Origin of the sequence: Micromonospora sp. A202, assembly GCF_006715105.1 — a bacterium.
Classification (GTDB): domain Bacteria; phylum Actinomycetota; class Actinomycetes; order Mycobacteriales; family Micromonosporaceae; genus Micromonospora; species Micromonospora zamorensis.
Window position 1 is genome coordinate 789,968 of the sequence record NZ_VFMP01000001.1, and the last position, 57,671, is coordinate 847,638.

A 57,671-nucleotide genomic window follows, 5' to 3' on the forward strand; every position below is an offset into this window, starting at 1 on the left:
GGTTCGAGGTCTTCGGTGACGTCGACCCGGAGGAGCACCAGGCCGAGGCGGAGCAGCGCTGGGGTGACACCGACGCGTACCGGGAGTCGAACCGGCGGGCCTCCCGCTACAGCAAGGAGGACTGGCTACGGATCAAGGCGGAGAACGAGGACTGGGGTCGACGGATCGTCGCGGTGATGGCCTCGGGCGCACCGGCCGACGGCCCGGAGGCGATGGAGTTGGCCGAGGAGCACCGGCAGATCATCAGCCGCTGGTTCTACGAGTGCTCGTACGAGATGCAGACCGGGTTGGCCGACATGTACCTGGCCGACGAGCGGTTCACCGCGCACTACGAGAGCATCGCCCCGGGGCTGGCCGCGTACCTGCACGAGGCGATCCACGCCAACGCGATCAGCCGCGCGTGACGTCGGGCGGTCCGGCTAGTCTGGCCGGACCGCACCGCGGTGAGCGTCGATCGGCGACCGGCCGGCGGCGTGCCGCTCGGGGGAGATGACCGTGCAGAAGCCGAAGCTGATCGCTGCTGTCGCCGTGCTCGTGGTGGCGGTGGGCGCCGGGGCGTACGCCCTGGTGGCTGGCGGCGACGAGCCGGACGCGGGTCGCCCGGCGGCGTCGGCCGGCCCGACCGACCCGGTCGCCGTGCTGAAGGCCGCCGCCGCGAAGGCCGACGAGCAGCCGTACAAGCTGACAGTGGGCACCGGCGGCGCGGACGGCGACGCCACGGTGCTGCTGTGGGACCCGAAGGCGAAGCGTGGTCTGGAGACCACCTCGCTGAAGGTGCCCACCGGTGAGGTGAAGATCGAGCGGTTGACGACCGGGCCGGACGTCTACGTGCGGGTGACCGCCCCGGACCGCCGAGTGCCGGTCTGGGACGGCAAGACCTGGTGGCACGTCGGCGCCGCGGGAAAGCCGGCGGCCAAGCAGGGCCTGGACAACACCCGGCTGGCCAGCACGTTGGCCGCGCCGGCCGGGGTCCGGCAGACCGCCACGCGGGAGTTCGCCGGCACGTTGGACCTGCGCGAGAGCGGCGCGGTGCTGGGCAGCGGGGTCAGCAAGGTGCTCGGTGACCGGGCCGGGGCGGTGCCGTTCACGGCGGCCGTCGACGAGCAGGGGCGGTTGGTGCGTTACCGCATCGAGTTGGCCAGCGAGCAGTCGCAGACCGCACAGCTCGACCTGACGTACTCGGACTTCGGGTCGCCGGTGTCGGCCGACCCGCCGGCGGCCGACCTGGTCGGCGAGGACCCGCCGGCGAACATCCCCGGCGCCTGACGGCTCACTCCTCGACCGCCCCCTCGCTGGGGGTGACGAGAAAGTCGTAGACGGTACGGGCCATCCGACGGACCGTCTCGTCGCCGGTGGCCATCGGCCCGGCGGTGAGGAACGCGACGGCGGTCTCGGTGCCGGGGATCAGGTAGTAGCCGACGTCGTGGGAGGCGTCCGGCAGGTCGCCGGTCTTGTGGGCCACCGGCACCCCGGGTGGCAACGCCGCCGGGATCTTGGTGTTCAGGGTCTGCTCCCGCATGAACCCGATCATCAGGTCACGGGACGCGGGGGTGAGGATCTCGCCGTCCCAGACGGCGCCGAGCAGGGACACCACGTCGTCCGGGCTGGTGTAGTTCTCCTCGCCACGCTGGGCGGCCGCACTGTCGAGCATCCGGCGGGCCAGGATGGTGGACCGCTGGTTCATCGAGTCGATCAGCGCGTTGACCGGGGCGAACCCGCCCAGGTAGGTGATCAGCACGTTCGCGGCCACGTTGTCGCTGTACTTGATGAGGTACCGAGCGAGCCGGTGCAGGGTGACCACCTGCGGGAACGTCTCGAACTGCAACTGACCGGTGCCGCCGACCACGTCCTCCGGGGTGACCAGCACGCCGTCGTCGAGGGCGACCTGTCCACAGTCGACCCGGCGGAGCAGCTCGACGAGGATCCACAGTTTGATCACGCTGGCGGCCTTGGGGCGCAGCGAGCCGTTGACCGCGATCTGCTGGTCGCCGTACCGGCCGGACAGGTCGCGAACGGTGGCCCCGGCCGGGTTGAGGCTCGCGTCGGCGACCACCCGGGCGAGCTGCCCGCTGAGCGGAAACAGCCGGGCTCCGGCGATCGGGTCGGTGGGCGGTTGCGGGCTGGTGACCACCACGCCGGTCAGCGTCGTCGGCGACCGGTGTTGTTGGATCACCTCAAGCGTGCCCTCGGCGCGTCCAACCAGCGGCACCCGGTAGCGGTAGGCCGTGCCTCCGACGACGACAGCGCCGCTGGCCACCCCGGCGGCGACCCGCATGCCCGGGTCGGCGACCCGGCCGGTGTCGCCGTCGCAGGCGCGGTAGCGCACGGTGTGCCCGAGCGAGTCCACAGCGAACACCCCGCCGGGGAACGACAACCAGGACACCTCGCTGGTCGGCGCCCGCTCCGGCGTCGGCTCCACACCGGGCTCGTGGCCCTGACCGTCCGCGGTGGCCGGCCCGGTCGTCGCGACCACGGCAAGCGCGACCGTCGTCGCCAGCCACTTCAGGGGTACGCGGACAGGGGCCCCCAGCAGGGAAGATGAGCGCTTCTTGTCGCTTTTTCTCACGTTTGCACGATATGAAGCGCCGGGGGCTGGTGAGGCCAGCGGGACCGGCGTCACCCGTCCGGGCGGCGATGTCCGCACGAGCGTGATGACTCACAGGTATAAAAATGACTCACAGGCATCAGCCTCATCAGCGGCACCGACCCCGGAGGTCCCCATGTTGATCATTGCAGGCAGCCTGCAGGTCGAACCGGCCGCACGTGAGGCCTACCTGGCCGACTGCGAACAGGTCATCGCGCAGGCGCGCGCCACCGCCGGCTGCCTCGACTTCCTGCTCGCGGCCGACCCGTTGGAACCGGGGCGGATCCACGTCTACGAACGCTGGGAGTCCGCGGAGCAGTTGGCCGCGTTCCGGGGCTCCGGGCCGAGTGACACGCAGGAAGTGGAGATCCTCGACGCCGACGTGCAGCGCTACCTGATCTCCGGCGTCGAGGCACCCTGACCCGGGTCACCCACGGCCGGAGGGTCACATCGGCGGTCCCGCCGAGGGCTCGGGTTCCGCGGGCAGGCTTGGCGCCAGCCGGCGCATCGAGGTGAACGCGGGCACCAGCGCGTCGTACAGCTCGGCGAAGAGCGGCAGCAGCGCCGCGTAGGTGGCGGCGGCGGCCGGGTCGGGGCGTACCGTCTCCTCGATCCGCACCAGGTCGGCGGCGACGTCGATGCTGGGGATCAGCCCCAGCGCCTGCATGCCGAGCAGCGCCGCGCCGAAGCTCGACCCCTCATGCGCGGCCGGAAAGCTCACCGGCAGGCCGAGCACGTCGGCGAGCATCTGCCGCCACAGGCCGCTGCGGGCGAAACCGCCACCGGCCCGGATCTCGCGGACCTCGTTGCCGGCCGAGCGCACCGAGCTGAGCACCAGCGCGAGCTGCTGACAGACCCCCTCCAGCGCCGCCCGGATCAGATGCTCGCGGCGGTGCCCGTGGGTCAACCCCACGTACGCGCCGCGCGGCAGCGCGCTCCAGTGCGGCGCGCGTTCGCTGTGCAGGTACGGCAGCATGATGAGCCCGCCCGAGCCGACCGGCGCGCGGGCGGCGAGGGCGACCAGCTCCTCCTCGGCGTGCTCGCCCAGGTCCGGGGCGAGCGCCGCGCCGGCCCACTTGAGGACAATGCCGCCGTTGTTGATCGCGCCGCCGACGGTCCAGCGGTGCTCGGTCAGCGCGTAGCAGAACACCCCGCCGAGCGGGTCCACGCCCGGCCGCTCGACCATCACGCGCATCGCGCCGCTGGTGCCGATCGAGCAGGCCACCATGCCCGGGTGCACCGCGCCCAAGCCCAGGTTCGCCAGTGGCCCGTCCCCGGCGCCGACCACCACCGGGGTGCGCTCCGGCAGACCGGTCACGGCCGCGACCTGCGGGGTGAGGCTGGGCAGCACGGCGGTGGTGGCGACGAGCTGGGGGAGTTGCTCCTCGGTGATGCCGGCGATGGTCAGCGCCTCGCTGTCCCACTCCAGGGTGTGGATGTCCATCAGGCCGGTGGCCGAGGCGATGGAGTGGTCGATGACCAGTGCGTCGCAGAGCCGCAGCAGCACCCAGTCCTTGATGCCCACCCAGTGCGCGACGCTCTCGAAGAGCTTCGGCTCCTGCTCGGCGAACCAGAGCAGCTTGGGCAGCGGCGACATGGGATGGACCGGCGTGCCGGTGCGACGGTGCAGGGCCAGCCCGGACGGCACCGCCCGCAGCCGCTCCGCCTGCCGGGTCGCCCGCGAGTCGGCCCAGGTGATCGACGGCGTGAGCGGGTTGCCGGCCGCGTCCAGGCCGATCAGGCTGTGCATGGCGGAGCTGAACGAGAGCCCGGCCACCGGCTCGACCAGCTCGGCCACCACCATGCTGATCGACTTCAGCACGGCGTCGAGGATGAGTTGCGGCTCCTGCTCGGCGTACCCGGGTTGGGGGTCGTCCAGCGGGTAGCCGACCGAGTGGCTGGCGAGCTGCCGCCCGTCGGTGTCGTACGCGACGGCCTTGGTGCTGGTGGTGCCGATGTCCACGCCGACGACCACGGCGGGCCTGTCCTGCGGCACGACCCGCACCCCCTCACCAAAAGTGAATCTGCGACGATAATTCGGCCTCCGCGCCGCGAGGCGGCACTCCGGACCGAATGAACGTCGGCAACACTATCCCCCTATCGTGTTGGTTCCTCCGCCGATCGGACAGTTCACCCGTTTCGGCGTTTCCGAGCGCCGCGCCGTGCCTGTTAATCCCCATGACACCCCAGATTGGTGGCCTGCGCGGCGAAGGAGTCGGCGTGGCAAAGACTGAATCGACGGGTTCCACCTGGCGCTACCGGTGGGCGCACCGGCAGAACGTGCGGCGGGTCAGCACCTACCGCGGCGCCGAAGCGGCGTGGCGGCGACGCGACGACGAGTTACGGCGGCTGCGCGTCCTGGCCGCCGACTTCCAGGGCTCCGCGGCGGCCGGTGCGGGACTGCCGCTGGAGTTGGCCGCCGACGAGGTGGTGCTCTGGGCGCTGCCCGCGGCGCAACTGGTCGAGGTGCGGCACACCACAGTGCTGCCCGCGCCCGACCTCACTGTCGCCCCGCAGACCGGGCCGCTGCGCCCACGCCGCCCCGACGGCGTACGCGTCACCGACGCTGGCATGGCCGTGATCACCAGCCGTCGACTGGTGCTGCTCGGTGGGCGAGGCCGGCGCGAGTGGGCGTACGGCCGGATCACCGGGCTGGCCCACGACCCGGCGGCCCCGGTCACCCTGATCCAGGCGCTGGACCGGCGGCTCACCTCCGGGTTGCTGCTGCCCACCGACGCCGCGCCGGACTTCCGGTTCAAGCTGACGCTGGCCTTCGCCGACGCGATCGAACAACGCGCCGCGGTGCTCGACCAGCTCGACGAGCTGATCGCCGAGCACGCCCAGCTCAAGCCGTTCCGGCCGGCAGTGAACACCCCCGCGCAGGCCCGGTTCACCGCACGGGTGCCGGGTGGTCGGCGGACCCTCGCGGTGGCCGCCGCCATCGCACTGCTGGTGCCGGCGGCGCTGATCGAGTCGGACCCGTCCGACCCGACCGGTGGCGCGGAGGTCGCCGCCGCCGCCACCCCGGCGCCCACCCAGAGCGCAGCGCCCTCCCACAGCGCGGCGCCCGCGCTGATCCGCCCGTCGCCGGTGCGGGTCACCCCGCCGTCGAAGCCGACGAGGTCACCACGGCCGTCACCGAGCGCGTCTCAGGGCCCGCGCTGTGGGGCGCCGGAAAACCCGCTGGGGTACGACTATTGCGGCGGGACGCGGATCCGCAAGCCGGCCGCCGAGGTGTGCGACTGGTTCGACTGCGTTCCGCAGTTCTGGTCCGGCCGGGGTTACCTGGTGCAGTGTCGGGACGGTTCGGTCAGCCTGACCGGCGGCCGGCCCAATGCCTGCGCGGAGCACGGTGGCGTGCGGCGAACCGTCGCCAAGTGACCGATTTAGGGGCGAAAGTCTGCTTCGGTCGGCCAGAATGATCGAGTGGAGATCCGGTCTGACGATGGCGCTCGGGTGCGGATACGCCCCGTCGGCTACCAGCCCGGCATCGACCCGCCCGACGACCCCGAGGGGCCCACGCCCGGCTGGCACGACTGGCTGCTCATCGAGGTCGACGCCCGCACCGCCGACGGTCAGACCTGGTCACACCACTACCCGAGCCTGATGGTCGAGGAGGCCCGCGCCCTCGGCGGCTGGCTGCACGGGCAGGCCACCGCCGCCCTCGGGCTGAGCGCGCCGCCGGCGCTGGTCCGCTTCACCGAACCCAACCTGGCCCTGCGCAGCCGGGTGCTGCGCCGCCGCCGGCTGGAACTGATCGTGGAGTTCTCCGCCGAGTCACTGCCACCGTGGATGCGCCGCCCGTCCACAGCGATCTACCCGCTGGTCCTCACCGTGTCCGCCGACGCCCTCGCCGCCGCCGCCCAGCACTGGGCCGAACACTGCGAGGCGTACCCGCCACGGACCCGGTCGCGGTTTCCAGCCCGGGGCCGGCTCCCCGACCCACTCGGCTAGAGTGATCTTCGTCAGCCACGAGAGGAGGTGAGCCCGGTGACCACCCATCGTCATTCCTGGGCGCTCCTCTCGGCCGTCCCCCTCAGCTGACCTTCCGCGTCGGGGAGCGCCCTCCTTATCGGAGGACCAATGTCTGTCTCTTCCTTCCGCATCGACGTGCCCGATGCGGTCCTCGACGACCTGCGGGCCCGACTGGCCCGTACCCGATTCACCGACCGCAGCGGCAACCAGCCGTGGCAGGGCGGCGTCGACCCCAACTACCTGCGGGACCTGGTGTCCTACTGGCACGACGGATTCGACTGGCGAGCCCGCGAGGCCGAACTCAACGCGTACCCCCAGCACCTGGCCGTCGTCGGCGGCCGGAAGCTGCACTTCCTGCATGTCCGGGCCGCGCGCCCGGCGGGTACGCCCGCGCCGTTGCCGTTGATCCTCAGCCACGGCTGGCCCAGCAGCTTCGTCGAGATGCTGCCGCTGGTCGACCGGCTGACCAGCCCTGCCGGCGGCGGTTTCGACGTGGTGGTGCCCTCGCTGCCCGGCTTCGGCTTCTCGGAGGTCCCGGACGAGCCGGTCACCCGGGCGTTGCTGGCCCGGACGCTGCATGAGCTGATGACAGACGTGCTCGGCTACGAGCGGTACGGCGCCTTCGGCGGCGACGTCGGGGGAGTGGTCACCGGCTGGCTCGGTGCCCTCCATCCGGAGCAGGTGGCCGGCATCCACATGATCCATCCACCGTTCCCGGCCAGCTTCGACGCCCGTCCACTGTCGGCGGCCGAGCAGGCGTACCTGGACGCCGAAGCCGAATACGACGAGACCGACGGCGGCTACAGCGCCATCATGGGCACCCGCCCGGACACCCTCGCGGCGGCGCTCGCCGACTCACCCGCCGGGCTGGCCGCCTGGATCGTCGACAAGTACCGCGACTGGAGCGACAACCACGGGGACTTGGCGAACAGCATCGACACCGACACCCTGCTCACCATCATCACGCTCTACTGGGCGACCGGCACGATCGGCTCGTCGTTCCGGCAGTACGCCGACTTCGGCCACAACACGCCACGACCCGACATCACAGTGCCGGCCGCGTTCACGGTGAGCACCGAACCCTCGATGGCCAACTTCCCCCGGGAGATCGCCGAGCGGGCCTGCACCGACATCCGGCACTGGAGCGAGCCGGGTCGGGGCGGGCACTTCATGCCGCTGGAGGAACCGGATCTGCTCGCCGTTGAGTTGAGGGATTTCTTCACCTCGCTGCGCGCGTAGTCGCGGTGCTTGCTCGCTGACCAGCGCCCGGGGTGGCCGGCGGCTGTTGCGGCAGTCACCGCAACAGCCGCCGGCACCCGTGGCTACCCGCCGAGCGACGCCTTGACGGCGCCGATGGCGTCGAACAACTCCTCGCTGTGCTCGAAGCCGTCCTCGACGACAGCCATGTCAACCCCGCATTCGCGCTGCCGCGCCCGCAGCAGCGTTTCCTCCACGGGACTCACCGGGAAGGCCAGCGGGTCGAGGCCGGGAGCCTGGGCCACGTCGTCGACCAGGAGCCACTTGCTGTGCTCGTCGTAGACGACCACACCGGCGGCTATTCCCCTGGTCCACTGCTCGAAGAGCGTGGCCAGGCTGGTGGCGGCACGGACCGACTCCCAGGAGTCCTCTGAGACCGGGTAGCGCCAGATCTCACCCTCGTGCTCGCCCGCGAGGACGAACGTGTAGAGGACGGCATCGAAGTGGAACAGAGGCATCTGCTGCCGCCACGGGAACGGCGTGCCGATCGACAGCCCCAGGTAGTCCAGCGCGTCCCCACCCTCCGGCCAGGGCATCCGCCATCCGACGTTGGGCAGCAACTGCCGGTCGGGCCAGCGCTGCGACTGCAACCACGTCAGCTGCTCGGCGATGTGATCCACCCCGAAGATCCGGTGGACCACGTCCGGCGGCTGCCCGGCCGGCGACTCGCCCTGGTCGGGCCAGTCGAGGCCGGCAGCCCTCGCCGCGACGCGGTACTCCCGCACCGCGTCGCGCAGCACGCGCATGTCATCGAGCATCAGGAAGCTCCTCGGCTACGGGGCCTTGGGGGTCATGCAGAGGCTAGCCCCGCCCCCGCTGACCTTGAAGGCGAAGCTCGGGCCGCCTGCCTCGACCCACGGCTTCACCGGCAGCACGACGAACTTGGTGTTGTTCGTCACCTTGCACTTGCCGTAGAGCGAGTTGATGTCCCTGGCCTGCGGCAGCGACTCCGCCGTCGACACCAGCTTGAGGCTGGCGACCTGGCCGGTCAGGTTGACCGCCTGGGTCGTCGACCAGAACGGGAATTCGTCGCAGGTCTGCCCGGGCACCCGCACATCGCACGCATTCGGTTTGAACGCCAGGGTGTTGAACCAGCCGCGGGAGTGGCCCTGGGCGCGTGCCGCCTGCCCTCCCACGCTGCGCGCGGGATAGAACCACACCGCCCGGGTCGGCGGCTGCGGGAACCCGCCGTCGCCCATGGCTGCCACGATGTGCTTGCCGGTCTCGGTCATGTCGTCGCCCTGGTAGTTCTTGGCACCGGGGACGTAGACGATGACGTTGTCGTCACACCCGGCCTTGCCCTGCGTGCCGCGCTGGGCCGTGCACGCCGCGTCGATGATCCGCTTGAGACGCGAATCCTCCGTGGAGTCCCACGCGAAGGGGAGATTGCGCTGACCGGCCACCAACTTCGTGGTCTTGATGACCTCGGCGTAGACCTTCAGGCTGTTGTACCACTCGCCCTCGTCCAGGCCCCAGTTGTCGAACGTGTCGAAGTCGACGTCGTGCTCGATCGGGTATTCGATGATGCCGTTCACACCGATCGTGCCGGGGAACAGGATGGCGAGCAGGACGCCCAGCACGACGCCAATGCCGATGCCGGCGGCACCGACGACGATCCACGAGGTGCCGGCGGCGGCGACCTGAGCGGCCGCGACGACCTCGACCGTCTCCGCGATGGGAGCCAGCAGCGTCGCGCAGGCTCCGCTCGCACACCAGGCAATCGGCGCCACCGGGCCCGGCACCAGCAGGCGGGCCTGCGTGACGTCCACCGAGGAGATCACCGGGCCGCGGCCGGACGGGGCCACCGCGAAGAGCATGTCGGTGATGTTGTCCGCGCAGTCGAGCAGTTTCTCGCCCGACGGCGGCAGGAAGGCGTCGAGGCAGCTGCTGTTCGCCGCCCGGTAGCAGCCGAGGAAGACCTCCGTGCTGCCGGCGGGCACCGGCACCGTGGAGCGTGAGCTGGCCGCGATGTAGAAGTCGCCACCGGCGCCAGCGCACTGCGACGTTTCACTGGCAGTCGTCTGCGTGGTCGCCGGCGACACCTCATCCACGTGGACCATGGTGGTGAAGTCACCGGAGAGCTCCCGCGCCACCGTGCCGTCGGCGCGCAGCGCCTCGACCCGGAACTCGTACGGGGTGTACTCCTCAAGCGGTTCGATGGGGAGCTTGATGACGCTGTCCGCCGTGCACGGGTTGGCCGCGTTGCCGTTGCCGTCCACGCAGAGCTGCACCAGCGTGAACTGGTCGTAGATCTGGCCGTCCAGGTAGACGCGGTAGCTCGCCTCGTTGGCGGGCTCGGGGTGCCAGCTGGCCATGGCGCCCCCCTCATCCGGATCCAGGGTCAGACCGGCGTCGACGTCCGGCGGCGGCGGCAACGCGTCCGTCGTAAAGGACGTCGTGGCGGGCGTAGCAGACCGGTTGCCGGCCAGGTCGATGGCGACCACGGAGACGGTGTGGTTGCTGGACGGCGCCAGGCCCGTGATCGAGTACGAGCGGGTGCCGACGGTGGTCCGTTGCGCCGCACCGCCGTCGACCTTGACCTCGTATCCGGCCAGGCCGTAGTTGTCGGTCGCCGCGCCCCAGCTCACCCTGGCGCTGGTCGCCGTGATCGTGCCGACCGCCAGGTTGGGGACGTTGCTCGGCGAGATCAGGTCCTTCACGGTGATGCCGCGCAAAATCTTCGCGTACCGGCCGGGCTCACGCTCGGCGCGGGAGCAGACCTGGACCGGGCCCAGGTGCGGCGGGCGCATGCTGGTGGTCCAGGACGCGGACCAGTTCGTGACGCCGGGCGGCGGCGGCCCGAAGGTGAAGCTCGACGAGGTCGTCTTCTCGATCGAGACGTCCACCATCGTGGCCTGCTTGTGCAGGTAGCCGTTGATGGCGATCTTGCCGTTGGCGTCGACCGCGACCTCCGACCCGGCTGTCGGTCCCTCAAGCCGGATGGAGGCGTGGTTGACGTCCTCCGGTACAGACGGGTCGGCGCAGGCCGGAAGCTGCTCCGCGGGCACCGCCTGGGTGACCGCCGCCGCCTGGGCCGGCGGGGCGCTGATCAGGGTGACTGGCAGGACGAGCGCGACGGCGAGTGCCGTCGCGCGGAGTGATTTGCTGAAATATCGAGTACGTCGATGGTCGGCCATGCGGCTCCGCTCCCCGTAATTGATCAATGACGGAGTAAAGCCTTCCACCTGCATCTATATTTAGTCCAGCCAATATTGACCCGAGGGCACGCCCCCGACGCGGCCACGGCCTGGGCGTCCGTCAAATCTCTCCTTTCGGGCGCAACGGGATGCATCGATCTCGCCCGCGTTGCCTGTCACGTACGTGAGCGGTTGTACCGCGTGTGACCGTGACCTCTGTGGCCAGCGCTCCCTGGCGGATCGCCTGGGCCGAGCGTGAGAACGAGCGCAGGCAGCGCGCGTACCGCGACGCCACCGACGCCTGGCTGCGCCGCGACGACCACCTGGCCAGGCTCCGCATCGAAGCCGCCAGCTTCCTCGGGTGTACGCAGCCACGCACCGGCCTCCCCGTGCAGCTTGACGACGACGAACTCGTCTTCCGCGTCCTCCCCGTCGCCGAGCTCGTCGAGGCCGAGGCCCGCCACATCCCTGGGCTGCCCACCCCGGGCGGCTCCTGTGCCTTCGCGGAGGTGTCGGGCGAAGCGCTGCCGGCGGGCCTGCGGGTCGTCGACACCGGCATGGCCGTCGTGACCAGCCGCCGAGTGGCCTTCGCCGGCCGAGAGCGCCGACGCGAGTGGCGGTACGACGACCTGGTCGGCCCCGCGCACCATCCGGACGTGCCGGTCACCCTGCTGCCCGACCACAGTCGACTCGCCGGGCTGCTCGTCCCAGCCAACGCCGTGGTGAACTTCCGCTTCTACCTCACCCTCGCGGTCGCCGACGAACGTGCCACCGTCACCGCGCAGGTCGACGCGCTGCTGGCCGCCCACCGGGTCGCCCGGCCTTCGCCCTCTGTCGTGGTGTCACCTGACGAGGCACCGCTGACGGCGGTACGACCCGACCGCCGGGCGCTCGGTGCTGCCGCCGTCGCGGCGGTGGTGTTCGCGACGATGGGTCCCGGCGCTCTGGGTCCCGGTGCGTTGGGCCCTGGCGCACTGGGGCCTGGTGCTGTGGGGCCTCGCGTCCTGCGGTCGGAACAGGTTGGTCCGGTGCAGCGGGCGGAGATCGTCTCCCTGGAGGCTGCCCTCATTTCGGTACGTCCCGTCGGGCCGGTGGCGCCCAAGGCCAGGACCGGATCGGTCAGCGGTGCCGCGCAGAGCCGGCCGAATGCCATCCCGAACCGACCGGTGGCTGTCTCCACAGTCGTGGGACCGTCAGTCGCGCTGGCCCCGCCGCCGGTCGTCACACCGTCCGTCGCTCCGGCACCGTCCGCCAGTTCGGTGCCGACACCTGGCCCGGTCCCCACCACCGGTCCGCCCACGCCGGCCCCACCGACGCCGCCGGCCTCGCCCACTCCGAGTGGGACGCCGTCACCTGGGCTGCTGAAGGTCTGCCTGGATCCGCTTCAGCTTCCGTTGCTGGACCCGTTGCTCTGCCCGTCTCCGGCACCCTGATCGGTGTGCGTGCGTTCGTGCTGGCGTGCCGGAGTGCTTTAGTGCGGGCGTGCTTCCGCGCCGGCGTGCTTCCGCGCCGGCGTGCTTCCGCGCCGGCGTGCTTCGTGCGGCGTGCGTTCGTTTGGGTGTGCTCAGTCCATGGCGCTGAAGTCGGGGACGGTCAGGGTGCCGTCCGCGGCGAGGGTGAAGCCGGGGTTCCAGGCGATCTCCCAGAGGTGACCGTCCGGGTCAGCGAAATAGCCGGCGTAGCCGCCGTAGAACGTCTCCCTCGCCGGCATGGTCACCGTGCCGCCAGCCTTGGTCGCCGTCGCCATCAGCTCGTCGACCTCCTCCCGCGAGCGGACGTTCTGAGCCAGGGTCACCCCGCCGAAGCCGTCGGTGCGCCGATCGCTGATGCCGGCATCGGCGGCCAGCTTGTCCCGGCTCCAGAGGACGAGGGCCAGACCGCCAGCTTGGAGGAAGACCGTCTCCTCGACCTCCTGGCCGTGCCAGCCGAGCTGCTCGTAGAACGCTTTCGCGCGCGCTACGTCCGAGACGCCGAGGGTGACGAGGCTGATGCGCTGCTCCATGGTCCTCAACCTAACGCGCGATCACTCGGGGGCGTGGCAGACAGCCTCGACGTTGTTGCCATCCGGGTCGCGGACGAACGCGGCGAAGTACGTCGGGTGGTACTCCGGCCACACCCGAGGTGCATGCAGGACCTCCGCGCCGGCCTTGACGGCGGCGTCATGGAACGCCTGGACGGTGGCGCGGTCATCGGCGGTGAAGGCCAGGTGCAGCTCGCGCGCTTCGCCGGAGGTGTCGGTGGGGCCGAGCCAGAACTCCGGGCGGTCCGTGCCGTAGCCGACCACGTTCGGGAACTCCAACAGGCGGCGACCGCCGAGTGGGGCGAGCACCGCGTCGTAGAAAGCGGCGCTGGCTGGCACGTCGCGGACCTGCACGGACAGATGATCCATCATCGCGGGTTCCTCCAGTCACGGGTTCAGGGCGGAGGTCACGCTAACGGCCGGGTGTGACACGGGCCTGGCACTTGCTCGCGTGGGTGGCCAAAGCCATGATGGCGGTTTAGGGCATAGCATCAATGCTATGGATGGAGGTGAGCGATGAGTGATCGCCTGGACTGGAATGACCTGCGTGACCGTCGGATGGCGGAGCCAGGGGCGGCCGAGACCTACGACGCCACTCGGATTGCCTTCGAGCTTGGTCAGGAGGTGCGCCACCTGCGAGAGGGGCACGGCTGGAGTCAGAGTCAGTTGGCGCGGGCCGCCGGCATGACTCAGTCCGCGGTGGCTCGCTTCGAGGCAGGCGGCACCGTGCCGACCTTGCCGGTCTTGGAACGCCTAGCCCGGGCTCTCGACCGGAGGCTAGACGTCAGGTTCGCTCCGAACGCGGACGCGGCGTGAGCATCCGGGGCACAGAGCGGCGCATCCGGCTCCCAAAGCACCTCGAACGGTCGTTGATCTAGCATTCCGGGTCATGCGTGGGTTCTTCGAGGTCCAGGGTCGGGGGCTCTCGTATCTGGACTTCGGTGGTCCGGGTGCTCCGCTCCTGGCACTGCACGGGCACTACAACGAAGCCTCAGCATTCGCGCCGCTGGCCGAGGCGTTGGCGCCGCGGTGGCGGGTGATCGCCCTCGATCAGCGTGGGCACGGCGAGTCCGACCGTGCAGAGAGCTATGGGCGGGACGACTACGTTGCCGACGTCGACGCCTTCCACCGGCATCTGGGAATCGGCCCTGCGCCGGTGCTGGGCCACTCACTCGGTGGGGTGAACGCCTACCAGTACGCCGGCCGGCACCCGGATCGGGTCACGGCGCTGGTGGTCGAGGACATCGGCGCGGTCGTGAACTGCGACTGGTCGTTCACCACCAGCCTCCCTCGCCATGCACCATCCCGCGATGCGTTGGCCTCGGCGCTGGGCGCGACGGCCCCCTATCTGGATTGCTCCTTCCGTCAGTCGAAGGACGGCTGGGGCTTCTCGTTCGACACCGATGACACGGTGGCTTCCCAGAAAGCGCTCAAGGGTGACCACTGGAAGGACTGGGAGTCGGTGACCTGCCCTACCCTCCTGATCCACGGGACGCGCAGTGATGAGCTGACCGCCGCTCACGCGCGCGAGATGATCAGCCGTCGCCCCGGCGCCCGTCGTGTCGAGCTGCCGGCAGGTCACGTTGTGCACCACGACGCTCAAGCGCAGTTCGCCGCTGCTGTCAGCGCCTTTCTGTCCGAGTCGGTCGGCGTACTTGTGGTGGGAGAGTAGTGCCTCCGACTTGACCAGCGTGACGAAGAACAGGTCGGCCTGCGCAGTGCGCCGGCTTCCGCCAAATTCGCTCCAGCGGGCATCGCACCCGGTCAGCGACACTGACGCCCTCAGAGGCTGAAGTGGAGCATGTCCAGCAGCCGTCCGCCACCGGCGTGCTCGCCGGTGGCGGCCCAATCGGCCCGTCCAGCCGACTGACCTCATCGATGTGCCGCCCTCGGCCGAGCTCACGGTCGTTCGGCGGGGCGATCGGGGTCGCGATATCTGCCGAGCCGTCGCAGCCAGGCTCACCCGCCGATGTTCGCCGACCGGTAGACGTCTTCGATCTCCGGGCCTGTCTCCGCGGAACTCGGCCGGACTCAGACAGTTACTCGACTGCCGGTAGTGCCTTTCTGGAACTAGTTTCCCTGTTGGTTCCAGAGATCTGTGGCCCATCTCAGATGAGCCACCAGGTACTCCTCACGTGGACGGACCTGAGGCGGGATGGCCAATTGCCTTCCGTCGAGCTGAACCAGATCTGGAAACGAGTCGAGAGAAGGGCTCAGGCGCACCACCCAATTCGAGGGATCGATGGCGAGGAGGAAGCAGTCGAAGAGCGAGTGGAGATCTCGGCGAAGGAGGACGCCGCCGGCGATATCATGCTTCGGCGTGTCGCAGTAGCGGTACAGATGGGCCGCTTCGATGGCTTGCGCGGGTTGCAGTCCGGTTATGAGACAGCGGTCCCCGAATCGTTGGCGCAGTACCTGCCGGAACTCAGCTTGACCGATGCGAACCTTACCCAGCCTGGAGCGATGGCCAGCCGGTAGCCGCGGGTCGGTGGCTTCGACCCACCATCGGAGGCCGGGATCGTAAGCCTGTCCGAGAAGCTGAGTGATCAGTTCAGGGTTCAATGGCCGTATCGATTGCTGAGCCGATCGATTGAGATATGCAGACGCTACATCCGTCACCCGGAGGTCTGCTGTCGGCCTCCAAGTGCGAGCGTAGTCGCACACATGAACCGTGACATTTATCTGTTCCTGAGCGGGTTCGTCGAACAAATTCTGACAAGGTGAGCACTTGTAGCGTGGGGTCAACTGCTTTCGTGTCTTGAAGGCGGTATTGCCGCAGCGCGGGCAGCGACGCCTCACCTTCGTTGCCGTCTCGGTCTGGACGTCGTCGATCCAGCCGACGCCGAGCACATGGCTACCGTTGCGCAGGACGGCCAGATCACCTGGTTGAACAGCGCGGTGGTTCGGGACCGTGCTGTCCCAGGCGTACTTGCTGCCGAGAACGTCGGTGTACCCAAGGTTTCCGGCGAACTGCCGCTCCGACTCGTCGATGGTCAGCAGACTCCATGCACGGTTCATGGCAGAGGTTTCTACAGCAACCGGACCAGCTCCGCTGCCCCTCAGTGGTGAACCCACGGGGCGCTTCGGGCAGTCGATCGGTCCTGCTCAAGCCGTCGTCCCGCCTCAAGTTCTGGCGGTTCGGGGATCCCGTCGGCAGGACTCGGGCAGGTAGTGTGCGAGGACCGTCATTGGGGAGGTCGGGAGTGATGCGCATCCGGGTCAAGGCTGGCAATTTCAAGTAGCAGCGCCGCGATTGAAGTAAGCAAAGCACGCGGTGCTCCGAGCAGGCGTTGGCGCCGGGCTGGCTGTAAGCCTTGGCTCCGATGTCGCTTTCCTCTCCGGCACGACTGGATAGCTGACAGATCAGGTCTGTCCGTTATCAGATTCGACATGTACCAACCACCGAAGGTGATCCATGCTCTCCCGCTCCACGTCCTCGACCGAGTCCCCTCAGCTGATCCTCGACCGGGCTGTCTCGCTGGTCGACTACCTGATGGCCGTGCGGACACAGATGGAGAAGCCGGCCCGCACGGTCCCCGCAGGGGGCGCGTTCTGGCAGCACGCATTTCCCGCCCACCCAGCCTGCGAGGTCGGCGTCTCCGCCGATGGCGCCAGCTGGCTTCGGGTAGGACTGCCCGCGCCGGTCCGTTCCCTGCGGGCGCCGGGGCAGCTGGCGCCGTACTTGAACGGTCCACTCTCGTACGACACGGAACCTCGCCTGATGGAAGCAGAGGAGGAGCTTGAGCCGCTGCGGGCGCGACTCGAGGCGTGGCGGGAGCAGGAGTGGCGGCCATGGGCCGAGCAGGCCCGGCGCACCGAGGAGGTACGCCAGCTGCACCGCAGTCTGTTCGACCTGAAGCACCGGGTCGACATGAACGCGGCTACGGACGAGCTGGTCTGGGGTCACGGCATCATCCGAACGGACGTTGCAGGGCACCGGGTGCAGTACCCGCTGGTCGTGACACCGGTCGCCGTCGAGTTCGACGCCGACCGGTCGATGGTCCGGGTGGTGCCGCAGGGCGCTGCCCGACTCCAGACCGATCCGCTGACCGGCCTCGACGAGCGTTACCTCAGTCAACTGCTCACACTGGCCGGTCCCGGCGGCCAGCTCGACCTTGACCCCTGGCACGACGTTGACCGGGTCGAGTTCTTCGAGCGGGCGCTGCGCCGGCTCGGGCACGAACCCGTCGTCCGGGAGAGCGGTTCGGCGGCACCGGGCGGCCCGCATGTCCACGACACAGGAGTGCTCTTCGTCCGGCCCCGGCAGCGGATGCTGCGCCGCTTCCTGGAAGAGCTGCGGGCCCGCCTGCTCCAAGGCGACACGGCGAGCATCGGTTCGCTGGCCGCCATCCTGGCCCACGAACCGAGCCGACTCGAAATGCCGCAGGACCAGCCTGCACGATGGACGCCGCTGGGGGAGCGGCTGCTCATGCCGCTGCCGACCAACGAGGCACAGGAGTCCATCGCCCGTCGACTCGCGCAGCATCGGAACGTCGCTGTGCAGGGACCGCCCGGTACCGGCAAGACCCACACCATCCGTAACCTCATCTGCCACCTGATGGCGCACGGCAAGCGGGTACTGGTGGTCGCGCAGAAGGAGGACCCGCTGCGAGTCCTGCGCGACGGCCTGCCGCAGGAGATCCAGTCGCTCTGCCTGGCCGTGCTCGGCCGCTCCACCGACCAGCTCCTGCAGCTCCAACTGGCCGCCCGCGAACTCTCCGATCGCGGGGCGACCCTCGACAAGCGGAGCGAACAGCAGCGGGTTGACCGCCTGCGCCACCAGCTCGAACAGGCCGAGCGCGACCTGGGTCAGGCCCTCGGCGGACTGCGCACCATGGCTGAGAACGAGGCCGCCCACCATGAGATCGGCGGCATCCGGCTCTCGCCGAGTGACGTCGGGATCTGGCTGCGCGAACGCGCGGAGCGCTACGGCGATATTCCCGACGACCTGGCACCGCAACGCGACGCGCCGCTGAGCGCCGATGATTTCACCGAGCTGCTCGACATCGCCCGGCGTACCGTCAAGCAGGATCGTGCGCAGGCGTTGCTCAACTTGCCGACGGCGGTCGACCTGCCCCCAGCGGTAGCGATCCTGACCGAACGGCAGCGGCTGGACGAGGCGGCCCGCGAGCTGAACCAGCTCGCCGCCGCAGGCGTTTCTCTGCCGCAGGTCCGTGCCTTCGGCCCGCAGCCTCTCGATGACCTCGCGGCGCAGCTGCGTGAGGCGCTCACCGTGCTCGCTGCCCGCGAGGGTTCGTGGACAGACCGGCTTGGCACCCTGGTCCAAGCCGCCCCCAACTGGCACCAGATGTGGTACGACCACGTCGCAGCCTGTCAACGGGCCCTCGGTGAGCTGACCTCCGCCACCCGCATCATCGCGGGCCACCAGGTCACCGTGCCCGAGGTGCACATGGCCGAACCGCGCAGGCTGCTCGCCCAGCTCGGTGAGCTGCGCCAACGCTTCGCCGCAGGCAAGGGCGTCAACCGCCTCTTCCAGGGCGCCCTGGCCAAACTCGCCTCCGAGTGTCACATCGACGGCGAAAGCGTGCGCAGCTGCGACGACATTGACATCATCGTCGCCTACGTCGGACGGCAGCGGCTGCGCCAGGAGCTGACCACCCGCTGGCAGGAGTGGACCCAGCCGCTCGAGCTCACCATCCCGGCCGCGGCGAATCCCGAGACGTGGGCCGGCCGGATGCTCGCCGAGGCCGAATCCACCCTCGACTGGGACCGCCGCCGCTGGCCGGCGCTGTACTCCACGCTGCGCGGGCTGCTCCCCACCATGGCGGCCACCGTCGACACGCGGCGGCTTTCCGCCCACACCGACCTCGTGGCCCGTTGCGCCACCGTCTTCACCCACGACGGGCTGCTCGCCGTCGAACGCGACCTTGCCGCAGCACTCCAGACCGGCATGTCGAGTACGGACGCCAGCGAACTCTGGAGGCTTCTCGACCTGAGCCGGCAGAGCACGGACCTCGACCGCTGGGACTCGTACCGGGAGGAGGTCCGCCGGCTCGCCGCCCTGCGCCCCGACGCGGAACGCTTCCAGGACCTGTCGGCCCGGCTCCGGGAGGCCGCGCCCGGCTGGACCGCGACCATCGACGACGGCACCGCGCCCGCGCTCGCCGGTAACGGTACCGACTGCCTGCACCGCTGGCAGTGGCGGCAGGCGCAGACCTGGTTCGACACCGTGGTCGGCAGCGTTGACCCGGTCGCCCTCGGCCGGCGCGTCGAGCAGATCCGGGAGCGCATCCGCCGCCTCACCCAGGAACTCGTCGCCGCCTCCTCCTGGCTGGAGGTCTCCAAGGCCCTCGACGACCGCCGCCGGGCGGCGCTCGCCGACTGGACCACCGCGCTGCGCAAGATCGGCAAGGGTACGGGGAAGAACGCCGCCCTGTGGCAGGCCCACGCCCAGCGGGCGATGAGCGCGGCGGTGGACGCCGTACCGGTCTGGGTCATGTCCGTGGACCGGGCCATCGAACAGTTCGCCAGTGGCGCCCACTTCGACGTGGTGATCGTCGACGAGGCGTCCCAGGCGGACGTGTTCTCGCTGCCCATCCTCAGCCTCGCCGAGCGGGCCGTGGTCGTCGGCGACGATCAGCAGATCGGTCCGCAGTTGTCGTTCGTCGGCGCCGTCACCGGCCTGATCAACTCGCATCTGGTCGACGTGCCGTCGGCCGAGCACTTCGACCCGGAGAGCAGCCTCTACGACCACGCGGTCCGCCGCTCGCCAGAACGCATCCTGCTCACTGAGCACTTCCGCTCCGTGCCGGCCATCATCGGCTTCTCCAGCCAGACCTATTACGGCGGCGAGATCGAGCCTCTGCGCACCGACCGCCCCGCTGGCATCGGCGACCCGGTGATCGCGGTGCACGTGCCCGAGGGCATCCGGCAGGACCTCACCACCTACGGCAACGTCAACGTCGCCGAGGCGGAGGCTCTGGTCGCACGGGTCGCAGCGATCGTCGCCGACCCCGCGTACGCCGGCCGGACCATCGGTGTGGTCAGCCTCCTCAGTACCAGTGGACAGGCCCTCTACCTGCTCACCCGGCTCCGCGAGCAAATCGGCGAGGAGGAGATGGAACGCCGCCGGCTGCGCGTCGGTGACTCGTACACCTTCCAGGGCGACGAACGCGACATCGTGCTGGTCTCCCTGGTCGTGTCCCCGCACCAGGGACCCGTGTCGGCGTTCACCAAGCGCGACCACCACCGCCGGGTCAACGTGGCCGCGTCCCGGGCCCGCGACCAGCTCTGGGTCTTCCACTCCGTGCAACCCGTCGACATGCGCGAGGACGACGCCCGCGGCCTGCTGCTCACCTACTGCCAGAACGTCGCCGTTGCCGAGGAGGCGCACGACGACCTGGAGAAGCGCTGCGACAGCGACTTCGAACGCGGCGTGCTGCGCCGCATCCTGCTGCGCGGCTACCGGCCGCTGCCGCAGTTCCGCATCGGCAGCTACCGGATCGACTTCGTGCTGCCCGCCCCGGACGGCCGCCGCCTCGCCATCGAATGCGACGGCGACGCGTACCACGGGCCGGAGCAGTGGGAGAGTGACATGGGCCGCCAAGCGGTGCTGGAGCGGGTCGGCAACTGCGTCTTCGTGCGAATCCGGGGGAGTGTGTTCAGCCGGGACCCGGAGGCGGCGATGGAGCCGCTCTGGCAGCGTATCGACGAACTGGGCATCGGGGCCGCCTCCCCGTCAGTCGCCCCGGTCATCGACGCGGAGGCCGAGGCTGTGCTGCCTATGGCAGCGCCGTCTTCGATCGCGCCGTCTTCCGTCTCGGCGTCTGACGCTCCGGGGAGTCCGCTGTTTGGTGCCGCCCAGCGAGAGGTTGAGCCGAACGAGGTGAGTCCGGGCGATGTCGTGCCGCCGGCACCACCGACCGCCCCGCCGCCCCCGGCGGTCAAGCGTGTCTCGCCGACGCCGGCGCCGACGGTAAGTGGTGCGACAGTCGGCAGCGGCTACGAGCAGCGGCGTGAGGTGGTCGTGCCCGCGGCGGTCATACCCGCCGTGGCTATGCCCGCACTGGCAACGACCGCGTTCGCGGCTGCTGAAGCGGAGCCCGATGCGGAAGTCTCGTCCACCACCCGCACTGACGACCCGATTCACAAGGCGGAACCACCTGTCGTAGCCGCGACGCCCGCCACCGTCGAGGCGATCCGGCCCGCGCCGACCGCCGGCCCTGCGGCGGCTGACAGTGGCGACGACCTGGCACAGCTGACGGCCGCGCCGGCGGCGGGCATATCGGTGGCGGCCATGCCGGCAGTGGTCACGGCGGCGCGGGCGGCCGACGAATCGACGCTGGCTACGGACGACGGTATGGTGCCCGGGCCGGTGGGCCATCGCAACGAGGACGCTTCCGCAGCAAGTGGCGAGCAGGGCGTATCGGAAGCTGCTGCCGATGAGGACGCGGAACCTGCCCCGATCGGCGTCACCGCACCTACAGGCTCTGGGGCGCCACGCTTCACGCCTGAAGTCGTCGATGTTCCCCAGGCTCACTCGGCCGTCGCTTCACCCACCCTTCCAGCCGTGGCCGTCGCCTCCGAACAGAGGTTGTCCGATCCGGCTACCTCGGTGGCCCACGAACACCAGGGCGAGAGCGTTCTGGATGAATGGGTGCCTCCCGGCTACCGCAGCATCGCCTGGCTTCGTCCCTACGAGGCGATGGCTGCCCTCGAGAGCTACCGAAACGGCCGTGACACTCCCATCCGACATGGTGGCAAGGTGCTGGGCTGGGCCCGGTACCAGAGCGGCGTTTCAGCCGAAGCTCGCCCACACCGAGCAGATGTTCGCATCGAGCGCGCAGAGGCCGGCGGCCCGCGCTTCGTCTGCTGGGTACGCCAGAACGAGGCGGAGGCAATCATCCGCACGGCGAGCTTGAGGAAGGACAGCCCCTGTGAGACCGGTGACGGTCGGAGGGAGGGGCTGGTCCAGTACTTTGCTCCGACCAACCCGGCTGCGATCCGGAACCGGAGCGTCACTCGTCTGCTGCGCTCTTCCTGGGAGCAAGGTGCACCCCGACGCAGTGCAAAGGCGCCTGTCGACACGGTGCAGGTTCCGGCCGGCGTGCAGCGTAAGAGATCAAACAATTCAGAGCCCCGCCCTGCCATGCTTCGGGGGACAGGTCAGGAGGGACTCTCTGCAAACCCGTCGGTGTCGACCGAGACCCATGGACGACGAGACGGAGCTTTAAGTCCGTCGGTGGCTCCCGAAATGGGTGCCTTGGACCGACGCAGCCTTGAGGCACTCTTCCACCGAGAGATGGTCCGCATCTGTCAGCGGGCAAGGGACGAGGCCAGCTACCACCCAAGCCTGCTGCTGCGCCTCGTGACGGAAAAGGGTGGACTGGCCAGTGCGCGACAGCTGCTGCACAGCCCGGCGGTCTCTGATGGCTTCACGGCGCTGTGGGAACGGGGCCGAGTGGATCTTACGACGGAGGCCCTCGCACTGCGTCCCGAGTTCCATGCCTTGTTCACCGAGGATGAACTGACCGTCGCCCGAAGCCGTGTAGAAGCTGCATCCTCGTGAACTGCTGAAGCGATGCCGAGGTGCCTGTCGTCCGGGTGCTGAAGCAGGCCGCGGACGGCTGCCGCTCAGCGTTCGCTCAGCCCGGCGATCGGCCCCGGAGCAGCCTCGTCGAGCTGAGAAAGCGCGTGGCCTCCTCGCTTCCTGGTTTGTAATACTGCACCAGTCCGACCGCCTCGCCGTCTGGTCCGATCACCGCGATCGAACGCCTCTCAGCCGAAGCTTGGGTGACGCTGAACGCCTCGTGTTCTCTGATCCAGCAGGCGATTCGCTCACCCTGACCCCGGGATCTCACCAGCTTCACGTTGGCGCTGAGATCCATAGCCCTCGTCGAGGCTTCGTCCACGTAACGGGCCCAGCCGGTGATCTCATCACCGTCATGTACCGGTACGTCGGCGTGCAACTGGTACGCCAGGACGGCGGCTTCCGCCTCGAGGGGACGAACCCACCCGACGCTGCGGTACCCCGCCGGCACGGGTATCCAGGCCGCGGACGAGTCCTCCTCCGGTCCACTGTCGCCGCGGACCGCGTCATCCGTATTCGCGGAATGGCCGTGCAGTTCGGCGACGTGCGGCGCAACGTCACCTTCGGATTCTTCCAGCGAAGCCGGCAGGTCGGTTCCGGCCAGGGAGAGCTCCGACGACTCCGACCGGCTCTCGTCGGTGGGCTGCTGGCCAGTCCAGTTCTGCCGTTGACGTGTCCACGCCTCCTCGAGGAACGCCGCGATGTCATCGTCGCCGCGCTGCCGGTAGGCCGCCAGGATGCGTCGAGGCTTTGCGTCTCCAGGAAGGTCGACTGCAGTAGCCAGAGCAGTCTTGGCGGCCTCCACATCGTTGGTATCTGCGGCACCGACCAGTTCCAGTGCCTGGGTCAACGGGTCCGCGCCAGGCGCAATCGGGTCACGGACCGTAAGGCCGAAGCGGCCGTACGGCATGAACTCGAGAAAGGCGTTCTGCCCTTCCCTGGCCTGTAACTGGTCCAGGAACCTTTTGATGGTGCCGCTCGCGGGCTGCAGCCCCGTCCAGCGGATGCTCTGGGTGCCGAGTTCCGAATCGAGCTCAACTACCTCACCCTGCACACATCCAACAAGGCTCGCGACACCTGACGGCACTGGGAAGCCGGATCCGCGGAGGTGATCGCGGGTGATGACAATGCGGAATTTCCACACATCGCCGTGTCGGAACAGTCTGCGGGTCGCGCTGGGCGCTTTCCGAGGCGCTGCCGGAGATTCCCGACGCCGTACGACCCGATCAATGATCTCGTATTCGCCGTTGCCCGCGTAAGCCTGGACACTGCTCGGCGACACGTCGAACCGGTTCGTGATTGACTCCACCAACCGGCTGAGTTCTATCTGCCCGCCGGCTGCGGCGAGTTCGAGACCGATCTGCTGGCGGATCGACGTGTACTCCTCGACCTTCCAGCTCGCCAGTCCCCACGTCGCTCTGTCGGTCCTGACGAACCGATCGTCGCTTCCGAGCACGTTGGTCAAGCTCCGGATCGTGGTGTTTCGGCCCATCTCCTGGTGCAACTCGTCGGTCTGCAGCGGTTCACCAGTCGCTGCCAGCAGGCTCGCGGCGTGATCGTTGAGGGACCGAGTACGGGTCAGGATCTGGTCGTTGTACACGACGTAGCCGCACCAGTTCAGCCATGCGAGCAGCTCCGCCTTCGGCATGGCGGTGGCGGAGGTGGCCGCTGCGAGGTCGACAAGACCATGCTCGGTCGCAAAGTCCTCGAGCAGGATCCGGGTCTGCTCCCGCGCGGCGCCCACATCGGGAGCTGCCGCCCACCCGTCGCTGACCTCGAAGTAATCGTCGAGGCGGTCGAGTACCAGCCACAGGGGGGCATCAACACCCGGAACATCTCGGGCGAGATCGGGGTGCAGAGTGATGAGGCGGTCAAGCGCAGCGATCGGTTGGATCTCGGCACGGAGACTGGCCAGCAGGTCTCCGATGCTGGTGCCGAAGTGAAAGGTACGTGCCAGTAGTTCCTTGAGCCGGACTTCAATCTGGCGCACCCGTTCGCGGGAAACGTCGAAGTCAACCGCAATTTCAGCCAGTTTTCTCGGTGGCCTACCAAGCAACCGGTCACGAAGGACCTGCAACTGCCGCTCATCGAGCTCGGACAGGAAGGCGGTGAACTCCAGGACCGGGTCGGGGCTAGCGCCATTGAGCACCATGTCGGCCGCCGTCAGGGAGTTCAGCCGTAGGGCCACTTCCTGAATCTGCTCGGGTGCGCCGTCCTCGATGACGACCTTCAGGAGAGACTGACCGCTGCGTCGTCGAAGATGGTGCCATGCAGCAAGCTGAGCCAGGTCCTCGAGCAGCTGAGCCTGTGCCGGTGGGAGGCTTACTGTTGATGCATTCGTGGATGGGCTGTCTTCTGCCCTGACGTCGATCTCGGGCAGGTCGCCGGACCGGACGATGGCAGCGGACACCAGCGCCGCGACAACTTCCTCCACCGTGCCCTGGCCGGTGCCGCGGACGTCATACAGATCCTTGACCGACAGTGGCTCAAGCTCAGCGACAGTTTGCACCTGAAGTCGCTGGAAGGCGGTCCGCGCCCTGGCCCCCGTCGTGAGAGTGGCCAGCGTCATTCGTCGGGGCACCGTGGGGAAGCTCTCTCCGAAGGCCGCGTCCAAGTGCCGGACCAGAAAGAACCGGGCCAGGTGACGGCAGAGCATCTCATGTTCGGCCATCATTGTCGTCACAGCGGGTGATTCGGTGAGCCACCAGTCGGGAGATGGAGTGAGATCAGCCAGCTCCCGCGCTGTGGCAGGCGTGTGATGGGCAAGCCAGGGCAGCACCCGGGTCCAGAGCGCGTCGTGGTACGCCTCGGGAGGGAGATCCCCGAACGGTGCGCTGGTCACGGTGGTCCTTTCATGCTCGTGCGTAAGTGACAATCTCAGGGTGTGCTTCTGAACCCGAGTCGCTGTGCCTCGGTCATCACCCGCATTGCCTGCGCTGCCTGCTTGTCACTGATTGTCCAGCTGTTGTTGACGTAGCGGCCCACGTTGTCAGCCAACTGCCGCTGCCACGGCTGGAGGTTGCCCGTCTCCTTGGCCCATCGCGCCAAGGCGAACCATTCAGGAGCGGGAGTCGCCAGCACCAAGGCCACATCACCGGTGGTGCTCTCATCCGGGTCTGTCGGTGCGCTGTCCTCGAGTGGCTGATCGGTCAGCTCCGCCGCGAGGTCGTCGGGGACCGTCCACGGGATGGCGAGCACCGCCTCCCAGCAGTCCGGGCGTTTCGCCCACTCGCCGATGTTGGTGCCTCCCCTGAGGGGGTTGACGATCACCTCGCGGACGGGCGCGCACAGGTCGTCAAGGGCTGCGGCGAGCGCAGGTGACAGACGCTGCTCACGCCAGATGCGATCCAGGTCGACCCGTCGATTGGTGGCTTCCGCCAGCCTGGCAATGGAGTACGAAGCGATGTTGATCTTGTAGCCGCCGAAGTCCCTCGCCGCCACGATCTTGTCGGTGGCCTTGAACAGGATCGCCTTGGCGAGCAGGCGCTGCGCGTAGCTGATGTTGACGTCCGGGGCGCTCTCACCCATTCGCACCATGAGCTCGCGGAAGTTCTTTTCGGCCCCTCGGCTGACCAGGTAAGGAAAGCCTGCCCAGGAGTGCATGAACTTGGCCGCGTCAGCCTTGGTGAATTTCTGGCCGGTTGGATGCAGGCTCTTGAACTTGCGCTGGTTCGCGGGGGTGCGTTCGCGGGCCAGAGCGTCGGTGTACTGCCCTCGGGCACGTTCGTAGAACCACTTCGTCTCCTGCCCGCTTCCGTCCGCTGCCGGCGCCCAGAGCGATCGCGTCACCTGCTCGATCGCCACGTGGAACGGATGGTTGGAGCTGAAGTCGACGACCGTGACCTTGTTCTGGGTGTTCGAGTACTTGGATATCTCTGGAACGATCTCCTGGAGGCGTTCGCGTGAGACGCGGGTCAGCTTCATCTGCACGCGCACCCGGCTGAGATCAGCCTTGTCACGCGTATGCGCGTAGTGGATCGAGGCTGTGGTCTGACCCCCGTTGACGATCTGCAGATCGTGGATCTTGCTGATAGCCTGACCGCCCTCGGGCAGCTCAGTGAACTCAACTGTCGAAGCAGTGGCGGTGATGCCGTTGTTGTAGGCCAGGAAACGGTCGGGGTTCCGCAGAAGCGTCTCCCGGATACCCTTGTTGACCCCACCCTTCGTCTGCAGGAACGAGCGGACGTTCAGCTCCAGCAACCGTGTCCCATGCCGGCCGTAGAGGTCCGCGAGATCCTGTCCCGGGATGATCGCCAGGAAAACGGAATAGTTGCGGTCGGTCTCGGGCGTGGCGAGGCAGGGGAGCGGTGGATCGAACTCCACCGCGATCGGCTCGCTGAGTGTGCCCGAGGAGGCTAGGCGGTGGAGCCGGGTGAGGTCCCAGACCTCATGAGTGACGGTGAGACCGTCCAGGTCTCCGGGCGGCAGCGTCGAGACTCCGCTGACGGTGTCCGTCAGGAGGAACAGTCGGATCCGCGGAGCGTCTGGCAGAGCCTTCTGGACCGCGACGCACATGTCATGCACGTCAGATGATTCATCGATGTCCTTGGCCAGGCCGTCACGGCACTTGCGGACGAAGGTCAGCAGCCGCTTGAACTGCGCCTCGGCCTGGCTTCGGGTCAGACGACCTTCCTCCGGCTGGAGGCTGAACTGGGTGATGAACAGATCGAGGGTCCCGAGAGACTCGTTCATCCCGTAGCCGTTGACCTCAAGACCGAGCGCCTTGTGGTACGCGGTGAAGGTGTTCTCCACCTCACCAGCCTGCTCCAACTCATCCAGTACCCGGCGGGTGAAGGTGTCCGGAGCGGTGGCGTTCTCCGCCTCCGCTGTGGCAAGCACGTCGGCAACGAGCTCCTGCGCGTAGGCCGACAGGCTGGTCTGGCTCATGCCTCCCCCTTGACAATGCTGGCGACCTGTTCGGCGGAGACACCGTACTGCTCCAGTCCGACAGTGCTGATTCGGTAGCAGCAGCCCCCGACCCCTGGCCGTAGGTCAGCCTCCGTGATGCGCGGGAAGTCGTCAATGACGTGCCAGAAGTCCGTTCCCCGGACGGTGTAGCGGAGCTCGTCGTACAGATGCCGGTGTTCGGAGAGGTAGCCGGCACGGATGAGCAGATCATCCAGTTCTGCTCGCACCGCCGCCGGTGACGCCTCCCTCAGCGAGCCGATGATGGCGTTGAGGGACTCGCCCGAGCCGCCCCGACGCTCGTCCAGCGAGAGATGGGCCAGCAGCAGGTGATCGGTCCCGGTGTCATCGAGCTGACGCTCGCTCGCAATGACGATGCTCCGAGGGCTTCTTCCCGTCCCGGTCTTGACCTCGATGGCACAGGTTGCCAGTTCGAAGTCCTGATTCGCCCCCATCGGCCCGCGCCAGGCCGACACCGCCTCCTTAGGCGGCAGGACCGGACAAAGGTGTTCGCGTAGGACCACCAGTTCCCCGAACAGACCTCGTCGTGCCTCTTCACCGAGCCCCGTGTCACGGATGGACTGGAGGAGGTGACGCCAGTGTTCGAAGCGCTCGATGGCCGCAGTCAGAGCCTCAGCGGGGCCCTCCGCTTCGTGCGCGGTCGTGGCCACGTCGGCGATCAGCGGATTGAAGACCTCCCGCCGCTCGTCTGCGGTAAGGACGACGCGAAGCTCGGTGCTCCCGTCAGGAGCCGTCGCGAACTCGATCGCAAGACCCCGGGTGCTGGGCAATGACGGATACCGTTCGGCCACCGACCGACCGGCAGACGCGGGCACCCGCAGAAGGAGCACCCGCCTCCCTGTTGGCTGCTGAACTGCCAGGAAGATGTCGTGCCGCGATCGTGGAAACAGGCGCCGGGCGACGATGCCGTACGGGTGATGCTCAGCCTCGAGAGGCGCCCAGTCTTCTTCTCGGATCCTCACTCGTCCGGATCCTCGTCATCGAAGAGATCGATCTCGAGTTGCCTCCAGACGTCATTGACCACGTACTCGGTCTCCGTCGGGTGCTCCGAGAACGGGAAGCTGATCGCGAAGCCAACCAACGGAGGAAGGCTCACGTCAGCTTCTGCCTCAGGGTGCTCGATCGGATAGATCAGGAGCAGCGGCTCCTGCACCGGCCGGAACCTCCGGAGCGGCTGCCCGGTGGGGATGGCCGGTTCCTTGAAATCCTTCCCCTTGCGATCCGCTTCGAGCCGGCGAGCTGCGCTCGTCGCTTCCAGCGCGCGTGTTTGGAGCTCACGGGACAGATCTTTGCTTTCGTCCGCCGGACTGAGCACGCGCTTGATGGTGTGCCGTCCAGGTTCCGCCTCCATGCCGTCCGGACGGGAACGGGTTACGAGGCGAAGCGGGTGGGCGCCAACCTTGCACGGCGTTCCGGTAGGCGTGCCCACCAGCCGCACCGTCCAACGGGACAACTCGCCCACCGCGACGCAGCCGCGGATGTACTGGGCGATGAGCGCCGGACGCACGCGGTAGGAGCCGCGGTCGGAGATGTACCCGTCGAGAAATCCGTCGATGATCTCGGTTGGCGGCACGCCTCGCCAGACCAGGCTGGTCCCGTCGCGCTCAGGACCGCCCTGCTGGTCCAAGCCGGTGATGAAGCGTTCGAGAATGTCAGAGTTCCGTCGGACAGCCTCAGGGCGCAAACTGAAGACCGTTGTCTCGGGGAGCTCGCCGGAGTAGCTGAGCCGCACCTTGACGCCGCGTCGCATCTTGTTGGCAGCGGTGACCGCGAGCCCGGCGGGAGAGGCGCGGACCCGCAGCCCGAAGCTCTCCGGCGTCTGCCCGAGGCGGGCCATCTCCTCGAAGTCCCGACGGAGCTCGTTGTCCGCTGCAGTGATCTCCCCGTACGACTCGAAAAGCTCGGACGTCGTGTACAGCCGGCACAGGTCCTCGTAGCCGGGTCGGTAGCCGAACCAGCGGCCCATCTGGAGGAGCGTGTCGTACATGGACGACGCTCGCAGGTAATAGCTCACGCTGAGCCCCTCGAGTGTGAGCCCGCGGGAGAGCTTGTCCGCGCCCACGGCGATCACGGACAGCCCGGCCTTGCGCTTCTCGTAGTATTCGAGCGCGTCGCGGGAGGTGCCGTTGATGGCCCGCACATCGATTTTGCGGAGAGCCGGTCGCAGCTCCTTCTCGACGTCAATCCAACCTGTCGGCGGGGCCTCCTCGGCCGGGAACATCGCACTCGTGACGGCGAAGTCCCGCTCCCACAGGTCCCGAAGCTGAGCAAGCAAGTGGGCGGCCTCCCCGCCCATCCCGTCGCGGAGCCGGTCACGCATCAGCTCAACGTATTCTTCGATCTGGTCGCGGATTCGATTCTGCACAGTCACGAACCGCGTGACGTGCACGAGCATGGAGTTGTGCTGACTGCCCTGTCCCCGCACCCGACGGGCAGCGCACGTCAGAACGAAGGTATCGATCGCATCGCGGAGTGACGCGGGAAGTTCCTCCGACGGCACCCATTCCTTCTTGTGCCGACGAGGCATCCACTTCTCGTGGTCATGAACGGGGCGGAAGATCGGAAGCGCCTTGATCCCGTCGTCCTCCGGGTCCGTCGCGCTCAGTCCGAACACCCGTTCCGGTCCCAGGTAGTTCGAAGGCGCAGGCAGGCTCTCGATGAAGCTTTCGGGGAACAGGTCGAGCCCGAACGTGTCGTGGTCCGCCTTCGGCTTGATGTAGATGTTGGCAAAAGGCGTTGCGGTGTAGCCGACGTACGCCGCCTTGTCGAAGCTGTTGAGTAGATGCCTGATCGACCGGTTGATTGTCGAGGGGTCGGTGTCATCGTCCTTGGTCGTGTCGACGGACGCGTGATCCGCCTCGTCGTCGATGACGAGGAGGGGAATGTCCCGCACGACCTTGGACTTGCCGTCCCCGACTGGTACGCCCTCAACCTCGACGATCCACTTGCGGACGTTCTCGAGGATGCTCTTGTGCTTCTTGATCACGAGAACGACGGGGTAGTCACCGATCGGCAGGTTGAGGTTCCTGGCTATCTGCTGCTTGAAATCCCCGCCCTCCGCGCTGTTCGTCAGTGATGCAATCTTCAGCCGCTTCACGCCGGGCATCACTCCGACGCCGATGCGTGCCGTGTTAGTGGTCTCGTCGTAGCGCTGCTGGTACTGCGTGTCGAAGCCGAGCAGGCCCTCATCCACCCGGAGCTGGGTCTGACTCCGGAGGCTGTTGTGAATGCCGGCCAGGATCACGATCAGCTTGTAACCGGCGTCGGCCGCCTTGCTGGCGAAGCCGATGTAGTTGCCGGTCTTGCCCGACTGCACCTGGCCGACCACGAGGCCGGTACGGCGCCAGGCGCTTGGACGTCGCGGGTCCTCGATCTGGCTCAGGATACGGTCTGTGCTCTGGTCCAGTCGGCGAACAACCCGCGGCGGCATCAGGCGGACATCCTCGAGATACCGGCGGTAGCGGTCCCAGAAGTCCCAGCTGCGCTCCAGCTGAGCCTCGGTGAGCCATTCGATGTGGTTGCGGTCGTCCTTCAAACCAACCGAGTCGTCCTGCCACACCGCAACCCGCGACTCGATCTCCTTGAGCAGAACGTCCCGGTCAAGCAATTGCCCGCGGGACTGCTGCATCACCCAGATCGGATCGACGCTCTCCGCGATCTCGTCGTGCGTTGCCTGACGGTCCTGAGGAAGCAGTGCGAGCACGAGCCGGATCGCCTGCTGCATCGCGTCATGGTTGTCCTGCGTCTGCGCGGTCATGTGGCCCTCCCCGTTGATCTGATGTGCGGTCGGCGGCTGTAGGGCCGTCAGCGTTGTTGCCAGAAGCCGTCGAACTGGTCGAAGGGCGGCATGAGCGCGAGGCGCTCCTTCGCCTCGCGAGGGGTTCGGCCCTGGGCGACGAACGCGGCGTAGATGCGGTTAGCAACGTCGCCCACTTCCTTGGGTGCCGCTCCCAGGAACGGCTCGGGGTCGTCCGCGACGTCACCGTCGTGCATGATCCGCAGCGCAGCCACCGGGACGGTCTCTTCAAGCAGCCTGATCAGTGCCCTGGCGTCGACGGCCGCATCGGGGCCGCCCTGCATCACCTCCCGCACCAGCGGATGGTCGCGGTTGATGCGACACCGGATGCTGCCGTCGCGCTTGTCCACCCGCCAGGCATAGATGAACTCGGCGCCGTGCTCCCGGGCAGCGATCCGACCACGATGGGTGAGCACCTCGGCGGCCCTGCTGCGGGTCGCTGTGCCGATGCGCTGGAGATGGCGTCGAACACCTACCGGAGGCACTGCCGTCGACTTCCGCACGTCGATGGCCCATTCGGCGTCCGCCTCAGCCGGGACGTCCACCACGATCCGCGCCAGGTTGTACCGCTCGTCGCGCCGGAAACCGCGGATGCCGAGCCAGTCGCCAGCGAGGATCAGCCGGTCCCTTCGGTAGACGTAGAACCCTTGCCGGTCGAGCCAGCCGGCTGGACCAGCGGCCTGTTCCTGCTGCTCGGAGTCGAGCTTCTTGGGATGGGGCAGGATGAACGGCTCGATCCGCACGGTGTGCGAACCGACGGGCAACTCCTCGGTGGGAAGTCGCTGGACCGAGGGATGGCCGCTCAGAAACGGATCCCACGCCTTTACCGGAGTGCCGTTGACCGTCATCGTGATCCGTTTCCGGCCAGTCAGGAAACGGGCGAAGACCATGCCGAGGTGTTCCTCGACGCGGGTTACCTCGGTGTAGAACTGCTTCTGCGCGCGGGAGTCCTCCACCACCAGGCCGTCGACGTCGAACCGGTGCAAACTTCGCCAAATCACGGTTGTGCCGACGCCCCCGTCCGGTCGCAGCCGGGCCAGAGTTTCAGCGGTGTCGTCATCGGTGCCGTGCAGCAGGCGCCACTGGCTGGTGGCGGACACGACCCCCAGGTCCCAGGTGCGAATGGCCTCAACCGCGCCGGCCTCGGGCCTCGTCGCAACCGTCAGTCGGGCGGCCTGCGAGAAGGAGGCACTCTTTAGGCCCATGCCGAAGCGGCCCAGATCCTCGGATGCGCGGGCCTTGAAAGAGCCGCGGGCGGCGACGGTCATCGCGCTGACGAGGTCCTCGGTCGTCATGCCCCTGCCGTCATCGACGACGGCGACCCATGAGGCCCGACCAGCCCAGGTGAAGTAGACGTCAATGCGCCGGGCGTCGGCCGAGACGCTGTTGTCAATGAGGTCCGCCACGGCGGCCTCGATGCTGTACCCGAAGGACCGGAGAGAGGTGATGGTTCCAGCAGGATCCGGGGTGGCGATGTCGTAGCTCAAAACAGGTCGGCTCCAGTCGGGCACGGAACTCGGGGCGCCGCACCGTTCGCGTTCGTTGCTATCCGACCGGATCAGCGCCATCCCTGATGTGCGAGGGCAACGTTGGACCTGGATACAGACAGCGCGAGTATAGGGAGTGATGCTCCTCTCACGCGGCCACACAAGATCGTTTATTGTCCTTCCGAGCGTTACATGCCTTTTGCTCGCGATGTTTCCACCCGTACGGATGGTGGTTGCTCAGGTCAACGGTCGGGTTGACAGCAGGACGCGATGAGTCGCGCGGTGTGTCGGTATGGGCGATCGTCGACACAGGCGACGTGGCGGTAATCTGCCTGATCGTGACCACTGAAGACCAGCCCGCAGCCGCCCCTGCTCGTCGCCGTGGGTACGGGGTCAAGCTGGTTCGTGGTCCTTTCCTTCGCCTCGCTCCTCACCCTGACTCCTGCTCGGAGCCCGAGGAGCTCGTCTCCCTGGCGTCAAGGCTCAGGGCCGGAGGCGGCCGTCTGGCCGCCGACTTGTTCAGCGGTGCTGGCGGTCTCAGCTTGGGACTCGAAGCCGCTGGATACCAGGTCGTGATCGCGGTCGACCATGACGAGGAAGCGATCGAGACCCACCGACATCATCACGGCGGGATGAGCGTCGACTGGGACCTGGGGGATCCAGAGCGGGTTCGGCAGGTGGCTGAACTGATCAAGGCGGCGGGAGTGGAACTCCTCGCTGGCGGCCCTCCCTGCCAGCCGTTCTCGAAGGCGGGGCGCTCGAAGATCAGGCACCGGGTCCGTCACGGACTGCGTGACCCGTACGACGAGCGGCGGGACCTGTGGCGTTCCTACCTTGAGATCGCTCGCATCGCCCGCCCTCAGGCTGTTCTCATGGAGAACGTGCCGGACATGGCACTGGACAAGGAGATGTTCATCCTCCGGACCATGGTCCATGAGCTGGAGTCGATCGGTTACTCGGTCGAGGAACGCTCGGTGGAAACCTTCCGCTACGGCGTTCCGCAGTTTCGACAACGGCTCATCCTGGTGGCGCTCCGCGACGGCGCAGCCTTCACCTGGCCGCAGGAACAGCGCGAGCGGGTGACGGTCTGGAACGCCATCGGCGACCTTCCGGGAGTGGAAGGCGGATGGCGGCCGACGGGCGGCGCGGAAGGCTGGACCGACTACGACCGACCGCAGAGCGAGTTCCAACGGCGCATGCGGAAGTCGGTGCCTGCGGACGACGCAAACAAGATCTTCGATCACATCACGCGGCCCGTCCGCGAAGATGACGCTCGCGCCTTCGAAGCGATGGACGCCACCACTCGGTACCGGGATCTCCCGGACGAGGTCAAGCGATACCGCGAGGACATCTTCGACGACAAGTACAAGCGGCTCGACGAAAACAACTTGTCGCGTACGATCACGGCACACATTGCCAAGGACGGCTACTGGTACATCCATCCGCGGCAGAACCGCACCATCACGGTTCGCGAGGCGGCACGGCTTCAGACGTTCCCGGACTGGTTCCGCTTCGCCGGGCCACCATCTGCGGCGTTCCGCCAGATCGGTAACGCCGTTCCCCCGCTGTTGGGAGAGCACCTCGCTGGCGCGGTACGCGCGGCTCTCGACGATCCGCGACCGGTGCCCGCGACGACGCAGGACATCGCTGCGCTTCTCGCGGCGTGGTTCGACAGCGCGGCGGTCCGCGGCCTCCCGTGGCTGAGGGCGGAAACCCGCTGGCAGGTGATTCAGGCCGAAATGCTTCTGGACCGCGCGCCGGCTGAGGTGGTGCGCTTCATCTGGCCACTACTGGTCCGCTGGCGTGAGCCGCAGGAGACTGTCCTCGCGGAGGCTGAGCTGCTGGAGATCAGCAAGTGGGCTGGGCGGCCTGCCCGAGCCGGGGCGATTCTGGAACTGGCCGGCCGGCTCGCCGACAACCCGGAGCTGCTCCGTGACGACGACCAACTGCGCCAAGTCCCGGGGCTCACCGAAGCGGTGGCCGATCTCGCGATTCTCGTGGTGTCCGGGTATAGCGAGGAGGAGTCCGAGGAGCCTGTTCTTGTGACGAAGGGCGTACTCCGGGTTGCCGCCCGCTTCAGCGGTGATCCTGTTGATCGTCGGAACCGGCTCACGGACGGCCGCTTGGAGATCGCCCGGATGATCGGCGGTGATTCGGACGCCCGGCGAGCCCATCTGGGTCTGGTCGAGCTGGCCAACAGCCTTTGCCGGCCGGTGGAACCGGGATGCAACGCCTGCCCGCTCCAGAAACTCTGCTCGGAGTCGCGCGCGGACCCGCTACGGCTCTTCTGAGCCGGGTACGTCTGAGGCTCAGGGCTCCAATCCCAACGACTGGGCGATCTCCGGGGCGTCCTTGCGCAGGGTCGCCGCGATTCGTTGCCAGGCGGCCCACTCGCCGGACTGCATCGCCGCCGCTCGCAAGGCGAGCCCGGTGGTCGCCGCCGCCTGTGTGGCGGAGCGCACGTCGGAGGACGCGCTGAGGTCTTGGGGCAAGGGCTTTGCCTTCACCCGGGCGCTCTTACGGTAGGCGTCGTTGGCGTAGCCGCACAGCTCGTTGACCGGCGCCTCCAGCATCTGACGCAACTGGGCCGGTAGCGACACCCGCATCTTCGCGACGTTGATGTTGAAGGCGGAGTCGAGGTCCGTGCTGAAGTCGAGCGAAGCCCGGGCCATCTTGGTGTGCTCGTCGATCCCACGGATCGCACTCCAGCCGCCCCACTGAACCAGTCGGTCGGCCCGGTAAACGTAGAGACCCTGCTGCCGGTTCCAGTTCAACGGCCCCGACATTCGCTCGAACTCGCTTGGACTGGAGAATCTGTCACGGGACGGCAGGATGAAACGGCGAAGGTCAACATGGCCCGAGACATCGCCGGCGGCGATCTCAAAGCGCTGGGCTGGCAGCTCGGAGAGGCCGTCCTCGTCAGGAGCGAACGGGTTCCATGCCCGCACTTTCTGACCGTTGACGGTGATGACAAGCGGAGTGCGTCCGCCGACGCCTTCGAGGAATCGATGGAACACGATTCCGAGATGTTCTGCCGTCTTTGTCGCCAGCGCTTCCAGTCGCCGGCGTGCCCAGCCCCCCTCGGGACGCTTCTCGGGAAGCACCCGGTCGAGGTTGCGCCAGAGGACGACAGTACCGGTGCCCTCGGCCAGCCACTGACGGGCTCTGGCGATATCCGGGTCCGCGCCGGGATCAATCACGATCCACTGATCCCATTCCTCGACCACGTCAAGGTCGAGGACTCGGGCTGAGGTCCGCACAACGTCGGGGGTGCTGCGGGAAATCACTGCAACCGAACGGCACTGCGAGAGGGACGCGGTCTTGAGACCCAACCCGTAGCGGCCGAGATCCCCTGTCTTGTAGGAGCGACGCGTGCCCAGTCGGAGCCCCTCGAGCAGCGCACCGGGAGACATGCCGCGTCCGTCGTCGGCGATGTAGACCCGGGTCTTCGATCCGGCAAATTCGATCATCACCTCCACACGCAAAGCGTCGGCGGCGACGCTGTTGTCGACGATGTCGGCCACTGCGGTCGGGAAGTCATAACCGATGTCGCGAAGCGAGCTGGTCAAGCGTGCAGCCGAGGGTGCGACGTCGAACCACGCCTTGCCGGGCATCTGCCCACCTCCGTCAGCTCGTCCCTGATGACGACCAGGATGTCACAACCTACGTCGTGATCTTGAAACAGGCGCCGGCGGTGTCCGTAGATGTCGCCATGTCTGCTCCACCTCATCCGCCACGGCCGCAGGGTCCTCGTGTTCCCAGAAGTGTCGAACCTGCCAACCCAGTGCCGTCAGTGCCGCGTCCTTCTCCCTGTCCCGTTCGACGTTCCGACGCAGCTTTGCCTGCCACCACTCACGGTTGTTCTTCGGCAACACGCCATGTTTCGGACACTGGTGCCAAAAGCACCCATCAACGAAGATGGCCAGACGTGCTCTGGTGAAGGCGATGTCAGGTCGTCCCGGCAGTTCTGGGTGGTTGATCCGGAACCTCAGGCCGCGGTGGTGCAGTTCCCGGCGGATAAGTAGTTCTGGCTTAGTGGAGGACCGGCGCATGCGCTTCATCTGGTTGGAGACCGCGTCACTCAATGGAGCTGGCCGACGAAGGGCCGGACCTCCAGTAATCGCCATTCTCTCGCACTCCGTCACAGCAGCCATACTCTCGGTTAACCGGCCCGGTCGCCTGCCGCCGTACCACCTCACGTTTTGCCCGCCGCAGGGCGGACAACCCAACCTATGTCTGCGTGCCTCATCGTCCCGGCGTACGACAATCACTGGCGAAGATCACGCTGGCACGGCGACCAACAGTCGACCTACCCTGCCTCAAGATCTGTAGCAATCGGAAGAGGGTGGATCTCTGCAGTGCGCAGCAGAACATCGAAGACAGGCGCATTCTCCCAGATCGGCCGCAGCTTGGTGACCTTGCTCCAGCCCCAGGAGCGATACGCCCTTTGGGCGGCGATGTTGTCGGGACGGACCAGCAGCGTGGCTCGCGGCTCAGTGCGGCCACCAACCAGGTCGTCATGCAGCGCCGCAGCGATGCCCTGACGTCGCCAGTTGGGATGTACTAGCAGTTCGCTGAGCGCGAAGGTGCGTCTGCCGTCCTCGTCGGTGAACCCAGGCGGCGCAGGCTCGTGGATGCCGTCCCACCACCGAGTCTGCGACGGGAGCGGAAATCCGTAGATGTAGCCGACCAGAGCCCCGTCGACCGTTGCGGTCACCAGCTCCCACCCAACCCGTTGCATGTGCATGGAGAGCTGACGCCGGAATCGGTCCTCGCTGTGGAACTCGCCGCCGCCCGCGTATACCTCCAAATAGAGGCCCACAAGCTGATCGAGGATCCCCTTAGCCTCGTCGGCGTTGTGATGGCGGAGTTGCAAGCCCTCGATCACACACTCACCGCCTGGTCGTAGGCGTTGACGAACTGGCGCGTTGCCGTGGTCGCCTGCCGTGACGCCGCGAGGTTCGAGCGCACCCGCGCAAGGCGCCGGCTAATTCGACCCGAGTTCATCTGGCTGACCGCGGGCAGGACGCTCAGCGCGATGCGGGCTGCCTCATTAATGTCGCCCTGCCGATACGCCGCTTCCGACAGGTGCACGGTGTAGTAGACCTGGTTCCGGCGATGTCCCGGCGACGGATTGGCGATGATTGCGCGGAACGACTGCGCGGCACGGTCGGGCTTGTCCAGCGCGAGATACGAGAGCCCCTGGATGCCGTTCACTTCCTGCTCGTTGACGAAGTCCACAAACCCGAGGTCATCCTCGTGTGGTCCGCGCTCCAACTCGCGGCGAGCCTTGGTCATCTCCCGGCTGAAGCCACCCGCGTCCGTGAGCAGGGCGTAGGTGTGCGCCCTCCGCAGATGTAACAGCGTGGTGAGTCGAGGTGTCGCCCATCTGGCGGAAACGCGTAGCGCCGCCTCAGCGCAGTGCAGCGACTCGCCGGGCTGACTGTCGCGGAGCAGCATGGACAACTGGGTGAGCGCCTGTACTTCCATGCGAGGGTCGTCTGCGATCCGTGCGCGGGTGATGGCCTCGTTCAGAAAGGGCCTGGCTTCGTGCCTGCGCTCAGCATCGGTAGCGAGCCATGAGGCCTGGATACCGAGGTCGGCCAGCGCGCTTTGAAGGGCATCGCCGACTTGTCGGCTGTAGGTCGCCCTTGCCGCCCACGTTGACAGCCTGGCGTGAGCCTGGACGGCAACGTCGCAGAGCTGGTCAGCACCGACTGCCGCATCGGCTCGCCGGAAATCTTGAACCAGCGAACTAGCCAGTCGTACCTGTTCCATGCCGATGTTTCGAGGCACGTTGGCAGGATCTGTGAGCAGGTAAGGGTGACCGGCTGCGGCGAGTCCCGCGAGCGCGGCCATTGCGTTGAAGCGTCGCCGGTCCGTAGCGCCACCCCCTTGGGTTGATGCCCCATCCACGGTAACCGCCATTGCAGCCGGTTCGCCCTGCTCAGCTACCGAGTTGTGGGCATGACGGTCGTCTGCGGCGTGATCGTCGGCTCGGTAAGGCTGGCCGGGGAGACCGAACCAGAGGCAAGAAGCTGGAATCCCGAGAAGCTGCGCCCAATGCGCCAGTCGGTCCAGGTGCACCAGCGGTGGCCCGTTCTCCACCCGACTCAACTGCGCCTGCGTGATCCCAAACCTCCCCGCCACCACGGTCTGCGGCAAGGCGACCCGTCCGTGGTACGGATGGCAGCGATACGCCCTGATCACCCGCCCGAGATGCCGCTCCGCCAGGGCCCGCCGCACCGGCTCGTGCTCCCAGAAGGTCGCCGGCACCACCGGCGGCGCGCTTAACCGGTCCCGCTCGGCGGCCTGGCACGGCGTGCACCGTCCGCTGTCGTTGTCCCGGGCCAGCCGTCCGCCACACCGAGGGCAGTTCGCGTGGGTCACCGGCGGCTCCGTCCGTCTCGCCTCATCGAGCGTATCCATTGAACACGCTGCGTGGAGCGCTGGTATACGCACGACGCATATCTCAAGGACGGCCGAACAAGGAACAACTGCTCAGGCTGGGCGAAGCAACCGCAGCGCCTCGATGACCATGGCCCAACGATCCTTCTCGTCCGTCGGGTTGAGCACCTTCCCCTTGGCGACGACAACGCCGGCGCCGCGCAGCACCGCCAGGTGACCGGCGTACGCCGGATGGGCGTCCAACTCCGCCTTGACGTGCGGGAAGGCAAGGATCGGCAGTCCCGCGCCCAGCGACTCGTTGAGGACGCCGAGCGCCAGGGTGTCGTTGATGCCCAGCGCCCACTTCGTCACCGTGTTGAACGTGAGCGGGGCGGCCACCACCACATCGGCCGGCGGGTGCGGCTCGGGGTCGCCGGGCATGCGCCACTCCACGCGTACGAGATAGCCGGTCTTGTCTTGCAACGCCTCCCGGTCGAGCCACGGAGCGGCGGTAGGGCTGACGATCATGCACACCCGCCACCCGTCGGCGATCAGCACATCGACCAGCTCGTCGATGTATTCCGCCGGACCCGCGGCGCAGACGACCAGATACAGCACCGGGTGTTCCATCATGCCCGCAGTCTGCCCGACCAGGGTGGCGCCTGGTTGACCGCATACGGGCCGCGCATGCCGTCGACGATCACTGTGACATGCCGTATTGCCTGGTCAAGCGCGAGAGTCGACCCATGGCCCGGGGCGGGTGCTGGTTTCGGAGTTGCGCCGGCCCTCAACGGCGCAGCCGCGTCCCGCCCGCCCCGGTGCCTCTCGATCCGTCAACGTCTCGGAGCCGGCATGCCCACCCTGATCGACGACGACCACCCGGCTCGCGTGGGCCTGGCCGCCGCTTGGGCGTCGGTCGACGTGCGGGCCGCCGGCGACTTCTGGTGCACAGTCGAAGACCGCCGACCCGGCCTGCTCCCACACCGCGACGCGCCACTGTTCTTCACCGCGCTGGGCCGCCTCATGGTCGGCGGGGACGACCCGGCGAACCGGGCGGCGCTGCTCCTGGTGCTCGGCCGCGCGTACCGTCATTTCGACCTGCTCCCGCACTCCACCACCATCGGCGACGCGTTGCTCGCCACCGTGGCCCGCCACGCCCGACCACTGTGGACGCCGCAGCTCGCCCTGGCCGCGGAGCGCGCCCTGTGCCGCGCCACGCACACCGTGCGCCGCGCCGCCGCACAGGCCGGCGACGGCCGGGCCTGGTGGCACGTCCAGGTGATCGGCCACGATCGGCCGTCGCCCGACATCGCCATCCTGACGGTACGTCCCTGGCGGCGACTGCCCTTCCAACCAGGTCAGGCCGTGCCAGTCTGCACGCCGCGCCTACCCGGGCACTGGCGCTGGCTCTCGCCGGCCAACGCCCCACGCGCCGACGGCACCGTCGAGCTGCATGTCCGCGCCATACCCGCCGGCACCGTCTCCCACCGCCTGGTCCATGAGGTACGCGCCGGCGAGCTGCTCTGGCTCGGCCCACCCGGCGACACCGGTCTGCGCCTCGACCCGGCGAGCACGAGCGATCTGCTGCTCGTCGCCGGTGGCACCGGCCTGGCGCCGCTGCGCTCCCTGGTCGAGCAGGTCGCCGCCGCGCCGGACGGCCGGCGGGTGACGCTGGTCGTCGGCGCGCGCACGTTCACTGACCTGTACGACTCGGTCAGCCTCGACAAGCTGCAATGCGCCCACGACTGGCTGACCATCGTGCCAGCCTTCTCCGACGACCCCTGCGCTGAACCCGCCGAACGGGGTGACGCCCTGACCATCGCCCTCGACCACCACCGGCCCGGCCAGGAGATCTACCTCTGCGGCCCACCCGCGATGCTGACCAGTGCGCGGCCACGACTGCTCGCCCTCGGTGTCCCCGCGGCACGCATTCACCTGCCCGCGAGCTTCACCCGCTGATGGCTGGCTGCTGCTCTGGAGTTGTTGTCCGGCCTTCTCATCCAGTGACCATCATGGGAGTCTTGCTGTCTGTTAGTGCGTGACTCGACACGGGGAGTGAGCCGCATGGGTGATGCTGACGGTCCATCCCAGTGGTCGATCGAGAAGTTCGGGCTGGATCTGGCAACCGCTCTGCGTACTGCTGTGCCGGCGGCGTTGGGCCGCGCGGTCGAGCTGGCCCAGGATGCGCGCGAAGCATCGGAGTTGGACACCGATCATGCCTTCGGCCCGGTCCGGTGGAAGCAGCAGTACGAGGTGCTGCACGAGTATCTGCACGACTTTCCCGATGTGGTGGACGTCCATCCGCCGGGCGCCCAGGTGCGGGTCACCATCTGCCGAGGTCATCTGCTGCTGCCCTGGCGGTATGCGACCCGGAGCGACCTGGACATGCGCGACGCCCGCCCCGGGCGTGACCTCAACCGGCTGATCCGAGACCTGCTGATTCTCTTCGGGCCTGAGCCGAGCCATGAGGAGGTCACTCTGCCGCTGATGCCGCTCACGCCAGAGGAGGCCCGCGACCGCTCAGCTCTTCGGGATGCCGTGGAGCAGTTGACCGACGAGCCGAAGGTGCTGCTCGTCGGGTTTGCCTGCAACTCCGACGAAGGTCTACTCCGGGTCTCCTGGGGTGAGGCGGCTCTGGTTGGCGGCACCGAACTCAAGTGGGGCCACGTCGAAGACCTGCCAGTCGATCGCACAAGATGATGGTCGACCGTCGAGACGGATGGCTCGACGGTCTGGACTCCTGGTTCGTGCCCTGAAGCGGTTGATGCCTGTGAGTCATTTTGATGACTCACAGGCATCACGCTCGTCAGGACATCGCCGGCCGGACACCGCTCATGCCGGTCGCCGGACGCGGTCAGGAGGAGAGGTCGCCGAACTCGCGTACCCCGTCGACGTCCAGCGTGATCTTGTCGTTCTCGGTCCACTGGCTGGTGGCGGCGAGCCAGCTCGGGTCGTCGCGTTCTTCGATGTCACTCCAACTGTGCCGGTGGTGCCGTAGCTGGATCGGCCCGGTCGACGCGCCAGGTTCGAGCATCCCGCCGGTGAAGGTCAGCTCCACCCAGCCGGGGGCCGCGGTGCCCGGGATCGGATAGCCAGGCCCGGGTGTCGTCAACGGGGACGGCCCGCCCGGCGGGATGAAGAACTGCACGGTTTGCCGGATCCGGTCGCAGCCCAGCGCGGCCCAGTCGCAGTTCGGCACCAGCGACGTGTTGCCGCCCTCGAAGCGCAGGTGGTAGCGCACCCGCACCGCGCTCAGATCGAGCGGCCCGCTGCCGGTGTTGGTGACCTTGAGGAGGTGCTGGATCTGGTTGTTCGTCGGGGACCAGTCGAGATTGAGGTAGCTGACCGTCGCGCGGCCGCTGGCGGTGCGCACGGTGACGCCGGGCGAGCTGTCGGAATAGCCGCCGAGCGCACGGGCGCCAATCGCGATCCAGTACGTCGTGCCGGGCGCGAGGTCGGTCAGCGTGATCGTGGTGTCGAGCGTGGTGCCGAGCCAGCGGTACGTGTTGGGGCCAAGCAGTGCCTGCACCTCGTAGTTGATCGGCTGCTCCGCCGCCGGATCGCCGATCCAGGTCGAGGGCGCCCAACTGAGGGTTAGCTGGTGCGGCTCGTTGGCTACCACCACCGGGTTGCCGGGGGTGCTGATGGCCGGGCCGTCCGCGCTCGCGGCGTTGACGGCGAGCAGGCTCGCCAGCGCGGCGAGGGCGACGACGGCGGCGACGCGGCGAGCGGACATGCTGCGAACGCTAGGGCGACTTCCTCTAAGATGATAGGCAAGTGTCAATATGTGGGCTAGGATTCGCCACCGCGTAGTCGATCACCCGGTGTTGCCGCCCCGCGAACACGAGGCGGCAACACCCTTGGCTGGTTAGCTCACGAGCCACCCTGCCGTTGAATTCGCCCGTCGCCGGAAACCTTGGCTCGACCCAGGTCGCGCTCGGTGCCAGCGGAGCCGGTCGCGGTGCGGCGGTGACGTTGGTCAGGCGAGTGCTCCACGGGCGAACCCTGGCGGCCCCGAGCGCCGCTGCCCGGATGCCGCCGACCTCGCGCCGACTCGCCACCGCTGTCGTGTTTGTTCTGCTTGTGGCTACCCATGCACTGCGCGTACCCGGTCGTCGGGCGGCTAGTCCAGCCTCACGGATTCCAGTAGACGAGGACTCTGGCCTGGTCGAAGCGTCGTTCCTTAAGGTCGGCACGCTGGATCACCCAGTGGATGCTCGCGCCGCCTTGTCTGCCACCGTGGAACTCGGCAAGCACGACCCAGTCGCCATGGTCGGGTGGCCCGTCAACCCCTCGCACCGACCCGTCCTGCGCGGGCCGGCCGGAGGGGTTGGCACCCAACCACGCGGGGTTGAAACCGTTGCAGTCAGTGCCGTAGCCGCCCAACAGCAGCGGCGTCGTCCCGTCTGCATAGGAGAACGGGCCGTCGGGCACCTTGCTCAGGACCTTCTTCCACACGTCGGTCATCTCTTCGAACGGGGGATCTCCCGGCAGTGGCGGAGACCACGGGGGCCCCGGGATCGTCTTGACGTAGGGCAGAGAAATGTCGACAGTGAGGTGCAGATCGCCCTGCGGGATCTCCGTGTAGACCTCGGCGAACTCCTCGTCGTCCGGAGGGAAGTCAGCCGGATACCGCTCGCGCTCCTCGACCGCCACGCCTGCCGGCACGTACCTGACCTCGCCCCAGCCGCTTTCCTCGGGCCAGCCGAACAGCAGCAGTTGGCCGTCGGACGGTAGTGGAAGGTCGGTCACGTCTGCCGGAAGAGCAGCGCAGTCGATGGTGGCGATCAAGGGATACTCGGGGTCCTCGGCGTCGGCCGGAAGCATCAAGGGTCCACGGATGGCGCCCACGACGGGCCCGTCACCCCCCTGTGTCAGGAAGGCGGACGGGCGGGCGAGCTCCAGCCAGCGCTCCACGTCGGCGGCGGGGATGCCGCGACGGAGCGCCTCGGCGCGGACCTGATCGATGATTTTCACGTTTCGGGGAAGCACGGGAGCACCGTAGATCAACCGTGCGACATTCTCCGCCCCCACGGGTTCCTGTCCGACCAATTACGCGTCCACAAAGCACAGTGGAACGCGCGGTACGGTGCGGCGATGTTGGTCCGGGCCGACAACACCGGCGCCCGTACCTGGGGCAGCCCCACGGTCCGGTTGACTCCCAGGCATCACGCTCGTCAGGAGAAGGCCTGCTCCGAACGCCTCAGACCGCCGGCCGACAGGCCGCTCACGGCACGATTGGGCGAGGTGGTGGTCCTTGATACCGCGATATGGCGTTCTCGGACAGTCGGGTCTGCATGCCCGGCCATAGCGTTCGGCTTTCGAGCTGTTCGCGACCTGAGGGAGACGCCATGCAGGAACCGTTACCGGGCGAGCAGGCTCCGGTCACCGTCAACATCGGCCGCTGGCGGGCCGGGCTGCCGCCGGACGCGTGGCCCGACCCCCTGCCGGCGAGCGGGGAGATTTGGCGGCGCGACGTCTTCACGGTCGCCGAGGCATACCGGGCCGGCTCCGCGAGCCCACGGCAACTGCTGACCGCCGTGCTGATCTGGGCTTACGGACCCATCGGGTACGGCCCGTGGCGCGCCACCAGGTCACTCGACGCCGACCCGGACGGCAAACGCCTGGCGTACGCGCTGGAAGAGCTGTCCACGCCAGCGCCCGACGAGGACGCGCTGTGCACGGCGTACCGCCGCTTCGGCGACCCCGACCACGCTCGCCTGCCCTGGTTGGGGCCGGGCCTGTTCACGAAGGTCCTCTACTTCGTCGGCTACCGGCGTGGGGTGGGCGGTGTGCAGCCCCTGATCCTCGACCGGGTCGTGGCCGGCCTGCTCCCCGCCGAGGCGGGTGTCGGCCGGCGCAACGGCTGGTCGTCCGAGGAGTGGCTGGCATACCTGCGGTGGGCGGCCGAGCAGGCCCGGGCGAGGGCGGTCGAGGCGGACGAGGTGGAGATGGCGGTTGCTGGCGGCGGGTGATGGGCTATCGCGCCGCGCGGAGGCGGGCGTCGAGCGCGTCGAGGTCGGGGAGAAACCAGATGTGTCCACCCTGGTTCGACTCGTGCACCAGGGCGCGCAACGCGGAACTGTCCGCGAGCTGCGCCGAGATGTCGCCGACGACGGCCAGCCGCAGTCGGTAGTTGACGAACTTCTGCATCACGTCGCCGGCGAAGCGGGTGCCCAGCGAGAAGAAGCGTGCGTCGAGTCGGTTGGCCGGCACGGCGACCACCTGGGCGCCGAGGAACGCCGCCCCGATCAGGTCCAGCGCGTCCTGCTCGGTGGTCAGTGGCGGGCCGTCGGGGTCACAGACCAGCACCGGCACTCCGGCGCGTTCCTGGATCTCGTCAGGCATCGTTGACCTCCCGGTCGAGCAGGCCGTTGTCGGCGTTGAGCACGGCGTCGAGCAGGTGCAGCAACTCGGCGGTGGAGGCCGGGTCACCCAGGACGATGATCTTCATGCGGTGGCGTTGCTCGTCGTACACCGTCTGCACCCGCAGCGGGCTGGCCTGGTCGTGGCCGGTGTTGGCGCTGGTGAGCACGAGCGTGCCGAGCCGGTCGGCGGCGGCTCTGTCGACGCCGTCGATCTGGACGATGCTCGACACCTCCGCCTGCCGGGCGACGCCGGGCGCGACCGGGGCCTGACCGGTGAGCGCATCGAGATCACTGGCGGCGATCCGGTACTGCTTGCCGATCCGCACCGCGCGCAACCGGCCCGAGCGGATATAGCTGCGCACCGTCCGCACGTGCAGCCCAAGCCGGTCGGCGACCTGCTCAACAGAGTACATGTCTTCCGTCATCGTTCCCCATCCTACTCGGATAGGGAAGGTTAGGGACAGGTGGGTGCGCCTTCAAGATCAAGAAAGAGGGTCGGCCGGCTAACTCGCTCGCGCTGTCGGACTGTTCCAGTACCGTCTGGAAACCATGGACGCGCGGCGCGGCGACGCCATCATCGGGCGGGATCACCCCGCAGGTCTGCTGCGCGCCGAATTTGACCGCGCCGCCACCAGCCACGGCGGTCTGGTCCTGGTCACCGGTGAGCCGGGCATCGGCAAGACGACCCTCGTCACGTCGGCCGCCCGGGAGGCCCGGCAACGCGGCGCGCTGGTGCTCGGCGCCGCCTGCTGGGATTCCGACAGCGCCCCCGGCTACTGGCCATGGGTGCAGGTGCTGCGTGGCCTGCGGCGCTCCGCCGGCGACTGGGCGGTGGCACGGCCGGACGCCGAGCCGGCCCTCGCGGCACTGCTCGGCGAGGCCGACCCCAGCAAGCAGCAGGCCGACCGGCTTACCACCTGGGCCGGCGTCGACACGGACAGCGCCGACCAGGAAGGGTTCGCGCTGTACGACGCGGTGACCGCCGCGCTGGTCGCGGTCTCCCAGCAGCGGCCGGTCGTGGTCGTCCTCGACGACCTGCACTGGGCCGACCCGGCCTCACTGCGGTTGCTGAGCTTCGCCGCCCAGCACACCTGGTTCGAGCGGTTGCTGCTGGTCGGCACCTACCGCGACGCGGAGGTCGAGTCGGGCGAGCACCCGCTGCGCCCCCTGCTGATGCCGCTGGTCGCGAAGGCCACCACGATCACCCTCACCGGCCTCGCCCGCGACGAGGTGGCCGCGCTGATGGCACGCACCGCCGGTCGGGAACCCGACGCCGACCTCGTGGACGAGGTGCACCGGCGCACCGGTGGCAACCCGTTCTTCATCGAGCAGACCGCCAGGCTGTGGCACGCCGACGACGCGGCCGGCACGATCGCACCCGGCGTACGGGAAGCGGTGCGCCGCCGCCTGGCCCAGTTGCCGCCGGCCGTGGTCGAGGCGCTCACCGTCGCGGCCGTGCTGGGGCGTGAGTTCCACCGCCAGGTCCTGGCGGCCTGCGGTGCCGCCCCGGTGGCGCAGGCCGACCGGCTGCTCGACCGTGCGGTGACCGCCCGGCTGGTGGTCGCCCGGGGCGGCGGCCGGTTCGTCTTCGCCCATGACCTGGTCCGGGAGACCATCTACGACGGGCTGTCCCCCGACGAGCGGCAGGCGCGGCACGGCGCGGTCGTCCGGGCGGTCGACGACCTGCGGGAGCTCACCGATCAGCTGGTCCCGGCCGACCTCGCCCGCCACGCCTACCTCGCCGGCCCCGCACTCGACCGCGCGCGGGTGGCCACGCTGCTGGTCGCCGCCGGGCGGGACGCGTTCGTCCGGCTGGCCGCCGACGAGGCGGCGGTGCACTTCCGCCGGGCGCTGGAGGTCGTCGAGGACCGGGAGCAACGCGTACGGATCCTCATCGAGTTCGGCGAGGCGCAATATCACCACGCCGGCCGGGAGGAGTCCGCCGCACTGCTCGCCGAGGCCGGGGCGTTGGCTCGCACACTCGACGACCCGGTGTTGCTGGCCCGCGTCGCCCTCATCGTGAACCGGGCCCGCCAGGTGGAGGCCATTCAGCCGATCGACGCGGCGGAGTTGGTGCGCGACGCGTACCGGAAGCTGATCGGCGAACCGGACGCCGACGCGTCGGTCGGCGCGCTGGTCGCCGACCTGATCACCGCCACCGAGACGATCGCCCGGCGCGGGCAGGACGACGAGGCGTTGACGTTCAGCCTCTGGGCCCGCCACGACACCACCTGGGGGTTGGGCACCGCGGCGGCCCGCGCCGCGCTGACCGCCGAGATCCGGGACGTGGCCCGCCGCACGGGAGACCGGGAGACCGAGCTGTGGGCCACCTCGCTGCGCTGGGTGGCGCTACTGGAGTTGGGCGATCCGCACTTCAACGAGGAGCTCACCACCTTCGTGGGCGCGGACCGGCACGGCGACCTCAGCCGGCACCAGATTTCGGCGGCCATCGACAGCGGGATCATCGCGGCTTTCCGGGGTGACTTCGCCGAGGCCGACGAGCGGTTCGCCGTCCTCAGCGACTTCTCCGACCCGGGCCATGCCGAGTTCGGGTTCATGGGCCATCACCTGCGCTGGTCCCGGGCGCTGCTCCAGGGTCGGTTCGCCGAGGCCGACGCCCTGCTGGACGCGCTGGCCCCGATCGACTACCCCTACCAGGAGTTGCTGCGGGCGATCACCGCTGCGGAGCGGGGCGACGGCGAGACTGCGGTCCGGCTGACCGCCGGCATCGAGGACGCCGCCATCCGCTATCCGCGCCCGGTGTCGCCGATCTGGCTACGGTTACGCGCGCAGGCCGCCGCCGCGTCCGCCGACCCGCAGCGCTGTGACGCCGCACGGGCCGCACTCGCCCCGCACCGGGGAGAGTGGATGGTGGCGCTCTTCGGCTGCGACGTCAGCGGCCCGGTCGACCACTGGCTGGCGATGATCGACGCCGCCCAGCAACGCTGGGACGACGCCATCGCCGGCTTCACGGCCGCCCGTGAGTCCGCCGACCGGCTGGGTGCCCGTACCTGGTCGCTCATCGCCCGTGCCGGCCTCGTGAACGCCCTCGCCGGCCGGGGCCACCCGGGCGACGCCGCGACACTCGCCGCGCTGCGCGCCACCACCGTTCAACAGGCAACGGCTCTGGGCATGACGCAGGTGCTGCACCGGCTCGCCGAACCGGCCCCCACCGAAGCGGCCGAGCAGACCGCCACCGCACGCCAGGCCGTCGCGCCGGGCCAGGCCGTCGCACCGGCCGTAGCCGCCGGGCCAGGCCAGCTTGCGGCGGCGGGCCAGGGTGTCGGGCCGGCCAACGCCGGGCCAGGCCAGGCTTTCGCGCCCGGTCAGGCCACGGCGGTCGCCCCAGCCGGCGAGGGGTACGAGTTTCGGCGCGACGGGCCGGTCTGGCAACTCGCGTACGCCGGTGTCGTGGTGCATCTGCCCGACGCCAAGGGCCTGCACGACCTGCATCTGCTGCTCAGCCGGCCGGGCAGCGACGTGCCCGCCGTGGAGCTGCTCGACCCGGCTGCCGGGCCGGAGCTGGTCGCCGCCCGGCGGATGGGCGCCGACCCGGTCCTCGACGACGAGGCGAAGGCCCGCTACCGGCGGCACCTGGCACGCCTCGACGAGGAGATCGACCGGGCCGCCGCCCGCGACGACGACCGAAAGGTGGCCGCGTTGGACGCCGAGCGGGGTGCGTTGCTCGACGAGCTACGTGCCGCAGCGGGGCTGGCCGGTCGGAGCCGCCGCCTGGGCGACGAGGCCGAGCGGGCCCGCAAGACGGTGACCGCGCGAATCAGGGACTCACTGCGCAAGCTCGACGAGCGGCACCCGGGCCTCGCCGGCCATCTGCGCGAGGCCGTCTCGACCGGCAGCACCTGCCGCTATCTGCCGTCCGAGCCGCTGCGCTGGCGGCTCTGAACCCATGGCCGGCGCGTCGGTTGGTCAGCGCCGGCCATGGGTTCGGCTCAGTCCTTGAGGTCGGGGCTGGGGTCCAAAACCCGGGCGAGCCAGTCGGTCTGGGCGCGTCGCGCCGCGGCCGACACGCGGACCTCGGGGAACAGCGCCGAGAATCCGTGGAAGCCCCCGGCCCACAGGTGCAACTCGGCCTGGCCACCGGCGGCCCAGATCCGGGTCGCGTAGCTGACGTCCTCGTCGCGAAAGACCTCGGCGGTCCCGGCGTCGATGTAGGTGGTCGGCAGACCGGACAGGTCGTCCGCCAGCGCGGGTGAGACGTACGCGGAGACGTTCTGGTCGGTGTGCCCGCCGAGGACGCTGCGCCACCCGAACTCGTTCATCTCCCGGGTCCACACGCCGTCCAGCCCGCTGTACTGACGGCTGGAGACGGTGTCGTTGCGGTGGTCGAGCATGGGGCACGACAGCAACTGCGCGGCGATGGTCGGGGTGTTGCGGTCGCGAGCCATCAGCGTGACTCCTGCCGCCAGGCCACCCCCGGCGCTGGCGCCGGCCACGACGATGCGAGCCGGGTCGATGCCGAGGTCCACGGCGTTCTCGGCGACCCAGAGCAGGCCCTGGTAGCAGTCGTCGACCAGCGTCGTACCGGTTGCCTCCGGCGCCAGCCGGTAGTCCACAGTGACCACAACGGCGCCGAACCGGTCGAGCCACTCCAGCGGGACATCGATGTTCGAGAAGCGGTCGCCCCACATCATTCCGCCGCCGTGGATCCAGTAGACGCAGGGAGCGCCGGCGGCGCGATCGGTGGGGCTGAGGACGGACAGCGGGATCGGCGTTCCGTCACTGGCGGGAACGGTGACCTCGCGCCGCTCGACCGCACGGCCTTCCAGCTGGCTGTCGATCGACGGTTGGGGGAAGTGGCGCAGCTGCTCGATCACCTCGGGGCCGAGGGGTGGCATCGGCGGCAGTTCGGCCAGGGGTACGAGCAACTCGGGGTCGATGCCCGGTCGGGGGAGGTTCATCACGAATCCTTTCGCTGGAACGATCAGGGGCGGTGGGTGCGGTCGCCGGTTCAGAAGGTCGCCTTGCCGCCGACCGGCACCGCGTCGGTGTATGCCGAGTCGCCGGCCAGCAGCGGCTGAAGCTTCGCGACGAGGGCCTGCGCCTGCTCGCCGGCGAAGAACGCGCTGTGCGCCTCGGCGCTGGTCCAGCCTTCGATGACGTGGACGACGTCGCGGTCGGACGCCGAGCGGGACACCAGGAAGACGAGGCAGTCGTCGTGCGGCAGGGACGGTGCGTCCAGCAACAACTGGATCAGCTCGTCCGCCTTGCCCGGCTGAGCGGTCATGGTGGCCTGGAACCCGTGGTGGACAGACATTGTGGAGACTCCTAATCGTTGAGCTGCGCTGCGCTCTTCAGGAAACTGACACTCCTATGGAAGCGCATTCACCAGCAGAAACGTTAGAAGGATGCTCGCTGCTCCTTGCCTGATCCTCTCGTTGTGGCGAGGATCGGTCCTGTGCTTCAATCGGGTCGTGGACCTCGACGAGCTGCGGGCACTGCTGGCCCGGCACGCGCGACCGGGCATGAGCACCACCATCGAGGGGGTGCTGATCTCAAGGGTCGAGCAGCAGACGGCACCGACCACGTCGATGTCGGGCACCGTGCTGGCACTCATCGCTCAAGGCGCCAAACAGATGGCGCTGGGCGACCGCGTGTACGAGTACCGCGCGGGCCAGTACCTCGTCGCGTCGGTCGACCTGCCGGTCACCGGCCGCTTCACCCAGGCAAGCGCCGACGCGCCGGCTCTGGGGTTCGGGCTGGTGCTACATCCGGCCATGGTCGCGGAGCTGCTGCTGCAGGCGGCGCCCGGCGACCTTCCGCCCCTGGCTGGGCCGACGCCGTCGGGGCTGCTGGTCAGCGACGCTCCCGACGAGCTCGGCGACGCGGTGATCCGACTGCTTCGCCTGCTGGACCGACCCAGGGACGTCACGGTGCTCGCGCCCCTGATCAAGCGGGAGATCCTGTGGCGGCTGCTCACCGGGGAGCAGGGTGCGGCCGTACGGCAGCTCGGTCTGGCCGACAGCAGCCTCAGCCACATCGCTCGGGCGGTCCGGTGGATCCGCGACCACTATGCCCAGCCGTTCCGGGTGGAGGATCTGGCGCGGCTGACCGGAATGAGCGTGTCGGCGTTCTATCGCAACTTCCAGGCAGTGACCGCGATGAGTCCGATCCAGTTCCAGAAGCAGATCCGACTGCAGGAGGCGCGGCTCCTGCTCGCCACGCACCCCAACGACGTCACCGGGGTGGGCATCCGAGTCGGCTACGAGAGCGCGTCGCAGTTCAGCCGCGAATATCGTCGCCAGTTCGGCGCGCCTCCAAGCCAGGACGCCACCCGCCTGCGGGGCACCATCCGAGCCGAGGTGCCAGCGGTCGTCTGACCGTCAGCGTTCACCCGGGCGCCCAGACGACAGCCGACGGGCGCCGCCACAGCCGTGGCGGCGCCCGTCGAACGGGTCGTGGCCGGGTCAGCGGCGGTTGTACCTGTGCATGGTCAGGGTGCCGAAGACGACCAGGAAACCGGCGCTCCAGACCAGCAACCACATGGTGGCCGACGGGTCCGAGTCGCCGCTCATCGCCCCACGGATCGCCGCGACCAGCTGCGTCACCGGGTTGACCTTCACGAACGCCTGGAGCCAGCCGGGCATGGTGCTCGGGTCGACGAAGACGTTGCTCAGGAACGTCAGCGGGAACAGCACCATCATGCTGACGCCCATCACCGACTTCTCGCTGCGCAGGATCAGCCCGAAGAACGTCCACACCCAGGAGAAGGCGAACGAGAAGACCACCAGCAGCCCGATCCCGATGGCCACGCCGACGACCCCGCCGGCGGGCCGGAAGCCGAGCGCCAGCCCCAGGCCCAGGATCACCAGGGCGGCGAGGATGTAGCGCAGCACGTCGCCGAAGATCATGCCGACCAGGGCAGCCGGGCGCCAGACGGGCAGTGTCCGGAACCGGTCGAAGATGCCCTTCTCGATGTCGGTGTTGAGGCCGACGCCGGTGTACATGGTGATCATCACGACGCTGGTCACCATGATGCCGGGCAGGAAGAACTGCAGATATTCGCGCGGGCTGCCGGCGAGGGCGCCACCGAACAGGTACGTGAACATCAGCACCATGATGATCGGGAACGCGGTGACGTCGAAGAGCTGCTCCGGCACGTGTTTGATCTTCAGCATGGCCCGCCAGCCGAAGGTGAGCGACGCGCCCAGCGCGCTGGGTCGGGGCGGTCGGGTACCGGGCGCGAGCACTGTCGCCAGCGCGTCGGCGGACGGCACGTAGACGGACGGCGCCCGTTCGGTGGTGGTCGTGGTGTCGCTCATCGGGCTGCCTCCAGCTCGTTGTCGGGCTCGCCGGCCGGCACGGCGGGGTGATCGGTCAGGGCAAGGAAGACCTCGTCGAGGCTCGGCTGGCCGAGGGAGAAGTTGTCCACGACGATGCCGGCGCGGGCCAGCTCGCCGAGCGCGCGCGAGGCCTGGGCGCTGGCATCGAGGTCGGTGCCGGCCTCACCGACGCGGGCGGTCAACGCCACCGGGTCGGCGGCGAGCTGCACCGGCACGCCGAGCGCCTCCCGGAGCACCCTCTCCGCCTCGGTCCGCTGGCCGGGATCGCGCAGTCGCAGGTGGACGGTGCCGGAGCCGATAGACGACTTCAACTCACCCGGGGTGCCCTCCGCGATCACCCGGCCGTGGTCGACGACCGCGATCCGACCGGCGAGCTGGTCGGCCTCGTCGAGGTACTGGGTGGTCAGCAGCACTGTGGTGCCGTGCGACACCACCGCCCGGACGATCTCCCACACCTGGTTGCGGCTCCGCGGGTCGAGGCCGGTCGTCGGCTCGTCGAGGAAGAGCAGGTCGGGCGTGTTCAGGATGCTGGCGGCGATGTCGATGCGCCGCCGCATCCCACCCGAGTACTTCTTCACCTGGCGGTCACTCGCCTCGGTCAGTCCGAACGCGGCGAGCAGGGCCGCCGCGCGCTCCCGGGCGGCCGGCTTGCGCAGACCGAGCAGGCGGGCGAGGAGCACCAGGTTCTCCGTACCGGTCAGGTCCTCGTCGACCGAGGCGTACTGGCCGGTGAGGCTGACCCGGGAACGGACCTTGTCGGCCTCGGTGACCACGTCGTGGCCGAAGACCCGGGCCGAACCGCCGTCGGGGCGCAGCAATGTCGCCAGCACCCGGACGGCTGTGGTCTTGCCCGCCCCGTTGGGGCCGAGCAGACCGTAGACGGTGCCGGCGGGCACCTGAAGGTCGATCCCGGCCAGCGCCCGGGTGTCCCCGAACGAGCGGGTGAGCCCCTCGGCCTCGATGGCCAGGCCGGTGGTGCGTCTACTCATGATCCTTACCTTTCGTGTTGGACGTGTTCAGGAGACGTACGGTCGAGCCGCCCGGGCGTCGCGCAGAGCCAGGCCCCACCAGCGGAGCTGGTCGAGCAGGACGCTGGCGTCCCGGCGCAGCTCGTCGGTGCACTGCGGTGTCGGCTCGCCGCCGAGTAGGTCGATCCCGACGACGTCACGCACCGTCATCGCGTGCAGCGCCGTGAAGACGGTGCGGAGCTGGTCGACCGCGTACCGGCCGGTGGACCGACAGCCGTACGACACGAAGCCGACCGGTTTGGCCTGCCACTCGTCGTACGCGTAGTCGATGGCTTGTTTCAGCGGTGCGGGGAAGCTGTGGTTGTACTCGGGGGTGACCATGACGAACGCGTCCGCTCGACCCACCTCGCGGACGAACGCCCGGATCGACGCGGTCGGTTCGGCGGGGTAGCTGGCCGGGAAGTCGTACTTGGTCAGGTCAACGACGGTCACCGCCAGGTCGTCGTGCCGCGCGGCCTGTTCGGTGAACCAGCTGGTGACCTGGTCGCCGGCCCGCCCCTCCCGGGTGCTGCCGATGATCACGGCGATCCTGAGCGGTGTCATCATCCCCCTCCCGAGTTGTCGGTTCCACCTCTTCGGCGCGAGAAAGCAGCACGCCGCCCGCTAGATCGGATCTAGCGGGCGGCGTTTCGGGGCGCAATGTCGGTGGGGTCGGCTTGACTGTGGTCGACGGACAGGGGAGTGGGCATGGCACAGGTACGCATCGCACCGTGGGACGAGGACGACCTCGACCTGCTGCGGGAGCTCAACTCTCCGGACACCCGCAAGCACACCGGCGGCCCGGAGACCGACGAGCAGGTGCTCGCCCGGCACGACCGGTACGTGCACTTCGCCGGGACCGGACAGGGCGCGATGTTCACGCTGGTGCTGCCGGACGGCGTGCGGGCCGGCAGTGTCGGCTACTGGGGCCGCGACTGGCACGACCGACCGGTGTACGAGCTGGGCTGGGCGGTGCTGCCCTCTTACCGGGGGCAGGGGCTGGCGACCGTCGCGGTGCGGGCGGTCATCGACGTGTTGCGCGCTCGGCAGGACCGGCGCTACGCCCACGCCTACCCCTCGGTCGACAATCCCGCCTCGAACGCGGTCTGCCGCAAGGCCGGTTTCACACTGCTCGGCGAGACGGACTTCGAATACCCGCCGGGGCAGCTGATGCGCGCCAACGACTGGCAGCTCGACCTGACCGCCCCACCGACCGCAAGCTGAGGTCGGCGAGGCGGCCGGTGACCGGTCACCAGGTGGTGTCGAGGCGCTGCCGTTGCTCGGCGGTCAGCTCCAGCTCGACCGCTGCCAGGCTCTCCTCCAGTTGCGCCACCGACGAGGCGCCCACCAGCGGGATGGACGGCAGCTCACCGCCCAGCAGCCAGGCGAGCACCACCTGGTTGACCGTCGCGCCGCTCTGCCCGGCCACCTCCCGCAGCGCGGCCAGTCGCCGGGGCGCGCTCGGCAGGTCGTACGCCGAGCTGAGCGGCTTGTCCGCCCGGGTGAACGCCCCCTTGAGCAGCGGCGAGTACGCCACCAGGGTCAAGTCGGGCTCGGCACGCAGGTAGCTGAGCAGGTCACCGCTCACGCCGCCCGGCTCGCCGTCCGGGTCCAACTCGCTGACCAGGTCGGTGCGGTTCGGCAGGTAACTGCGCTGGTACTGGAGCACCTCGTACCCTGGCAGGCCTGCGGCGGCGGCCAACGCCCGGGCCCGCTCCACCCGCCAGGCCCGGTGGTTGCTGGCACCCAGCAGACCCACCGTGCCCTCGGCGACCAGTTCGGCGAAGCCCTCCACGGTCTCCTGGAGCGGCACGGTCCGGTCCTCGATGTGTGCGTAGAGCAGGTCCAGTCGCTCCACCCCGAGCCGTTCCCGGCTGCGCTCCGCGGACTCGCGGATCACCTTGGCGGAAAGGCCCTCCGCGTTGTCCAGGTAGCTGGTCCCCGGGGCCAGCGGTCGAGCGCCCAGCTTGGTGGCGATGACGATCTCGGCACCGACGCCCCGGCTGCGCCGCCACCGGCCGAGCAGTTCCTCGCTCTGCCCGCCCTGCCCGCCGTCCACCCAGAACGCGTAGTTGTCCGACGTGTCGATGAACGTGCCACCAGCCTCGACGTACCGGTCGAGGATCGCGTACGAGGTGGCCTCGTCGGTGGCGCTGCCGAAGAGCATCGCGCCGAGGCTCAGCACGCTGACCTCGCGCCGGGTCGCCGGGTCAGCGCCGATCGTGCGGTACCGCATGGGGATCTCCTCTCGTGCGCCCTACCGGTGGGCGCACGGGTCACCCTGCCGGCTGGAGCGCACTCCAGGTCAAGCGCTCACCGTCACCAGGGCAGCACGCCGTACCCACCGCCGGCGTCCATCTGGAAGCCCCAGAGCAGCCCGCTCGGTCCGTCGGCTGGCAGGGTCGCCAGGTGCACGCTCACCTCGGCGCCCTGCTCGGCGGTGCGGAAGCCGCTGTTGCTGTTCAGGTCGGTGGCGCAGTAGCCCGGGTTCGCCGCGTTCACCTTGATCGGGGTGTCCCGCAGTTCCTTGGCGTACATCGCGGTGAGCATGTTCAGCGCCGCCTTCGACGACGGGTACGGCACTGAGGTCAGCGCGAACAGCGCGCCCGCCGGGTCGGTCATGACCGCGATCGAGCCGACCTCGCTGGAAACGTTGACGATCCGGGCCGCCGGTGCCCGGCGCAGCAGCGGCAGCAGCGCGTTGGTCACCGTCGCCACCCCGAACACGTTCGTCTCGTAGACGCGGCGCAGCGTCGCCACTGTCGTCTCGCTGGGCAGCCCCTGAGCGCCGTCGGCGAGGACGATGCCGGCGTTGTTGACCAGCACGTCCAGTTGCCCGTGTTCCGCCTGGACCTGTTTCGCCGCGGCTGTCACCGATTCGGCGTCGGTCACGTCGATCGGCACGAACCGGGCGTCCGTGCCGCCGTCGCGCAGCTCCCGCTCGGCTGCCCGGCCGCGCTCGGCGTCGCGGGCACCGACCAGCACGGTCATCCCGAGGGCGCCGAGCTGGCGGGCGGTGGCGAAACCGATCCCCTTGTTGGCCCCGGTGATCAGGGCGATCATGTTCGTCATGCCGTCGAGCCTCGCCGGGCTGGCCGCGCCCGGGGAGAGACGGGCGGAGGCTGGGACCAGCGGTACCACCTTCGCCGGGACGGACCGGGGCATGCTGGAGGCATGACGGGCAGCGGGTTGCGGCGCGACGAACTGGCGGCGTTCCTGCGCACCCGCCGCGCCCGGCTGCGCCCCGCCGAGGTCGGGCTCCCCGAGGGCGAACGCCGACGTACCCCCGGGCTGCGCCGGCAGGAGGTCGCCCAGCTCGCCGGGATGTCGATCGACTACTACATCCGACTGGAGCAGGGCCGAGGGCCGCACCCGTCCCGGCAGGTGCTCGCCTCGATGGCCCGGGCGCTGCTGCTGAGCCGGGACGAGCGCGAGTACCTGTTCCGGATCGCCGGGGAAAATCCGCCACCGGCCGGCGGGCCGAGCCGGGAGGTGCCCTCCGGGTTGCGGCACCTGCTCGACGCCATGACCGAGACCCCGGCGTACCTCGTCGACGCCGCGTACCACGTGCTGGCCTGGAACCGCCTGGCCACGTACTTCGTGGGGGATCTCGCGGCCGTGCCTGACGCGGACCGCAACATGATCCGCTGGACGTTCCGGCAGCCGGCGACCAGCGCCCACTGGACCGATGCCGAGGTGATCCGATTCGTGCGAAGCACGGTCGCGGACCTGCGGGCCGCCTACGGGCGCTACCCGGCCGACCCGGCGATCCGCGAGCTGGTCACCGAGCTGCTCGGCACCTCACCCCGGTTCGCCCGGCTCTGGGCCGAGCACGACGTCGAGGAACGCCGACCGGTCGTCAAGCGGGTGCCGCAC

Annotated in this window: 46 protein-coding genes (2 of these 46 running past the window's edge); 18 read left to right on the forward strand and 28 right to left on the reverse strand. The window is 68.8% G+C overall.

What is annotated here, in order from left to right:
• Together FBZ33_RS03805 and FBZ33_RS03810 are read left to right on the forward strand one after the other, a co-directional pair.
• A protein-coding gene (locus FBZ33_RS03805) for a MerR family transcriptional regulator (RefSeq protein ID WP_141908003.1) crosses the window boundary here: on the forward strand, positions 1-404 show its 3' portion. The gene continues 355 nt to the left of window position 1, outside the view; the window shows 404 of its 759 coding nt (coding positions 356-759); its start codon lies off the left edge, out of view; it ends in the stop codon at positions 402-404.
• Between the two features lie 91 nt (positions 405-495).
• Entirely contained in the window at positions 496-1,266 is a 771-nt protein-coding gene (locus FBZ33_RS03810) for a hypothetical protein (RefSeq protein ID WP_141908004.1), read from the forward strand.
• A 4-nt stretch (positions 1,267-1,270) separates the two neighbouring features.
• On the opposite strand, the gene FBZ33_RS03815 is transcribed toward FBZ33_RS03810, so the two are convergent.
• Positions 1,271-2,473 carry a serine hydrolase gene (locus tag FBZ33_RS03815; protein ID WP_141908005.1) on the reverse strand — a complete coding sequence of 401 codons (1,203 nt, stop codon included), beginning with the start codon at positions 2,471-2,473 and terminating at the stop codon, positions 1,271-1,273.
• A 247-nt stretch (positions 2,474-2,720) separates the two neighbouring features.
• Between FBZ33_RS03815 and FBZ33_RS03820 the strand changes: the two genes are divergently transcribed.
• Positions 2,721-3,005 carry a putative quinol monooxygenase gene (locus FBZ33_RS03820; protein WP_088946364.1) on the forward strand — a complete coding sequence of 95 codons (285 nt, stop codon included), beginning with the start codon at positions 2,721-2,723 and terminating at the stop codon, positions 3,003-3,005.
• Between the two features lie 24 nt (positions 3,006-3,029).
• On the opposite strand, the gene FBZ33_RS03825 is transcribed toward FBZ33_RS03820, so the two are convergent.
• A complete protein-coding gene (locus FBZ33_RS03825) occupies positions 3,030-4,580 on the reverse strand; it encodes a gluconokinase (protein ID WP_141908006.1) in 1,551 nt (516 codons plus the stop codon).
• A 224-nt stretch (positions 4,581-4,804) separates the two neighbouring features.
• On the opposite strand from FBZ33_RS03825, the gene FBZ33_RS03830 reads away from it, so the two are divergent.
• The 3 genes from FBZ33_RS03830 to FBZ33_RS03840 all read left to right on the forward strand — a co-directional run bounded on the left by FBZ33_RS03830 (position 4,805) and on the right by FBZ33_RS03840 (position 7,798).
• Positions 4,805-5,965 carry a hypothetical protein gene (locus FBZ33_RS03830; protein ID WP_141908007.1) on the forward strand — a complete coding sequence of 387 codons (1,161 nt, stop codon included), beginning with the start codon at positions 4,805-4,807 and terminating at the stop codon, positions 5,963-5,965.
• Positions 5,966-6,010: 45 nt separating this feature from the next.
• Positions 6,011-6,538: a hypothetical protein gene (locus tag FBZ33_RS03835; RefSeq protein ID WP_141908008.1), complete on the forward strand. Its 528-nt coding sequence runs from the start codon at positions 6,011-6,013 to the stop codon at positions 6,536-6,538.
• 129 nt (positions 6,539-6,667) lie between these two features.
• On the forward strand, positions 6,668-7,798 hold the full coding sequence (locus FBZ33_RS03840) for an epoxide hydrolase family protein (protein ID WP_141908009.1): 1,131 nt from the start codon (positions 6,668-6,670) through the stop codon (positions 7,796-7,798).
• A gap of 83 nt (positions 7,799-7,881) precedes the next feature.
• Here FBZ33_RS03840 and FBZ33_RS03845 read toward each other — a convergent pair whose 3' ends face one another.
• Both FBZ33_RS03845 and FBZ33_RS03850 read right to left on the reverse strand, forming a co-directional pair.
• The gene (locus tag FBZ33_RS03845; RefSeq protein ID WP_099850802.1) at positions 7,882-8,574 is read right to left on the reverse strand and encodes a hypothetical protein; all 693 of its coding nucleotides are present in this window, start codon (positions 8,572-8,574) and stop codon (positions 7,882-7,884) included.
• 15 nt (positions 8,575-8,589) lie between these two features.
• Complete coding sequence (locus tag FBZ33_RS03850; protein WP_141908010.1) at positions 8,590-10,953, reverse strand: fibronectin type III domain-containing protein; 2,364 nt, start codon at positions 10,951-10,953, stop codon at positions 8,590-8,592.
• A 218-nt stretch (positions 10,954-11,171) separates the two neighbouring features.
• Between FBZ33_RS03850 and FBZ33_RS03855 the strand changes: the two genes are divergently transcribed.
• On the forward strand, positions 11,172-12,386 hold the full coding sequence (locus tag FBZ33_RS03855) for a hypothetical protein (RefSeq protein WP_141908011.1): 1,215 nt from the start codon (positions 11,172-11,174) through the stop codon (positions 12,384-12,386).
• Between the two features lie 131 nt (positions 12,387-12,517).
• On the opposite strand, the gene FBZ33_RS03860 is transcribed toward FBZ33_RS03855, so the two are convergent.
• Together FBZ33_RS03860 and FBZ33_RS03865 are read right to left on the reverse strand one after the other, a co-directional pair.
• On the reverse strand, positions 12,518-12,955 hold the full coding sequence (locus tag FBZ33_RS03860) for a VOC family protein (protein WP_141908012.1): 438 nt from the start codon (positions 12,953-12,955) through the stop codon (positions 12,518-12,520).
• Positions 12,956-12,976: 21 nt separating this feature from the next.
• Positions 12,977-13,345 carry a VOC family protein gene (locus tag FBZ33_RS03865; RefSeq protein ID WP_141908013.1) on the reverse strand — a complete coding sequence of 123 codons (369 nt, stop codon included), beginning with the start codon at positions 13,343-13,345 and terminating at the stop codon, positions 12,977-12,979.
• 144 nt (positions 13,346-13,489) lie between these two features.
• On the opposite strand from FBZ33_RS03865, the gene FBZ33_RS03870 reads away from it, so the two are divergent.
• Both FBZ33_RS03870 and FBZ33_RS03875 read left to right on the forward strand, forming a co-directional pair.
• Positions 13,490-13,789 carry a helix-turn-helix transcriptional regulator gene (locus FBZ33_RS03870; RefSeq protein WP_141908014.1) on the forward strand — a complete coding sequence of 100 codons (300 nt, stop codon included), beginning with the start codon at positions 13,490-13,492 and terminating at the stop codon, positions 13,787-13,789.
• 73 nt (positions 13,790-13,862) lie between these two features.
• Positions 13,863-14,645 carry an alpha/beta fold hydrolase gene (locus FBZ33_RS03875; RefSeq protein ID WP_141908015.1) on the forward strand — a complete coding sequence of 261 codons (783 nt, stop codon included), beginning with the start codon at positions 13,863-13,865 and terminating at the stop codon, positions 14,643-14,645.
• A 398-nt stretch (positions 14,646-15,043) separates the two neighbouring features.
• Here FBZ33_RS03875 and FBZ33_RS03880 read toward each other — a convergent pair whose 3' ends face one another.
• Entirely contained in the window at positions 15,044-15,991 is a 948-nt protein-coding gene (locus FBZ33_RS03880; protein WP_141908016.1) for an HNH endonuclease, read from the reverse strand.
• Between the two features lie 397 nt (positions 15,992-16,388).
• Here FBZ33_RS03880 and FBZ33_RS03885 point away from each other — a divergent pair, with 397 nt between their 5' ends.
• Positions 16,389-22,502 (forward strand): AAA domain-containing protein, encoded by a 6,114-nt coding sequence (locus FBZ33_RS03885; RefSeq protein ID WP_141908017.1) that lies wholly within the window; start codon positions 16,389-16,391, stop codon positions 22,500-22,502.
• Positions 22,503-22,578: 76 nt separating this feature from the next.
• Here the strand turns inward: FBZ33_RS03885 and FBZ33_RS03890 are convergent, their stop codons facing one another.
• The 5 genes from FBZ33_RS03890 to FBZ33_RS03910 are packed head-to-tail and all read right to left on the reverse strand — an operon-like array spanning position 22,579 to position 32,813.
• The gene (locus tag FBZ33_RS03890) at positions 22,579-25,365 is read right to left on the reverse strand and encodes a sigma factor-like helix-turn-helix DNA-binding protein (protein WP_141908018.1); all 2,787 of its coding nucleotides are present in this window, start codon (positions 25,363-25,365) and stop codon (positions 22,579-22,581) included.
• Positions 25,366-25,400: 35 nt separating this feature from the next.
• The gene (locus FBZ33_RS03895; protein ID WP_141908019.1) at positions 25,401-27,410 is read right to left on the reverse strand and encodes an AIPR family protein; all 2,010 of its coding nucleotides are present in this window, start codon (positions 27,408-27,410) and stop codon (positions 25,401-25,403) included.
• Positions 27,407-28,411 carry a PD-(D/E)XK motif protein gene (locus FBZ33_RS03900; protein WP_141908020.1) on the reverse strand — a complete coding sequence of 335 codons (1,005 nt, stop codon included), beginning with the start codon at positions 28,409-28,411 and terminating at the stop codon, positions 27,407-27,409. Before FBZ33_RS03900 ends, FBZ33_RS03895 begins: the two co-directional genes overlap by 4 nt.
• Positions 28,408-31,206, reverse strand: coding sequence for a Z1 domain-containing protein (locus FBZ33_RS03905; RefSeq protein ID WP_141908021.1), 2,799 nt, complete (start codon positions 31,204-31,206; stop codon positions 28,408-28,410). The genes FBZ33_RS03900 and FBZ33_RS03905 overlap by 4 nt, the downstream gene beginning before the upstream one ends.
• Positions 31,207-31,253: 47 nt before the next feature.
• Complete coding sequence (locus FBZ33_RS03910; RefSeq protein ID WP_221629428.1) at positions 31,254-32,813, reverse strand: ATP-binding protein; 1,560 nt, start codon at positions 32,811-32,813, stop codon at positions 31,254-31,256.
• Between the two features lie 257 nt (positions 32,814-33,070).
• Here FBZ33_RS03910 and dcm point away from each other — a divergent pair, with 257 nt between their 5' ends.
• Positions 33,071-35,023: a DNA cytosine methyltransferase gene (gene dcm, locus FBZ33_RS03915; protein ID WP_141908022.1), complete on the forward strand. Its 1,953-nt coding sequence runs from the start codon at positions 33,071-33,073 to the stop codon at positions 35,021-35,023.
• Between the two features lie 18 nt (positions 35,024-35,041).
• Here dcm and FBZ33_RS03920 read toward each other — a convergent pair whose 3' ends face one another.
• The 5 genes from FBZ33_RS03920 to FBZ33_RS03940 form a co-directional block, all read right to left on the reverse strand.
• The gene (locus FBZ33_RS03920; RefSeq protein WP_141908023.1) at positions 35,042-36,346 is read right to left on the reverse strand and encodes an ATP-binding protein; all 1,305 of its coding nucleotides are present in this window, start codon (positions 36,344-36,346) and stop codon (positions 35,042-35,044) included.
• Between the two features lie 42 nt (positions 36,347-36,388).
• Entirely contained in the window at positions 36,389-36,886 is a 498-nt protein-coding gene (locus tag FBZ33_RS03925; RefSeq protein WP_370452965.1) for a very short patch repair endonuclease, read from the reverse strand.
• A 155-nt stretch (positions 36,887-37,041) separates the two neighbouring features.
• On the reverse strand, positions 37,042-37,620 hold the full coding sequence (locus FBZ33_RS03930) for a GNAT family N-acetyltransferase (protein ID WP_141908024.1): 579 nt from the start codon (positions 37,618-37,620) through the stop codon (positions 37,042-37,044).
• Positions 37,617-39,122 carry a helix-turn-helix transcriptional regulator gene (locus FBZ33_RS33200; protein WP_255508708.1) on the reverse strand — a complete coding sequence of 502 codons (1,506 nt, stop codon included), beginning with the start codon at positions 39,120-39,122 and terminating at the stop codon, positions 37,617-37,619. Before FBZ33_RS33200 ends, FBZ33_RS03930 begins: the two co-directional genes overlap by 4 nt.
• A 111-nt stretch (positions 39,123-39,233) precedes the next feature.
• Positions 39,234-39,752 carry a flavoprotein gene (locus FBZ33_RS03940; protein ID WP_141908025.1) on the reverse strand — a complete coding sequence of 173 codons (519 nt, stop codon included), beginning with the start codon at positions 39,750-39,752 and terminating at the stop codon, positions 39,234-39,236.
• Positions 39,753-39,971: 219 nt separating this feature from the next.
• Here FBZ33_RS03940 and FBZ33_RS03945 point away from each other — a divergent pair, with 219 nt between their 5' ends.
• Both FBZ33_RS03945 and FBZ33_RS03950 read left to right on the forward strand, forming a co-directional pair.
• Entirely contained in the window at positions 39,972-41,078 is a 1,107-nt protein-coding gene (locus tag FBZ33_RS03945) for an FAD-binding oxidoreductase (RefSeq protein ID WP_255508709.1), read from the forward strand.
• Positions 41,079-41,183: 105 nt separating this feature from the next.
• Positions 41,184-41,819 carry a hypothetical protein gene (locus FBZ33_RS03950; RefSeq protein WP_141908026.1) on the forward strand — a complete coding sequence of 212 codons (636 nt, stop codon included), beginning with the start codon at positions 41,184-41,186 and terminating at the stop codon, positions 41,817-41,819.
• A gap of 154 nt (positions 41,820-41,973) precedes the next feature.
• Here the strand turns inward: FBZ33_RS03950 and FBZ33_RS03955 are convergent, their stop codons facing one another.
• Positions 41,974-42,855 carry a cellulose binding domain-containing protein gene (locus FBZ33_RS03955; RefSeq protein WP_141908027.1) on the reverse strand — a complete coding sequence of 294 codons (882 nt, stop codon included), beginning with the start codon at positions 42,853-42,855 and terminating at the stop codon, positions 41,974-41,976.
• Positions 42,856-43,253: 398 nt separating this feature from the next.
• Complete coding sequence (locus tag FBZ33_RS03960; protein WP_141908028.1) at positions 43,254-44,129, reverse strand: DUF1963 domain-containing protein; 876 nt, start codon at positions 44,127-44,129, stop codon at positions 43,254-43,256.
• A gap of 341 nt (positions 44,130-44,470) precedes the next feature.
• Here FBZ33_RS03960 and FBZ33_RS03965 point away from each other — a divergent pair, with 341 nt between their 5' ends.
• A complete protein-coding gene (locus FBZ33_RS03965) occupies positions 44,471-45,094 on the forward strand; it encodes a hypothetical protein (RefSeq protein WP_141908029.1) in 624 nt (207 codons plus the stop codon).
• Between the two features lie 4 nt (positions 45,095-45,098).
• Here the strand turns inward: FBZ33_RS03965 and FBZ33_RS03970 are convergent, their stop codons facing one another.
• Positions 45,099-45,467 (reverse strand): DUF4180 domain-containing protein, encoded by a 369-nt coding sequence (locus FBZ33_RS03970; protein WP_141908030.1) that lies wholly within the window; start codon positions 45,465-45,467, stop codon positions 45,099-45,101.
• A complete protein-coding gene (locus tag FBZ33_RS03975; RefSeq protein ID WP_141908031.1) occupies positions 45,460-45,912 on the reverse strand; it encodes a helix-turn-helix domain-containing protein in 453 nt (150 codons plus the stop codon). The genes FBZ33_RS03970 and FBZ33_RS03975 overlap by 8 nt, the downstream gene beginning before the upstream one ends.
• Before the next feature lie 124 nt (positions 45,913-46,036).
• Between FBZ33_RS03975 and FBZ33_RS03980 the strand changes: the two genes are divergently transcribed.
• Entirely contained in the window at positions 46,037-49,390 is a 3,354-nt protein-coding gene (locus FBZ33_RS03980) for an AAA family ATPase (protein ID WP_141908032.1), read from the forward strand.
• A 47-nt stretch (positions 49,391-49,437) separates the two neighbouring features.
• Here FBZ33_RS03980 and FBZ33_RS03985 read toward each other — a convergent pair whose 3' ends face one another.
• Together FBZ33_RS03985 and FBZ33_RS03990 are read right to left on the reverse strand one after the other, a co-directional pair.
• Positions 49,438-50,406 carry an alpha/beta hydrolase gene (locus FBZ33_RS03985; protein WP_141908033.1) on the reverse strand — a complete coding sequence of 323 codons (969 nt, stop codon included), beginning with the start codon at positions 50,404-50,406 and terminating at the stop codon, positions 49,438-49,440.
• A gap of 50 nt (positions 50,407-50,456) precedes the next feature.
• Positions 50,457-50,762 (reverse strand): putative quinol monooxygenase, encoded by a 306-nt coding sequence (locus tag FBZ33_RS03990; protein ID WP_141908034.1) that lies wholly within the window; start codon positions 50,760-50,762, stop codon positions 50,457-50,459.
• Between the two features lie 157 nt (positions 50,763-50,919).
• On the opposite strand from FBZ33_RS03990, the gene FBZ33_RS03995 reads away from it, so the two are divergent.
• Positions 50,920-51,825 carry an AraC family transcriptional regulator gene (locus tag FBZ33_RS03995; protein WP_141908035.1) on the forward strand — a complete coding sequence of 302 codons (906 nt, stop codon included), beginning with the start codon at positions 50,920-50,922 and terminating at the stop codon, positions 51,823-51,825.
• Between the two features lie 87 nt (positions 51,826-51,912).
• On the opposite strand, the gene FBZ33_RS04000 is transcribed toward FBZ33_RS03995, so the two are convergent.
• The 3 genes from FBZ33_RS04000 to FBZ33_RS04010 are packed head-to-tail and all read right to left on the reverse strand — an operon-like array spanning position 51,913 to position 54,359.
• Complete coding sequence (locus FBZ33_RS04000; RefSeq protein ID WP_141908036.1) at positions 51,913-52,767, reverse strand: ABC transporter permease; 855 nt, start codon at positions 52,765-52,767, stop codon at positions 51,913-51,915.
• Positions 52,764-53,777 (reverse strand): ATP-binding cassette domain-containing protein, encoded by a 1,014-nt coding sequence (locus tag FBZ33_RS04005; RefSeq protein WP_141908037.1) that lies wholly within the window; start codon positions 53,775-53,777, stop codon positions 52,764-52,766. Before FBZ33_RS04005 ends, FBZ33_RS04000 begins: the two co-directional genes overlap by 4 nt.
• A 27-nt stretch (positions 53,778-53,804) precedes the next feature.
• Positions 53,805-54,359, reverse strand: coding sequence for an NADPH-dependent FMN reductase (locus tag FBZ33_RS04010; protein ID WP_185755200.1), 555 nt, complete (start codon positions 54,357-54,359; stop codon positions 53,805-53,807).
• A 144-nt stretch (positions 54,360-54,503) separates the two neighbouring features.
• Between FBZ33_RS04010 and FBZ33_RS04015 the strand changes: the two genes are divergently transcribed.
• Positions 54,504-55,019 carry a GNAT family N-acetyltransferase gene (locus tag FBZ33_RS04015; RefSeq protein ID WP_141908039.1) on the forward strand — a complete coding sequence of 172 codons (516 nt, stop codon included), beginning with the start codon at positions 54,504-54,506 and terminating at the stop codon, positions 55,017-55,019.
• Positions 55,020-55,044: 25 nt separating this feature from the next.
• Here the strand turns inward: FBZ33_RS04015 and FBZ33_RS04020 are convergent, their stop codons facing one another.
• Positions 55,045-56,031, reverse strand: a complete 987-nt coding sequence (locus tag FBZ33_RS04020) for an aldo/keto reductase (protein ID WP_141908040.1) — start codon at positions 56,029-56,031, stop codon at positions 55,045-55,047.
• 83 nt (positions 56,032-56,114) lie between these two features.
• Entirely contained in the window at positions 56,115-56,867 is a 753-nt protein-coding gene (locus FBZ33_RS04025) for an SDR family oxidoreductase (protein ID WP_141908041.1), read from the reverse strand.
• 102 nt (positions 56,868-56,969) lie between these two features.
• On the opposite strand from FBZ33_RS04025, the gene FBZ33_RS04030 reads away from it, so the two are divergent.
• Positions 56,970-57,671, forward strand: partial view of a helix-turn-helix transcriptional regulator gene (locus FBZ33_RS04030; protein ID WP_141908042.1) — the 5' portion only. 141 nt of this gene lie beyond the right edge of the window; the window shows 702 of its 843 coding nt (coding positions 1-702); its start codon is at positions 56,970-56,972; its stop codon lies beyond the right edge, outside the window.

Bases quoted from the DNA above. Each gene is read 5' to 3' on its own strand.
- FBZ33_RS03870 (WP_141908014.1), top strand. From the start codon at position 13,490: ATGAGTGATCGCCTGGACTGGAATGACCTGCGTGACCGTCGGATGGCG.
- FBZ33_RS03955 (WP_141908027.1), bottom strand. From the start codon at position 42,855: ATGTCCGCTCGCCGCGTCGCCGCCGTCGTCGCCCTCGCCGCGCTGGCG.
- FBZ33_RS04000 (WP_141908036.1), bottom strand. From the start codon at position 52,767: ATGAGCGACACCACGACCACCACCGAACGGGCGCCGTCCGTCTACGTG.
- FBZ33_RS04010 (WP_185755200.1), bottom strand. From the start codon at position 54,359: ATGACACCGCTCAGGATCGCCGTGATCATCGGCAGCACCCGGGAGGGG.
- FBZ33_RS03940 (WP_141908025.1), bottom strand. From the start codon at position 39,752: ATGATGGAACACCCGGTGCTGTATCTGGTCGTCTGCGCCGCGGGTCCG.
- FBZ33_RS04025 (WP_141908041.1), bottom strand. From the start codon at position 56,867: ATGACGAACATGATCGCCCTGATCACCGGGGCCAACAAGGGGATCGGT.
- FBZ33_RS03905 (WP_141908021.1), bottom strand. From the start codon at position 31,206: ATGACCGCGCAGACGCAGGACAACCATGACGCGATGCAGCAGGCGATC.
- FBZ33_RS03975 (WP_141908031.1), bottom strand. From the start codon at position 45,912: ATGACGGAAGACATGTACTCTGTTGAGCAGGTCGCCGACCGGCTTGGG.
- FBZ33_RS03840 (WP_141908009.1), top strand. From the start codon at position 6,668: ATGTCTGTCTCTTCCTTCCGCATCGACGTGCCCGATGCGGTCCTCGAC.
- FBZ33_RS03860 (WP_141908012.1), bottom strand. From the start codon at position 12,955: ATGGAGCAGCGCATCAGCCTCGTCACCCTCGGCGTCTCGGACGTAGCG.
- FBZ33_RS03845 (WP_099850802.1), bottom strand. From the start codon at position 8,574: ATGCTCGATGACATGCGCGTGCTGCGCGACGCGGTGCGGGAGTACCGC.
- FBZ33_RS03910 (WP_221629428.1), bottom strand. From the start codon at position 32,813: ATGGCGCTGATCCGGTCGGATAGCAACGAACGCGAACGGTGCGGCGCC.
- FBZ33_RS03865 (WP_141908013.1), bottom strand. From the start codon at position 13,345: ATGATGGATCATCTGTCCGTGCAGGTCCGCGACGTGCCAGCCAGCGCC.
- FBZ33_RS03925 (WP_370452965.1), bottom strand. From the start codon at position 36,886: ATGGCTGCTGTGACGGAGTGCGAGAGAATGGCGATTACTGGAGGTCCG.
- FBZ33_RS03885 (WP_141908017.1), top strand. From the start codon at position 16,389: ATGCTCTCCCGCTCCACGTCCTCGACCGAGTCCCCTCAGCTGATCCTC.
- FBZ33_RS03980 (WP_141908032.1), top strand. From the start codon at position 46,037: ATGGACGCGCGGCGCGGCGACGCCATCATCGGGCGGGATCACCCCGCA.
- FBZ33_RS04015 (WP_141908039.1), top strand. From the start codon at position 54,504: ATGGCACAGGTACGCATCGCACCGTGGGACGAGGACGACCTCGACCTG.
- FBZ33_RS03875 (WP_141908015.1), top strand. From the start codon at position 13,863: ATGCGTGGGTTCTTCGAGGTCCAGGGTCGGGGGCTCTCGTATCTGGAC.
- FBZ33_RS04020 (WP_141908040.1), bottom strand. From the start codon at position 56,031: ATGCGGTACCGCACGATCGGCGCTGACCCGGCGACCCGGCGCGAGGTC.
- FBZ33_RS03895 (WP_141908019.1), bottom strand. From the start codon at position 27,410: ATGAGCCAGACCAGCCTGTCGGCCTACGCGCAGGAGCTCGTTGCCGAC.
- FBZ33_RS03970 (WP_141908030.1), bottom strand. From the start codon at position 45,467: ATGCCTGACGAGATCCAGGAACGCGCCGGAGTGCCGGTGCTGGTCTGT.
- FBZ33_RS03990 (WP_141908034.1), bottom strand. From the start codon at position 50,762: ATGTCTGTCCACCACGGGTTCCAGGCCACCATGACCGCTCAGCCGGGC.
- FBZ33_RS03880 (WP_141908016.1), bottom strand. From the start codon at position 15,991: ATGAACCGTGCATGGAGTCTGCTGACCATCGACGAGTCGGAGCGGCAG.
- FBZ33_RS03985 (WP_141908033.1), bottom strand. From the start codon at position 50,406: ATGAACCTCCCCCGACCGGGCATCGACCCCGAGTTGCTCGTACCCCTG.
- FBZ33_RS03920 (WP_141908023.1), bottom strand. From the start codon at position 36,346: ATGCCCGGCAAGGCGTGGTTCGACGTCGCACCCTCGGCTGCACGCTTG.
- FBZ33_RS03945 (WP_255508709.1), top strand. From the start codon at position 39,972: ATGCCCACCCTGATCGACGACGACCACCCGGCTCGCGTGGGCCTGGCC.
- FBZ33_RS03820 (WP_088946364.1), top strand. From the start codon at position 2,721: ATGTTGATCATTGCAGGCAGCCTGCAGGTCGAACCGGCCGCACGTGAG.
- FBZ33_RS03965 (WP_141908029.1), top strand. From the start codon at position 44,471: ATGCAGGAACCGTTACCGGGCGAGCAGGCTCCGGTCACCGTCAACATC.
- FBZ33_RS03950 (WP_141908026.1), top strand. From the start codon at position 41,184: ATGGGTGATGCTGACGGTCCATCCCAGTGGTCGATCGAGAAGTTCGGG.
- FBZ33_RS03850 (WP_141908010.1), bottom strand. From the start codon at position 10,953: ATGGCCGACCATCGACGTACTCGATATTTCAGCAAATCACTCCGCGCG.
- FBZ33_RS04005 (WP_141908037.1), bottom strand. From the start codon at position 53,777: ATGAGTAGACGCACCACCGGCCTGGCCATCGAGGCCGAGGGGCTCACC.